The 57,553-nt window shown below is 65.8% G+C and carries 51 protein-coding genes (2 of these 51 only partly in view); 30 read left to right on the forward strand and 21 right to left on the reverse strand.

From position 1 onward, the window contains the following. The 3 genes from SJY41_RS00365 to SJY41_RS00375 form a co-directional block, all read right to left on the reverse strand. Positions 1–638, reverse strand: partial view of an efflux transporter outer membrane subunit gene (locus SJY41_RS00365; RefSeq protein WP_380778124.1) — the 5' end (the start) only. 763 nt of this gene lie to the left of the window's left edge; the window shows 638 of its 1,401 coding nt (coding positions 1–638); the start codon lies at positions 636–638; its stop codon lies beyond the left edge, outside the window. Positions 639–934: 296 nt separating this feature from the next. Further along, on the reverse strand, positions 935–2,092 hold the full coding sequence (locus SJY41_RS00370) for an HlyD family secretion protein (protein ID WP_380778126.1): 1,158 nt from the start codon (positions 2,090–2,092) through the stop codon (positions 935–937). Then, positions 2,089–3,759, reverse strand: coding sequence for an MFS transporter (locus SJY41_RS00375; protein ID WP_380778127.1), 1,671 nt, complete (start codon positions 3,757–3,759; stop codon positions 2,089–2,091). Before SJY41_RS00375 ends, SJY41_RS00370 begins: the two co-directional genes overlap by 4 nt. A gap of 278 nt (positions 3,760–4,037) precedes the next feature. On the opposite strand from SJY41_RS00375, the gene SJY41_RS00380 reads away from it, so the two are divergent. Beyond that, positions 4,038–5,111: a mechanosensitive ion channel family protein gene (locus SJY41_RS00380; protein ID WP_380778129.1), complete on the forward strand. Its 1,074-nt coding sequence runs from the start codon at positions 4,038–4,040 to the stop codon at positions 5,109–5,111. 132 nt (positions 5,112–5,243) lie between these two features. Here SJY41_RS00380 and SJY41_RS00385 read toward each other — a convergent pair whose 3' ends face one another. From SJY41_RS00385 to otsB, 3 genes are read right to left on the reverse strand one after another with little or no spacing between them, the layout of a single operon-like run. Continuing rightward, positions 5,244–6,632, reverse strand: coding sequence for a trehalose-6-phosphate synthase (locus SJY41_RS00385; protein ID WP_380778131.1), 1,389 nt, complete (start codon positions 6,630–6,632; stop codon positions 5,244–5,246). Beyond that, a complete protein-coding gene (locus SJY41_RS00390) occupies positions 6,629–8,425 on the reverse strand; it encodes a glycoside hydrolase family 15 protein (RefSeq protein WP_380778132.1) in 1,797 nt (598 codons plus the stop codon). Before SJY41_RS00390 ends, SJY41_RS00385 begins: the two co-directional genes overlap by 4 nt. After that, complete coding sequence (otsB, locus tag SJY41_RS00395; protein WP_380778134.1) at positions 8,422–9,264, reverse strand: trehalose-phosphatase; 843 nt, start codon at positions 9,262–9,264, stop codon at positions 8,422–8,424. Before otsB ends, SJY41_RS00390 begins: the two co-directional genes overlap by 4 nt. Before the next feature lie 520 nt (positions 9,265–9,784). On the opposite strand from otsB, the gene SJY41_RS00400 reads away from it, so the two are divergent. From SJY41_RS00400 to SJY41_RS00415, 4 genes are all read left to right on the forward strand, one after another. Further along, a complete protein-coding gene (locus SJY41_RS00400; protein ID WP_380778136.1) occupies positions 9,785–11,284 on the forward strand; it encodes an efflux transporter outer membrane subunit in 1,500 nt (499 codons plus the stop codon). After that, on the forward strand, positions 11,284–12,666 hold the full coding sequence (locus SJY41_RS00405; RefSeq protein ID WP_380778138.1) for an efflux RND transporter periplasmic adaptor subunit: 1,383 nt from the start codon (positions 11,284–11,286) through the stop codon (positions 12,664–12,666). Before SJY41_RS00400 ends, SJY41_RS00405 begins: the two co-directional genes overlap by 1 nt. Positions 12,667–12,724: 58 nt before the next feature. Next, the gene (locus SJY41_RS00410) at positions 12,725–13,381 is read left to right on the forward strand and encodes an ABC transporter ATP-binding protein (protein WP_380784021.1); all 657 of its coding nucleotides are present in this window, start codon (positions 12,725–12,727) and stop codon (positions 13,379–13,381) included. 163 nt (positions 13,382–13,544) lie between these two features. Then, complete coding sequence (locus tag SJY41_RS00415) at positions 13,545–14,753, forward strand: ABC transporter permease (RefSeq protein WP_380778140.1); 1,209 nt, start codon at positions 13,545–13,547, stop codon at positions 14,751–14,753. Here SJY41_RS00415 and SJY41_RS00420 read toward each other — a convergent pair. From SJY41_RS00420 to SJY41_RS00445, 6 genes are all read right to left on the reverse strand, one after another. Continuing rightward, on the reverse strand, positions 14,728–15,345 hold the full coding sequence (locus SJY41_RS00420) for a nucleotidyltransferase family protein (RefSeq protein WP_380778141.1): 618 nt from the start codon (positions 15,343–15,345) through the stop codon (positions 14,728–14,730). The genes SJY41_RS00415 and SJY41_RS00420 overlap by 26 nt on opposite strands. Beyond that, positions 15,332–16,255 (reverse strand): XdhC family protein, encoded by a 924-nt coding sequence (locus SJY41_RS00425; RefSeq protein ID WP_380778143.1) that lies wholly within the window; start codon positions 16,253–16,255, stop codon positions 15,332–15,334. Before SJY41_RS00425 ends, SJY41_RS00420 begins: the two co-directional genes overlap by 14 nt. Before the next feature lie 98 nt (positions 16,256–16,353). Then, entirely contained in the window at positions 16,354–18,558 is a 2,205-nt protein-coding gene (locus tag SJY41_RS00430; RefSeq protein ID WP_380778145.1) for a molybdopterin cofactor-binding domain-containing protein, read from the reverse strand. Positions 18,559–18,773: 215 nt separating this feature from the next. After that, entirely contained in the window at positions 18,774–21,005 is a 2,232-nt protein-coding gene (locus SJY41_RS00435; RefSeq protein ID WP_380778146.1) for a xanthine dehydrogenase family protein molybdopterin-binding subunit, read from the reverse strand. 2 nt (positions 21,006–21,007) lie between these two features. Beyond that, positions 21,008–21,988: an FAD binding domain-containing protein gene (locus SJY41_RS00440; RefSeq protein WP_380778148.1), complete on the reverse strand. Its 981-nt coding sequence runs from the start codon at positions 21,986–21,988 to the stop codon at positions 21,008–21,010. Next, a complete protein-coding gene (locus tag SJY41_RS00445; protein ID WP_380778150.1) occupies positions 21,985–22,548 on the reverse strand; it encodes a 2Fe-2S iron-sulfur cluster-binding protein in 564 nt (187 codons plus the stop codon). Before SJY41_RS00445 ends, SJY41_RS00440 begins: the two co-directional genes overlap by 4 nt. Positions 22,549–22,687: 139 nt before the next feature. On the opposite strand from SJY41_RS00445, the gene SJY41_RS00450 reads away from it, so the two are divergent. Continuing rightward, positions 22,688–23,692, forward strand: a complete 1,005-nt coding sequence (locus SJY41_RS00450) for a glycerophosphodiester phosphodiesterase (protein ID WP_380784022.1) — start codon at positions 22,688–22,690, stop codon at positions 23,690–23,692. Further along, the gene (locus tag SJY41_RS00455) at positions 23,693–23,971 is read left to right on the forward strand and encodes a hypothetical protein (RefSeq protein WP_380778153.1); all 279 of its coding nucleotides are present in this window, start codon (positions 23,693–23,695) and stop codon (positions 23,969–23,971) included. Between the two features lie 242 nt (positions 23,972–24,213). Here SJY41_RS00455 and SJY41_RS00460 read toward each other — a convergent pair whose 3' ends face one another. Then, positions 24,214–24,879 carry a TIGR02117 family protein gene (locus SJY41_RS00460; protein WP_380778156.1) on the reverse strand — a complete coding sequence of 222 codons (666 nt, stop codon included), beginning with the start codon at positions 24,877–24,879 and terminating at the stop codon, positions 24,214–24,216. Between the two features lie 22 nt (positions 24,880–24,901). Between SJY41_RS00460 and phhA the strand changes: the two genes are divergently transcribed. Continuing rightward, positions 24,902–25,780, forward strand: a complete 879-nt coding sequence (phhA, locus tag SJY41_RS00465) for a phenylalanine 4-monooxygenase (protein WP_380778158.1) — start codon at positions 24,902–24,904, stop codon at positions 25,778–25,780. Positions 25,781–26,015: 235 nt separating this feature from the next. On the opposite strand, the gene SJY41_RS00470 is transcribed toward phhA, so the two are convergent. From SJY41_RS00470 to SJY41_RS00485, 4 genes are all read right to left on the reverse strand, one after another. Beyond that, the gene (locus SJY41_RS00470; protein WP_380778160.1) at positions 26,016–26,951 is read right to left on the reverse strand and encodes a 50S ribosomal protein L11 methyltransferase; all 936 of its coding nucleotides are present in this window, start codon (positions 26,949–26,951) and stop codon (positions 26,016–26,018) included. Beyond that, positions 26,941–27,660, reverse strand: a complete 720-nt coding sequence (locus SJY41_RS00475) for an SDR family NAD(P)-dependent oxidoreductase (RefSeq protein WP_380778162.1) — start codon at positions 27,658–27,660, stop codon at positions 26,941–26,943. The genes SJY41_RS00470 and SJY41_RS00475 overlap by 11 nt, the downstream gene beginning before the upstream one ends. Positions 27,661–28,249: 589 nt before the next feature. After that, positions 28,250–29,638, reverse strand: a complete 1,389-nt coding sequence (locus SJY41_RS00480; protein ID WP_380778164.1) for a methyl-accepting chemotaxis protein — start codon at positions 29,636–29,638, stop codon at positions 28,250–28,252. A gap of 15 nt (positions 29,639–29,653) precedes the next feature. Continuing rightward, positions 29,654–30,997: a methyl-accepting chemotaxis protein gene (locus SJY41_RS00485; protein ID WP_380784023.1), complete on the reverse strand. Its 1,344-nt coding sequence runs from the start codon at positions 30,995–30,997 to the stop codon at positions 29,654–29,656. Positions 30,998–31,266: 269 nt separating this feature from the next. Here SJY41_RS00485 and sdhC point away from each other — a divergent pair, with 269 nt between their 5' ends. Genes sdhC through SJY41_RS00505 form a run of 4 tightly spaced genes read left to right on the forward strand, consistent with a single transcriptional unit; the run spans position 31,267 to position 34,137 of the window. Continuing rightward, positions 31,267–31,677, forward strand: a complete 411-nt coding sequence (sdhC, locus tag SJY41_RS00490) for a succinate dehydrogenase, cytochrome b556 subunit (RefSeq protein ID WP_380778166.1) — start codon at positions 31,267–31,269, stop codon at positions 31,675–31,677. After that, complete coding sequence (sdhD, locus tag SJY41_RS00495) at positions 31,677–32,063, forward strand: succinate dehydrogenase, hydrophobic membrane anchor protein (RefSeq protein ID WP_380778167.1); 387 nt, start codon at positions 31,677–31,679, stop codon at positions 32,061–32,063. Before sdhC ends, sdhD begins: the two co-directional genes overlap by 1 nt. Next, positions 32,063–33,865 (forward strand): succinate dehydrogenase flavoprotein subunit, encoded by a 1,803-nt coding sequence (gene sdhA, locus SJY41_RS00500; protein WP_380778169.1) that lies wholly within the window; start codon positions 32,063–32,065, stop codon positions 33,863–33,865. Before sdhD ends, sdhA begins: the two co-directional genes overlap by 1 nt. Then, entirely contained in the window at positions 33,865–34,137 is a 273-nt protein-coding gene (locus SJY41_RS00505) for a hypothetical protein (protein ID WP_380778171.1), read from the forward strand. The genes sdhA and SJY41_RS00505 overlap by 1 nt, the downstream gene beginning before the upstream one ends. 87 nt (positions 34,138–34,224) lie before the next feature. Here SJY41_RS00505 and SJY41_RS00510 read toward each other — a convergent pair whose 3' ends face one another. Both SJY41_RS00510 and SJY41_RS00515 read right to left on the reverse strand, forming a co-directional pair. Further along, positions 34,225–34,515 (reverse strand): type II toxin-antitoxin system RelE/ParE family toxin, encoded by a 291-nt coding sequence (locus tag SJY41_RS00510; RefSeq protein ID WP_380778173.1) that lies wholly within the window; start codon positions 34,513–34,515, stop codon positions 34,225–34,227. Beyond that, entirely contained in the window at positions 34,502–34,750 is a 249-nt protein-coding gene (locus SJY41_RS00515) for a type II toxin-antitoxin system Phd/YefM family antitoxin (RefSeq protein ID WP_156348804.1), read from the reverse strand. The genes SJY41_RS00510 and SJY41_RS00515 overlap by 14 nt, the downstream gene beginning before the upstream one ends. A gap of 98 nt (positions 34,751–34,848) precedes the next feature. Here SJY41_RS00515 and SJY41_RS00520 point away from each other — a divergent pair, with 98 nt between their 5' ends. Continuing rightward, positions 34,849–35,430, forward strand: coding sequence for an ATP-dependent Clp protease proteolytic subunit (locus SJY41_RS00520; protein ID WP_380778176.1), 582 nt, complete (start codon positions 34,849–34,851; stop codon positions 35,428–35,430). 58 nt (positions 35,431–35,488) lie between these two features. On the opposite strand, the gene SJY41_RS00525 is transcribed toward SJY41_RS00520, so the two are convergent. After that, positions 35,489–36,229 (reverse strand): SDR family NAD(P)-dependent oxidoreductase, encoded by a 741-nt coding sequence (locus tag SJY41_RS00525; RefSeq protein ID WP_380778179.1) that lies wholly within the window; start codon positions 36,227–36,229, stop codon positions 35,489–35,491. 289 nt (positions 36,230–36,518) lie between these two features. On the opposite strand from SJY41_RS00525, the gene SJY41_RS00530 reads away from it, so the two are divergent. The 11 genes from SJY41_RS00530 (at position 36,519) to SJY41_RS00580 (ending at position 51,403) form a co-directional block, all read left to right on the forward strand. Continuing rightward, positions 36,519–37,313 (forward strand): succinate dehydrogenase iron-sulfur subunit, encoded by a 795-nt coding sequence (locus SJY41_RS00530; protein WP_380778181.1) that lies wholly within the window; start codon positions 36,519–36,521, stop codon positions 37,311–37,313. Between the two features lie 201 nt (positions 37,314–37,514). Then, a complete protein-coding gene (locus tag SJY41_RS00535) occupies positions 37,515–37,991 on the forward strand; it encodes a PaaI family thioesterase (protein WP_380778183.1) in 477 nt (158 codons plus the stop codon). A 135-nt stretch (positions 37,992–38,126) separates the two neighbouring features. Beyond that, complete coding sequence (zapE, locus tag SJY41_RS00540) at positions 38,127–39,218, forward strand: cell division protein ZapE (RefSeq protein WP_380778185.1); 1,092 nt, start codon at positions 38,127–38,129, stop codon at positions 39,216–39,218. A 127-nt stretch (positions 39,219–39,345) separates the two neighbouring features. Further along, on the forward strand, positions 39,346–40,308 hold the full coding sequence (gene mdh / locus SJY41_RS00545; RefSeq protein WP_380778187.1) for a malate dehydrogenase: 963 nt from the start codon (positions 39,346–39,348) through the stop codon (positions 40,306–40,308). Positions 40,309–40,380: 72 nt separating this feature from the next. Continuing rightward, positions 40,381–40,677, forward strand: coding sequence for a GIY-YIG nuclease family protein (locus SJY41_RS00550; protein WP_060524040.1), 297 nt, complete (start codon positions 40,381–40,383; stop codon positions 40,675–40,677). Positions 40,678–40,733: 56 nt separating this feature from the next. Next, positions 40,734–41,618 (forward strand): succinate--CoA ligase subunit alpha, encoded by an 885-nt coding sequence (gene sucD / locus SJY41_RS00555; protein WP_380778189.1) that lies wholly within the window; start codon positions 40,734–40,736, stop codon positions 41,616–41,618. A gap of 158 nt (positions 41,619–41,776) precedes the next feature. After that, a complete protein-coding gene (locus SJY41_RS00560) occupies positions 41,777–44,713 on the forward strand; it encodes a 2-oxoglutarate dehydrogenase E1 component (protein ID WP_380778191.1) in 2,937 nt (978 codons plus the stop codon). 121 nt (positions 44,714–44,834) lie between these two features. Next, entirely contained in the window at positions 44,835–46,082 is a 1,248-nt protein-coding gene (gene odhB / locus SJY41_RS00565; protein ID WP_380778193.1) for a 2-oxoglutarate dehydrogenase complex dihydrolipoyllysine-residue succinyltransferase, read from the forward strand. A gap of 94 nt (positions 46,083–46,176) precedes the next feature. Beyond that, positions 46,177–46,464: a GIY-YIG nuclease family protein gene (locus tag SJY41_RS00570; RefSeq protein ID WP_380778194.1), complete on the forward strand. Its 288-nt coding sequence runs from the start codon at positions 46,177–46,179 to the stop codon at positions 46,462–46,464. 95 nt (positions 46,465–46,559) lie between these two features. Continuing rightward, positions 46,560–47,954 carry a dihydrolipoyl dehydrogenase gene (lpdA, locus tag SJY41_RS00575; RefSeq protein WP_380778196.1) on the forward strand — a complete coding sequence of 465 codons (1,395 nt, stop codon included), beginning with the start codon at positions 46,560–46,562 and terminating at the stop codon, positions 47,952–47,954. Positions 47,955–48,163: 209 nt separating this feature from the next. Then, positions 48,164–51,403, forward strand: a complete 3,240-nt coding sequence (locus SJY41_RS00580; RefSeq protein ID WP_380778198.1) for a DUF3857 domain-containing protein — start codon at positions 48,164–48,166, stop codon at positions 51,401–51,403. A gap of 85 nt (positions 51,404–51,488) precedes the next feature. Here SJY41_RS00580 and SJY41_RS00585 read toward each other — a convergent pair whose 3' ends face one another. Further along, positions 51,489–52,091, reverse strand: coding sequence for a hypothetical protein (locus tag SJY41_RS00585; protein ID WP_380778200.1), 603 nt, complete (start codon positions 52,089–52,091; stop codon positions 51,489–51,491). Between the two features lie 128 nt (positions 52,092–52,219). On the opposite strand from SJY41_RS00585, the gene uvrA reads away from it, so the two are divergent. The 6 genes from uvrA to SJY41_RS00615 all read left to right on the forward strand — a co-directional run. Next, positions 52,220–55,117, forward strand: coding sequence for an excinuclease ABC subunit UvrA (gene uvrA / locus SJY41_RS00590; RefSeq protein ID WP_380778202.1), 2,898 nt, complete (start codon positions 52,220–52,222; stop codon positions 55,115–55,117). Further along, positions 55,114–55,614, forward strand: coding sequence for a hypothetical protein (locus SJY41_RS00595; protein WP_380778204.1), 501 nt, complete (start codon positions 55,114–55,116; stop codon positions 55,612–55,614). Before uvrA ends, SJY41_RS00595 begins: the two co-directional genes overlap by 4 nt. Positions 55,615–56,433: 819 nt before the next feature. Continuing rightward, the gene (locus SJY41_RS00600) at positions 56,434–56,610 is read left to right on the forward strand and encodes a stability determinant (RefSeq protein WP_380784024.1); all 177 of its coding nucleotides are present in this window, start codon (positions 56,434–56,436) and stop codon (positions 56,608–56,610) included. Beyond that, complete coding sequence (locus SJY41_RS00605) at positions 56,607–56,882, forward strand: type II toxin-antitoxin system RelE/ParE family toxin (protein ID WP_380778206.1); 276 nt, start codon at positions 56,607–56,609, stop codon at positions 56,880–56,882. The genes SJY41_RS00600 and SJY41_RS00605 overlap by 4 nt, the downstream gene beginning before the upstream one ends. Before the next feature lie 106 nt (positions 56,883–56,988). Next, entirely contained in the window at positions 56,989–57,318 is a 330-nt protein-coding gene (locus SJY41_RS00610; protein ID WP_380778207.1) for a hypothetical protein, read from the forward strand. Positions 57,319–57,543: 225 nt separating this feature from the next. Next, on the forward strand, positions 57,544–57,553 hold the beginning of the coding sequence (locus SJY41_RS00615; protein ID WP_380778208.1) for a hypothetical protein. The gene runs 254 nt beyond the window's last position; 10 of the gene's 264 nt are visible here — the first part of the coding sequence; it begins with the start codon at positions 57,544–57,546; its stop codon lies off the right edge, out of view.

Raw genomic sequence — 57,553 nt, forward strand, 5'->3', positions numbered from 1 at the left:
TTCGAGGTGTAGCCCGTCTCGGCGCGTCGGCGGGCGATTCGCAGCCCTTCCGCGCGGGCCGCGAGCGTCTGGCGCGCGACGGCTAGACGAAGGTCGAGCGCCCTGAGCGTGATATAGCCGGTCGCGACACTGCTCGCGATGCCGAGGCGGACGGTGTCGCGCGCGGCTTCGCTGGCGAGCAATTGCGCTTGCGCGGCGCGGCTGGCGAGACGGAGGCGGCCGAACAGGTCGAGGTCGTAGCTGATCGCCACCGCCGGTTGCGCGCCGAGTGCGTCGGACGCGGTACCGAATGCGCTGACCGTCTGACCGGTGGTACTCGGCGCCGAGCCGCTGACGAGCGGCGTCTGCTGCGCGCGGGCGAGGCGGGCTGCGGCGCGCGCTTCGTCGATGCGCGCGGCGGCAGATCCGAGATCGGGGCTGTTGGCGAGCGCTCGGGCGACGAGGTCGGTGAGCACCGGATCGCCGAACGCGCTCCACCAGTCGGCGCGGATCGACGCGCCGGGGCCGAGTGCAGTGCGCCATGCCGGGGGTGGAGCGACGGCTGTGGCGGCGGGCGCCTCGGGGCGGGGGCCGATACAGGCGGTGGCGAGGAGGGCCAGGGTTAAGGTAACGGCCGTTCTCGCTGAACGCGCTTTCAACGGACGGCGCCCCCCGAGCGAGGACCATTCCGCAAAACGCTTCCCCCCCGGCGAAGGCCGGGACCCAACTGGAAAGGTCGCGGTGAGGATGGACTGCGCATCGTTATCACCGTTCCCCAATTGGGCCCCGGCCTCCGCCGGGGCGGTGCCTGCCGGGTTACGGAGTAGATCGCTGCTCACGTTGTGCGGTACGTGTCCCGACCAAGACGTGTTTCCCCGCGAAGGCGGGGATCCAGTCTGGGCTCCCGCCTTCGCGGGAGGACAAGACACGGGAGTAGCGCGCGATTTCGACCGCATCACCGGACCCCCGGCCCGCCGGCCGTATCCACCCGTGCCTGCACCGACATCCCCGGCCGCAACCGCGCGCTCAAGCGCTGGCCCGGATCCACGCGAATGCGCACCGCGATCCGCTGCGGCACCTTCGTGAAATTCCCCGTGGCGTTGTCCGCCTTCAGCACCGCGAACTCCGACCCCGCCGCCGGCGAGATCCGCTCGACCCGCCCGGTCAGCCGCTCGTTCGCCAAGCCGTCCACCGTGAACGATGCACGCCGCCCGACCATTATCCGCGCGGTCTGCGCTTCCTTGAAGTTCGCGATCACCCATGTCTCGGGCGGGACCAGGAACATCAGCTGCGACCCGGCCGTGACATATTGCCCGAGGCGCACGCCCACCTCGCTCAGTCGCCCGGTTTCGGGCGCGCGGATCACGGTGTTGGCGAGGTCGATCTGCGCCAGTTGCCGCGCCGCTACCGCGCCCGAGACGCCAGCCTGCTGGCCGCCGCGGCCGACTTCGACGGTGCGGATGTCCTGGTTGGCGATTTCCCGCGCAGCCTTCGCCTGCTGAACCTGAGCCTGGGCTTGGCGAAGCGCCGCGAGCGTCTGGTCGCGCTCCCGCAACGATACCGATCCGTCGGTCACGAGGTCGTTGACGCGCGCCATGTCGGCCTGCGCGCGCATCAACTGCGCGGCGGCGTTGGCGACCGCAGCGTCCTGCGCGGCCAGGCTGGCGGCGCGGCTGCGTGCGGTCTGGCGGCTGTTCGCAAGCGTGGCTGCCTGTGCATCGACCTGTGCCTGCGCCTGGTCGACGCGCTGGCGGTAGATGCGGTCGTCGATCTTCACCAGCGGATCGCCCTGCTTCACGTCGGCGAAATCGCGCACCAGGACCTGCGTCACATAGCCGCTGACCTGCGGGCTGATCACCGTCGTCCGGCCGCGCACATAGGCGTTGTCGGTCGACTGGTATGCGGTCGCGAACGGCGGCAGGCGCCACGCCGCCAGCACCGCGCAGACGCCGGCGATCACCAGCAGGACGATGATGATTATGACCGTCCGGCTCGGCGGCTGTGGACGCCAGCCCGATCCGACCGGAGTCACCGGCGCAGCGGGCGCCGCCACCTCGGCCAGTTTCTCTTCCGTAGCCGGCCCCTCGGCCACTGGGCTCCGCGCGTCGCTCATGTCATCCCCTCAACCGGCCCCTCAAGCCGCGCCCGTCTCTCGCGTCGCGCCCTCCTAACCAGCAGGAACAGGAGATACCCGAACGTCCCGCCGGCAAGGACCGCGATCAACCGGAAGACGTCGGCATACGCAAGCACGTTCGCCTCGCGCGTCGCGGTTTGCGACAGGATTGCAGCACCCTCGGCATTGCGCAGGGCCGGGTCGGCGATCACCCGGCTGACCGCCGCGCCACCGGCGGCGATGCGCTGCGTCACGATCGGGTCGGTCGGCGAGATCTGCTGCACCAGGCCTGCGCTGTTCGCCTTCTCGCGGATCACCTGATAGCTGCCGAGCAAGGCGGTGCCGCCGAGCCCGCCGAGCGAGTTGATGATCCCGAACAGCGCGATGAAGCTGATGATGTGCCCGGCGCCTTCCTTCAGCGCACGGGTCATGCCGAACAACAGTGCCGGCCCGAGGAAGAACGTCGCGGAGAAGCCGATGATCGCCTGCGTCACGTACATCTGTGGCGCGCGCGTGAGGCTGGTCGCGTAGGAATCGAACCAGGCCGCCACCGCGACCAGGCCGATCGCCAGCATGATCGGGTGGCCGAGGCGCTCGACATCCAAGGTCACCGCGCTCGCGATCACGCCCGCGACCGACGCGACGAAGATGATCAGGAAAAACGGCACGAGCTGGTCGTTGTTCTGGCCCAGCACCGTCAGCAGCCCGACCGACGCATAGGTCTGCTCCGACAGCACGATCCGCGCCATCACGATGACGATCGTGAACCGGACTATGTCGGCGCTGCCCAGCCAGCGGGTGTTGAGCAATGGGTTCGCCCGGTGATGCTCGACCAGGATCGCCGCGCCGAACATCGGTATCGCCACTATGAGCGCCCAGCCGATCCACGGCGCGTTGGTCCACCACACGATCCGCCCCAGCCCGAGGACGGCGGCGAACAGCGCGGTCGAACCCGCAAACAGCACGAAGGTCAGGAAATCGAGCGGCTCGAACGCCTTGCTCCGCGTCGTCGGCGGCAGGCGGAGGGCTGCGACCGCGGCGAGCGACAGCAGCGCGAGCCCGAGTTCGAACAGGTACAGGGTCCGCCACTGCGACATCGCCAGCAGGTCCGGCGAGAACAGCCGTGCGAGCGGCGTCGCGCATTGCGGGATGCCGATGCCGAGCACGACGCCCTTGAGCCGCCATTTCGCCGGAAGCGACTGCATCACGTAATAGAGACACAGGCTGCTGAGCGCGGCGCCCGCCATGCCGCTGATCGCGCGCACCGCGATCGCGGTCGCGAAGCCGTGAACGAACAGATGCGCGAGCGTGATCAGCACGTAGAGGATCAGGAAAATCATCGCGAACGGCCGCAGCCCGAACTGTGCGCGGAACTTGATCATCAGCAGGTTTATGCTGACGTTGGTCATCACATAGACCGTCGGCAGCCACGCGATCTCGGCAGGGTCGAGCCCGAGTGCGCCCTGTAGCGTATAGGTGTTGGCGCTGATGAGTGCGTTGCCGAAGCCAACCGTTAGGCCGAGCAGGATGCCGATCAGCGCATAGGCGATCTGGCGGTGGCGGGGGTGTTCCGGGGAGCCGGGCGAGCCGGGGAGCGCGGGGCGTTCGTGTTCGGCGAACTGCCAGGTTTCTTCGCTGAAGAACTGTCGGATTCTCTGGGCGATCATGGTCGGGTGGTTCTGGCATGATCGGGGGGAGACGTCATCCAGGAACGTTTGTGACGGCGAGGCAAACTGCCTGGGCCGAGACCACCCCGGCGAAGGCCGGGGCCCAATTGGGGGACGGCTGTAACGATGCGCAGTCCGCCATTACTGCGACCTTCCCAATTGGGCCCCGGCATTCGCCGGGGTGGTGACCTTCCGAGGTTCACTCCCAGGTTCAACGTCCAACGATGCTGCACTGCAGCGGAACATCCCCTTAGCTCCACCGTTGCGCTAGAATGCGCATGTTCAGATCGCTCCACATCCCCCCCGAATGGGTCTGGCTGGAGAGTGTCGCCGTCGTCTCGGCAGCCATCCTCGTCGCGCTGATCGCGCATTGGCTGACGATGCGGATCGCCGGCCACGCCCAGCGCCGCACCACCGCCAAGACCGACGGCCTCGTCCTCGCGCGCGTTCGTCGCCCGTTACGCGCGGTGTTCGTCATCGTCGCGGTCGCGTTCGTCGCGCGGATCTTGCCGATGGACAACGACATCGAGGATTTCTGGAAGCAGATCCTCGGCTTCCTCGTTCCCGCGCTGCTCGGCTGGCTCGCGGCGGCCGCACTGCGCGCGTTCCAGGACGTGATCGAGATCCGCTCCGACATCACCGTCGAGGACAATCTGCGCGCCCGCCGCAAGCGCACGCGCGCGGCGATCCTCGGGCGGATCGGGACCTTCTTCATCATCTTCGTCAGCGTCTGCCTGATGCTGCTGAGCGTCCCCGGCATCCGCTCGATCGGCGTCACGCTGATGGCATCCGCGGGGATCGCCGGCCTCGTCGTCGGTGCCGCCGCCCAGCCTGCGTTGAAGAACCTGATCGCCGGCGTGCAGATGGCGTTCACCGAGCCGATCCGGCTCGACGACGTGCTGATCGTCGATGGCGAATGGGGGCGGGTCGAGCAGATCAACCTGACGTTCGTGGTCATCAAGATCTGGGACGAACGCCGCCTCGTCGTGCCGGTGTCGAAATTCCTCGAACAAAGCTTCCAGAATTGGACGCGCGAGACCAGCCAGTTGCTGGGCTCGGTGTTCTGGTACGTCGACCCGGCGACCGACGTGCCGCGGTTGCGCGAGAAACTGGGCGAGATCGTCACGTCCAATCCGCGGTGGGACAAGCGGTTCTTCAACCTCCAGGTCACCGACGTGAAGACGGACTGCATCGAACTGCGCGGCCTGATGACCGCCAAGGACGCGGCGATCGCGTTCGACCTGCGCTGCGACGTGCGCGAGGCATTGTTGCGGTACATGCGCGACGAGATGCCTGAGGCGATACCGAGGAACCGCCTGCTGATGGCGGCGGATTCGGCTACGCGGACCTAGCAGAATCCTCCCCCGCCAGGGGGAGGTGGCGCCGAAGGCGACGGAGGGGGAGGCAAGCGGCCACGTCTGTTCCGTGTCCTCCCCCTCCGTCTGGCAAGCGCCAGCCACCTCCCCCTGGCGGGGGAGGATTGATCAGGCCACCTCATGCTCCGGCACGGCCTCAAGCGCAGTGATGAACAACTCGCACCACCACATCACGTCCTCCTTGCGGACGTTGTCGATCAGCTTCTCCCAGCGCTCTTTCCGCTCGGCGAGCGGCATCTTGAGCGCCCGCGCGATCGCGTCGGACATCTCCTCCGGGCTGTAAGGATTGACCAGCACCGCATCCGGCAACTGCGCCGCGGCCCCTGCGAATTGCGACAGGATCAGTACGCCCGGATCCTCGGGATCCTGCGCCGCGACATACTCCTTCGCGACCAGGTTCATCCCGTCCCTGAGCGGCGTCACCAACCCCACGCGAGCCGCGCGGTAGATCCCCGCCAGCACGTCCCGCGGAAAACCCTGGTTGACGTAGCGGATCGGCGTCCAGTCGATATCCGAATACTCGCCGTTGATCCGCCCCGACATCGAATCGAGGTTCGCGCGGATCTCCTGGTACGTGTCGACCTTCTCGCGGCTCGGCGGCGCGATCTGCAGCATGTAGACCAGGCCACGATGATCGGGATGCGAGCCGAGGAACCGCTCATAGCCTGCAAACCGCTCGGCGAGACCCTTCGAATAATCGAGCCGGTCGACCCCGACGATCAGGCTCCGCCCGGTCGCGGACATATACATCCGCTCCTTGGCATGTCGGGCAGCGTCGCTGTTCGCCGACTTCTCGAAGTCCGCGGTCTCGATCCCGATCGGCGTCGTGATCGCCTTGATCGTGCGGTCGCCGACCGTCACCCAGCCGTCCTCGCCGACCACGCCGTCGAGCTGGCTGGTGACGTAATGCAGGAAGCTGTCGAGCCAGTCCTGCGTCTGGAAGCCGACCACGTCGTACGCGAACATCGATTCGACCAGCGCACGGTGGCTCGGCAGCGACAGCAGCATCGCCATCGGCGGCCACGGAATGTGCAGGAAGAACCCGATCTTGTTCTCCACCCCCAGCTTGCGCAGTTCCTGGCCAAGCGGGACGTGGTGATAGTCGTGGACCCACACCAGATCCTCGGGCTCGATCAACGGCAGCACCGTTTCCGCGAACCGCTTGTTGACGCGCGCGTAACCGCTCGAGAAGTCGCGTTCGAACTCGGTCAGGTCGATCCGGTAATGGAACAGCGGCCACAGGGTCCGGTTCGCATAGCCGTTATAATATTCGTCGAAATCCTGCTCCTCCAGGTCGATCGTCGCGGTCGTGACGCCCTTGCCCTGCTGGAAATTGATATGCCCGGTGAAGGTCTCGGTGGTCGCCCCGGACCAGCCGAACCATACCCCGCCCTTTTCGCGCAGCGCCGCGAGCAGCGCGACGGCGAGCCCGCCCTGGTTGCCCGACGGCGCATCGACCGACTGGACGCGGTTCGAGATGACGACGAGGCGGCTCATCGGACGGCACTCCACGGCTTGCTGAGCAGGACCGCGCAGTTGATCAGCCCGACCAGCGAATAGGTCTGCGGGTAATTGCCCCAAAGCTCGCCGCTGGTCGGGTCGATATCTTCCGACAACAGCCCGGCAGGCGTACGACGCGCGACCATCTCGCTGAACAGCGCACAGGCATCGGCGGTACGGCCGGTCGCGTGCAGTGCCTCGATCAGCCAGAAGGTGCAGACGTTGAACGCGGTATGCGGCAGGCCGAAATCATCCTCGGTCGCATAGCGCAGCATGTGGCTGCCGCGACGGAGACCTTCCTCGACCGCCTTCAGCGTCGACTGGAACCGCGGATCGTCCGGCGCGAAGAACCGCAGGTCGAGCAGCTGGATCAGGCTCGCATCGAGGTCGTCGCCGCCGAACGTGGCGGAGATACGCTGCGTATCCTCGCGCCATGCCGATTGCTCGATCGTCGTGCGAATGGTGTTCGCCCGTTCCTGCCAGAACGCACGACGATCCTCGAGCCCGAGCACCTCCGCTGCATTGGCCAGCCGGTCGCACGCCGCCCAGCACATCGCCGCGGAATAGGTGTGGACATGCGCTTTGGTGCGCAGCTCCCACAGTCCCGCATCTGGCTTGTCATAGGTTTCCCACGCCCGGTCGCCGACCAGTTCGAGGCTCTTGAAGTCCTCCGCGCTCGACATCCGGAACAGCCGCTGGTCGAAGAACGCCTGAACGTCGGACAGGATGATCTGGCCGTAGGCGTCATGCTGGATCTGCTCATACGCTTGGTTGCCGACACGGACCGGACCCATGCCGCGATAGCCGGGCAGGGTGGTCTCGATCCGCTCGACCAGCGTCGCCTCACCGCCGACGCCGTAGAGCGGCTGGACATGGCCGCCCTTCGACGCATCGACGATGTTGCGGAGATATTCGAGATAGCCTTCGAGCACGTCGAGCGCGCCCAAGCGGTTGAGCGCCTGCACGGTGTAATAGGCGTCGCGGATCCAGCAGTAGCGATAGTCCCAGTTGCGCTCCGATCCCTCATGCTCGGGGATCGAGGTGGTGAGCGCGGCGACGATCGCGCCGGTCTCCTCGTGCTGGCACAGCTTCAGCGTGATCGCGGCGCGGATCACGACCTCCTGCCACTGCACCGGCGTCGCGAGCCCGCGGACCCAGTGGCGCCACTCGTCCTTGGTCCGCGACAGCATCGCCTCGGCCGCCTCGTGCAGCACGCCGGCGAAGCTCTCGTCTGGCCCGAGGAACAGGTGCATCGGCCGTTCGAGCCGGAAGAAATGCTCGGCGACGATATGGCCGACCGGTGCATCGGTGGTCAGCCGCAGCGTCTGGTCGTCCATCTGGAAGCGGATGTGGTTCGACCCTTGCGTATGCTCGGTCGGGTTGCCCCAGTTGGTCGCGACGCGCAGGCGGATGCGGATGCGGGGGCTTCCCGCGACCGGCTTGACGATCCGGACGAAGCTGGTCGGGCGATAGGTCCGCCCCTCGCGCACGAAGCGCGGGCAGAAATCGGTGACCTCGACCGCGTTGCCGGCCTCGTCCTCATGCCGCGTCACCAGGATCGGGGTGTTGCGGATATAGCTCTGCGTGGTCTTCGCACTGCCTTCGAGCTCGATCGCCCAGAACCCGGTCTTGGGCGCCTCCCCGCCGAGCAGCGCGCAGAACGCCGGGTCGCCATCGACGCGCGGCACGCAGCCCCAGACGAACGTACCGGTCTTGTCGATCAGCGCGGAGACCTGGCAATTGCCGATCGGCCACAGGTTCATGTCTGCAATTTTGGTCGGAGCGGTCATCGTGTTTCCAATATGGCGGCAATCCAGTCGCGAAGCGCGGCGACGTCGTTCAGGCGGTAGGTGGCGGCGGTAGGGCGCGGATCGCCGATCAGCACGCCCGCACCGCCGAGCGCGCGCGCGGCCTCGAACCCATCCTCGTCGGTGACGTCGTCGCCGAAGAAGAGCGGGTTGCTGCCCGCCATCGTCGGCGCAGCGATCAGTTCGCGCAGCGCCGCGCCCTTGTCGCCGGCGGTGCGCAGTTCGACCATCATCTTGCCGCGCTGGAGGGTAAGGCCGTGGGTGGCGGCAAGGCTTTCGGCGAGGAGCACGGCTTCGGGTTCGAATTCGGGCGCCATCCGGTAATGAAGTCCTGCGCCGAGCGACTTGGCTTCGTAGACCAGCCCGTTCGCCTCGGCGAACGCGATGAAGGCCTCGGCTGCGGCTTCCAGCGAGGCGGGACGTTCGGCAGCGATGTGACCGTCTTCGGGCGTGCGTCGTTCGGCACCGTGGCTACCGGCAACCGCGAACAGGTGCGCGTGGCGTCCGAGCATCGCGTCGAGCTGCTTGATCGAGCGCCCACTGATGATCGCCACGCGTCCGGGGAAGCGTTCGGCGAGGCTATCGAGCTTGTCGAGCAAGCTCTGGTCGACGACCACGGCATCGGGTGTCGCGGCGAGATCGACGAGCGTCCCGTCGAAATCGAAGAACAGACTGACATTGTCGAGGGCCATAGGTGGCGAATCGAGCACGACAGGCGGCGGCGCGAGGACATCAGTCGCGGGCTGGCGTTCGGCTAGCATGATCGTCCAACCCGCAAAGGCGCCGCTACGTTCCGCTGCACTGCGGAAATTGTAACGCATGCGGTCCGATTGGCTTCTAGTTTGTCCGAGAACTTGTTCTCCCGCGAAAGCGGGAGCCCAGGGCCGAGCAGCGCTCCGTCTGTAACCCTGGACCCCCGCCTTCGCGGGGGAGCACCCGGGGGGTGGAGGTGCGTACTTCATCGCCTATCAACCCCTCCCCGGCGAAGGCCGGGGCCCAGTTGGGGGACGGTAATGATGCGCGTTGTGCTCCGTTGTCTCAGACGTTCCAACTGGGCCCCGGCCTCCGCCGGGGAGGTGCATATCCGGTAAGGCGCCGGTAAGGCGCCCCTAAGGAGAACGCATCGGCGAGTCAGCCCAGATCATGACCCAGCGACGGCACCTTCTTGTTCTCCCGCGAAGGCGGGAGCCCAGTCTGGATCCCCGCCTTCGCGGGGAAACAATCTTGCGGGCCGCCGTAGCCGCCTGACAACCCAGCAAGCCCAGCATCCACCCCACCTGCGACACCTCGCGACACAAAACCGCTGGACTAGGCAAACCGCGTTGGCCATGCCTGCCGCCCATGTCCCGCGTTCGCGTCCTCCTTCTCGCACCCGTCCTTTCGGTGGGCATCCTGCTGGCCGGCTGCACGGTCGGCCCGGACTACCATCCCAAGGCCGCCGCCGACCTGGGCGTACCCGACGCCTATTCGGTCACGCCGGCGACCACGCCCGAGGACCTCACCCGCTGGTGGCAGAAGTTCGACGACCCGGTCCTCGGCCAGCTCGTCGAACAGGCCGCCGCCGCCAATCTCGACATCGCCCAGTCCGTCGCGCGGCTCCGCCAGGCGCGTGAAAGCCTGATCCAGAACCGGTCGTCGTTGCTGCCGACGCTGAGCGGCTCGGCCGGCTATCAGCGCAACGAGAACGTCCGCGGCGGCGGGCGGTCGTTCACGCTCCCCGACGGGACCGTCGTCGACACCGGCGGTGGCGGCACCAACAGCTTCACGCTCGGCGCCAGTGCCAGCTACCAGGTCGGCGTGTTTGGCGAGATCCGCCGCACGATCGAGGCGAGCCGCGCGGACTATGCCGCGTCGGGCTACGACTACGCCACCGTGCTGATCTCGGTCGAGAGCGAGGTCGCGCGCAACTACGTTCTCGCCCGCCTGTACCAGCAGCAACTCGCCAACGCCCGCGCGTCGCTCGGCATCCAGGACGACAATCTCGAAATCGCCGGCTTCCGCGTGCAGGCCGGCCTCGTCTCAAGCCTCGACAGCGAACAGGCCCGTGCCCAGCGGGCGCAGACCGCCGCGACGATCCCGAACCTCGACCAGCAATATGCCGCCGCCGTCGCGCGGATCGGCGTGCTGACCGGCCAGGCCCCCGGCGCGCTTCGCCCGCTGATGGCACCGGCCAAGGCGATCCCGACCGGCCCCGCCGCAGTCGGCGTCGGCATCCCCGGCGACACGCTGCGCCAGCGCCCCGACGTCCGTTCGGCCGAGCGTGCGCTCGCCGCCGCCACCGCGCGGATCGGCGTGGCGAAGGCGCAACTCTATCCCGCGCTCGCGATCACCGGCAACCTCAACACCAATGCGACCTCGATCGGCAGCATCGGCGATGCGATCACCGGCGGGCTGTTCGCAGGGCTGACGCAGGCGATCTTCAACGGCGGTCGCCTCCGCTCACAGGTCCGCACAAGCGAGGCTGCCGCGGACGGCGCGCTCGCCGCGTACAAGTCGACCGTGCTGACCGCGCTGGAGGATGTCGAGAACGCCGTCGTCGCGCTGCAATCGGCGCAGGAACGCGAACGCCAATTCGCGATCGCGCTCGATGCCTCGAACAATTCCGCGATCCTGAGCCGGAGCCAGTACCGCACCGGCCTCACTGATTTCACCACGCTCAACCAGCAGGAAACCGCGCTCCTCTCCGCGCGCAACGGCGCCACGCAAGCGCGCGCCGACGCAGCGACCGCGTTGATCGCGCTCTATGCCGCACTCGGCGGCGGCTGGGACGCCACCGTCATTCCAGAAGCGCCCACGTCGTCCCGAGCGGCCCGCGCGCCAACCAATCCAGAGGCACGCTGATGGCCGACGCATCGATCGACGACTTCCTCGGCGTGAAGCCGCAGGCCCCCTGGAAGCGCTATGTGAAGTGGGTCGCGATCGCGGTCGGCGTGGTGCTGCTGTGCCTCCTCCTCGCGCGCTGTTTCGGCGCGAAGGAGCAGACGCAATATTCGACGCAAGCCGCCCAGCGCGGCAACCTGACCGTCACCGTCTCCGCGACCGGCAAGCTGGCGCCGACGACGCAGGTCACGGTCGGCTCGCAGCTGTCGGGCCTCGTCACCAAGGTCGTCGTCGACGTCAACGACCGCGTCGTCGCCGGCCAGCCGCTCGCGCTGATCGATCCCGAACAGCTCGACGACCAGATCCGCCAGACCAGCGCGCAGCTTGCGGCCAATCAGGCGCAGGTCAACCAGGCGCAGGCCACTGTCGCCGAAGCGCGCGCGCAGCTGAACCGCCTCGAGGAGGTTGCGCGCCTCTCGGGCGGTCGCGTGCCGTCGAAGACCGAACTCCAGACCGGCCGCGCTAATTACCAGCGTGCAGTCGCCGCGCAGAAGGTCGCCGAAGCTAACGTCGTCGCCAGCCGCGCCGCGCTTGCGCAGAACCAGACGCAGCGCGCGCGCGCGATCATCCGCTCACCGGTTACCGGCGTCGTGCTCGCGCGCCAGATCGATCCGGGCCAGACCGTCGCGTCGTCGTTCAACACGCCGACCCTGTTCGTGATCGCCGAAGACCTCACCAAGATGAAGCTCGAGGTCGCGATCGACGAGGCGGACGTCGGCGAGGTCAAGATTGGCCAGAAGGCCAGCTTCACCGTGGATGCGTTCCCCGGCCAGACCTTCCCCGCGACGATCAGCCGGGTCGATCTCGGCTCGAACCTGACGGTCAGCTCCGCGACCTCGTCGACCTCGACTACGACGACGTCGACCACCGGACAGGTCGTGTCCTATGCCGCCGACCTGACGGTGGGCAATCCATCGCTGACGCTGCGCCCCGGCATGACCGCGACCGCGGACATCGTGACTTCGGACAAGCGCAACGTCATGCTCGTCCCCAACGCCGCACTGCGCTTCAAGCCGACCGCGGCGGCGGCCGATGCCGGCGGCGGAATCGCCGGCTCGCTGACTTTCCGCCCACGTCGCCCCGGCGGCGGTGCGGAGCGCTCGGCAACGCTCGGCCGCGGTGCGCAGCAGACGATCTACGTCAAGGGGGCCGACGGCACGCCGCAAGCGGTGCAGATCACCACCGGCGACACCAACGGCACGATGACCGAAGTCCTCTCCGGCGATCTCCAGCCCGGCGCGCAGGTCATCACCGGCCAGTTGGCTAGCGGCGGCGACGACACCAAGCGTAGCGGTGCAAAGCGCTCGGGTGGCGCCAGCAAGGGTGGGGGCGGTGGCCAGTAACCCGCGCCCGCTCATATCCTTGCGCGGCGTCACCAAGACGTACGGGCAGGGCGCGACGATGTTCCAGGCGCTCAAGGGCGTCGACCTCGACATTGCCGCGGGCGATTTCGTCGCGGTGATGGGGCCGTCGGGGTCGGGCAAGTCGACGACGATGAACATCCTCGGCTGCCTCGACGTGCCGACCGACGGCACCTTCCTGTTCCGCGGTCACCACGTCGAGACGCTCGACCGAGACCAGCGCGCGCTGCTCCGTCGCAAATATCTCGGCTTCGTGTTTCAGGGCTTCAACCTGCTCTCGCGCACGTCCGCGCTGGAGAATGTCGAACTGCCGCTGCTGTATCGCGGCGACGAAAAGCGCGCGCGCCGGGACGCGGCGATGGCGAGCCTCGACACGGTCGGCCTCGCAGACTGGTGGGATCACACTCCGGCGGAACTGTCGGGCGGCCAGCAACAGCGCGTCGCGATCGCCCGCGCGCTGGTGACGAGCCCCGACGTGCTGCTCGCCGACGAACCGACCGGCAATTTGGACAGCGAACGCTCGGTCGAGATCATGCAGCTTCTCACGCGGCTGAATTCCGAGAAGAACATCACGGTCCTGATGGTCACGCACGAGGCCGACATGGCCGCGTTCGCAAGGACGGTAGTCCACTTCAAGGACGGACTGGTGGAACGCATCGAAAGCCAGCACCGCCAAGGCGAGAGGGTGGAGTCGTGAGCGGCGCCTGCGACGCATTCCCCTCCCGCTTGCGGGAGGGGTCAGGGGAGGGCGTGACGTACGTACTGGCGTCCGGTCTGTTTGATCAGCCCCTCCCCCGACCCCTCCCGCAAGCGGAAGGGGAGCAGCCAGATTGCGCTCTCGATACCGGAGCGATGCGATAATGTTCGGCACAACCCTCTCCCTCGCCCTCCGCTCGATCCGCCGTCACATGCTGCGATCGTTCCTCACCATCCTCGGCATCGTTATCGGCGTCGGCGCGGTCGTGACGATGGTCACGCTCGGCAAGGCGACGACGGCGGCGGTCCAGCAGTCGATCTCCGCGCTCGGCACCAACATCCTGCAGATCCGTCCCGGCCAGGGCTTTGGTCGCGGCGGCGGGGGCCCGCGTCCGCCCGACTTCAAGCCCGAGGATGTCACCGCGGTCGCCAACCAGATCGCTGGCGTCACCGCGGTCGCACCGCAGGCGCAGGCGACCGCCACCGCGATCTACGAAGGCGCCAACTGGTCGACCACGATCAACGGTACGACCTCGGCGTACTTCCAGGTCCAGCCATGGCCGCTCGACTCCGGCCGCATCTTTTCCCCCGCAGAGGAAGCCGCAGGCAAGGCCGTCTGCATCATCGGCAACACGGTCCGCACCAACCTCTTCCGTGGCGGCGATGCGATCGGCCTGCGGATGCGGATCGGTGCGATCAGTTGCGATGTGATCGGCATCCTCTCGACCCGCGGCCAGGCGGGGTTCGGCGGCGATCAGGACGACGTAGTGATCATGCCCATCAAGGCGGTCCAAAGGCGTTTCACGGGGAACCGCGATATCCGCCTGATGCTCGTCGGCGTCGACCAGAAATTCTCAACCGCCACGGTGCAGGCCTCGATCACCGACCTGCTCCGCGAACGCCGCACGATCACCGCGGGCAAGGAAGACGATTTCAACATCTTCGATACCAAGCAGATTTCGGACACGCTGACCGGCACCACGACCTTGCTCACCGGCATCGTCGCAGCGGTTGCCGGGATCAGCCTGGTGGTCGGCGGGATCGGCATCATGAACATCATGCTGGTGTCGGTGACCGAGCGCACCCGAGAGATCGGCATCCGCCTCGCGATCGGCGCGGTCGCGCGCGAAGTGCTGTTGCAGTTCCTGGTCGAGGCGATCGCACTGTCCTGCCTCGGCGGCGTCATCGGGCTGATCGTCGCGCAGGCCGCGATCGCGATCATCGCGCCGCTGATCAAGGTTCAGTGGCTGTTCGTGCCCGAGATCAACATCTTCGCGTTCGCGATCTCCGCGGTGATCGGCGTCGTCTTCGGCTATTTCCCCGCCCGCCGCGCCGCGGCGATGAACCCTATCGACGCGTTAAGGCACGAGTGATCGCCGCCTTGGGATCGCGGACCAGCGCTTGCAGCCGGTCCAGATCCTCGGGCGTGTCGATGTCGATCAGCTCGGCGGGCGCGGTCACGACGTGCCGCCCCGCCTTCACCAGGTCGCGCGCACCCGCGTCGCCGTCCAGCGTCAGCAGGAAATCGAACCGCTCGCGTCCGAACAGGGCAGGGGGGCACGGCTTCTCGCCATCGCTCGACGCGACCACCGCGTCGGCGCTGTCGGCCGCATCGAGCATCCGGTAGACGTGCGCCGCGGTCACGCGCGGCATGTCGGCCAGCGCGATCAGCACCGCCTCAGCGCCTTCGTCCTTCGCCCGCTGTACGCCCAGCTTCACCGACTGCGACATGCCCGCCGACGGATCGCCGTTGTGGACCACCTCGAAATGATGGCTCGCAAAATCGAGCGTGCAGCCGTCGGTGACCACCAGCCGCCGCTGGAACGGAATGTTCTCGAACGCGGTGACGACGTGCATCCCGAGCGGCTTGTTGAGGAACGGCACCTCCAGCTTGTTCGGAATACCGAACCGCTCCGAGCGCCCGGCCGCGAGGAGGATGAGGAAGACGTCTTCAGCGGCGATCATTGAACGCTCCTATCATCGCCGCGGCCACCGACAGCGCAATCTCGGAGGGTCCGATCGCGCCGATGTCGAGCCCGACCGGCGCATCGATCCGCTCGATGTTCTCCGCCGTAACGCCCTCCGAGGCAAGCCGCTCGCGCCGCGCCGCATGGCTCTTGCGACTGCCGAGCGCACCGACATAGGCAGCATCGCTGGCAAGCGCGGCGATCAGCGCGGGATCGTCGATCTTGATGTCGTGGCTCAGCGTCACGACCGCGGTCGAGGGGCCGGGACGGAGCGCGGCAATCGCCTCGTCCGGCCAGCGGTCGTCGAGCGTCACGCCCGGGAACCGCTCCTCGGTCAGGAAACGCGCGCGCGGATCGATGACCACCGTTTCGATCCCGAGCTCGCGTGCGAGCCCCGCCAAAGCCTGCGCGATCTGGACTGCGCCGACGATCAGCAGCCGGCGCGGCGGATCGTAGCGGTTGACGAACACCTCGCCCGTCTCCAGCGGCCGAGCGTCGCTGTGCCCGGTCGCGAGGTCGGTGGTCACGGTCAGCGCATCGCCCTGGTCGCGGGCGTCGGCGATCCGGTCGAATAGCTCGGGATCGAAGCCCTCGGCCGACACCGGCTGCACCATCACCGCGATTTCGCCGCCGCACGGCAACCCGACTTCCCACGCCGCCGCATCCGCCACGCCGTAGTTGCGCACCTGGAACGGTGCGCCGGCGATCACCTCCGCGGCGGTGGCAAGGATGTCGCTCTCGACGCACCCGCCTGACACAGATCCTTCGAACCGCCCATCGGCATGGACGAGCATGTGGCTCCCCTTGGGCCGCGGCGCGGATCCCCAGGTCGAGACGACCGTGGCGATCGCCATCTTCTCGCCCTTCCAGGTCTTCGCAGCAGCGAGCACGCTATCGTTTTCGGCCATGTCTTCTCTCTTCTCGTTCTCCCGCGCAGGCGGGAGCCCAGGAGCCACGAACGCTCCGTTTGGTATCCTGGACCCCCGCCTGCGCGGAGGAACAGCTCTTATAGGGACGGCAATCCCGCCAGCAGCTTGTCGAGCGTCACCGGAAAGTCCCGAACCCGAACCCCCGTCGCGTTATAGATCGCATTCGCCACCGCAGCGCCCGCGCCGGAAATCCCAAGCTCGCCAGCCCCCTTCGCGCCCACCGGGTTTGCAGAATCATCGATTTCCTCGACGAAATGCACCTCCAGCTGCGGAATGTCGGCGTTCACCGCGACATGATATTCGCCGAAATCGGGGTTCACGAACGCCCCGGTCCGCGTGTCGACCACGCCCTCTTCGCTCAGCGCATAGGCAATCCCCCACGCCATCCCGCCACTGATCTGGCTCGCCGCGGTCTTGCGGTTGAGCACGCGGCCGATGTCGAACACGCCGAGCATGCGCCGAACCCGCGTCTCACCGGTGACCGCGTTCACCGCGACCTCGACGAAGTGCGCGCCGTGGCTCGCCTGGCTGGTGCGGTTGCTTTCCTTGCCCGGCCCGGTCTTGCCCATCGCGACTACGGCCTCGCCGCGGACCAGATCGGCGAGCTTCACCTGTCGCCCGCCCGCACTCACGCAGCCGTCGTGCAGGCTCAGATCCTCGGGCGCCGCATTCATGCGCAGCGCCAGTTCGCCCAGGATATCCTCGCACGCCAGCACCACCGCCGAACACGCGCTGCCCGCCCCGAACGACCCGCCCGACCCCGCGCTCGCCGGAAAATCGGTATCGCCGAGCCGCACGTTAACGTCGGCCACCGGCAACCCGAGCATCTCGCCCGCGGTCTGCGCGAGGATCGTGTACGTCCCCGTGCCGATATCGGTCATGTCGCACTCGACCGTCGCGCGGCCATCCGCCTCCAGCCGCACGCGCGCCTGTGCCTCGACCGTGAAGTTGCCCCGCAGGCTCGCCGCCATGCCGATCCCGACCAGCCATTCGCCGTCGCGTACGGAGCCCGGCGCCGGCACCTTGTCCGGCCAGCCGAACCGCTCGGCGCCTTGCGTATAACAATCGAGCATCCGCCGCGTGGAGAACGGCTTGCCGCTTACCGGATCGGTCTCCGGCTCGTTGCGCCGCCGCAGCTCGATCGGATCGATCCCGAGCTGCTCGGCCAGTTCGTCCATCGCGCACTCGACCCCGAACGTCCCGACCGCCTCGCCCGGCGCGCGCACGGCACCGGTCGCGGGCAGGTCGACGCGGACGAGGTCGGTCTTGAACCGCCGCGCCTCGCCCCGGTACAGCGGCAGCGTCCCGAACGGCACCGGCTCCAGGAACTCGCCATCGTCGTTCTGCGCGACGATGCTCTCATGCCCCACGCCCAGGATCACTCCGTTTGCGTCGGTCGCGATGCGGATCCGCTGCGTCGTGTGCGAGCGATGATGCACCATGTACGCCGTCTGGCGGCGGGGCAGGGCGATCTTCACCGGCCGACCGATCCGCTCCGCTGCGATCGCGGCGAGGATCGCTTCCGCACCGACGCCGGTCTTCCCGCCGAACCCGCCGCCGACATAGGGGGCCAGCACCCGCACCGTATCCGCGTCGATCTTCAACACCTTCGCGATCGTTTTCCGCGCGCCACCGATAACCTGGTTGCTCGTTCGCACGGTAAGCTTGTCGCCCTCCCACCACGCGGTGGTCGCATGCGGCTCCAGCGCGGCAGGGAAATGCACCGGCGTGGTGTAGGTCCGCTCGAACCTGACGGCGGCGCCATCCATCACCGCGTCGAGATCGCCCTTGTCGATCGGCGGGAGGAAACCGATTTCGGGCTTGGTATCGACCGGCTGTGCGTCCACATCGAACCGGTCCGCGCCTGCCTCGGTCTGGACCTTCACCAGTCCGGCGGCCTCGCGAGCGATCGCCTGATCCTCCGCAACCACGATCGCGACCGGCTGGCCGCGGTGGAGGATGACGTCGGTGTCCATTAGCGGCAGCGCACGGGAGTTGGACTCTCCTGCGGGCATGCGCGGATCGCCGTAAATGACCGCGATCACCCCGGGCAGCGCCTCGGCGGCGCTCGCGTCGATACCCAGGATACGACCACTACCGATCGGCGTGCCAACGATCGCCGCATAGGCAATGCCGTCGGGCGTGCCTTCATACGCATAGTCCGCGATCCCGGAGACCTTCGCCGGCCCCTCGATCCGATCGAGCCCGAGCCCGAGAACGCCCTGCTTCGCGCGGGTCAGGCCACCCGGCCGGAACGCCGCATCCATCACGTGTTCGTTCATTCTGCGGTCCTCGGGTAGAGGGAAGGATATGGGTAGGGTGTGGTCGTTTGACGATAGTTGGAAGTGGGACGCCCCCCACTTGGTCGCCACCCCGGCGAAGGCCGGGGCCCAGTTGGAAAGGCTTCAGTAACGGAGGGCAATCCGCCGTTATCTTCGTCCCCCAACTGGGCCCCGGCCTTCGCCGGGGTGGTACCTGTTTATGGTATCGTCAGCCCTCAAACCGTCGGCAACTGATCCAGCAGCTTGTCGAGCGTGATCGGGAACTCCCGCACCCGAATGCCGGTCGCGTTGAACACCGCATTCGCCACGGCCGCCCCTGCACCCGAGATGCCCAGCTCGCCGATCCCCTTGGCATGAATCGGGTTCGCATGGATGTCGCGCTCCAGCACGAAATGCACGTCCATCTGTGGAATGTCCGCGTTCGCCGGCACGTGATATTCCGCCAGGTCGTGGTTCACCAGCTTGCCGGTGCGCGTGTCGTGGATCAGGTCCTCGGTCAGCGCCGCGCCGATCCCGAAGGTCATCCCGCCGAGACACTGCGACCGCGCGGTCTTCGCGTTGAGCACACGCCCCGCCGCGAACGATCCGAGCATCCGCCGCACCCGCGTCTCGCCCGTCACGACATTGACCGCGACCTCCGCGAAATGCGCGCCGAACCCGGCCTGCGTCGTCTCCTTCTCCTGCTTGCCAGGCTTCACATGCCCCGTCGCCTCGAGACCCTTGCCGACCAGCTCGCCGATCGGCGTCGAACGGTTGTCGCCGATCGCCTTGCCGTCCTTCAGCGTCAGGCCGTCCTCGTCGACGCCCATCGCCTTCGCCAGTTGCCCGCGCAGCATTTCGGCGGCGAGATACACTGCCGTTCCCGACGACGTCGCACCCCATGAACCACCCGAACCCGCGGCCGGAGGATCGTTGGTGTCGCCCAGCGCCATCGTGATGTTTTCGATCGGAATGCCCAGGATCTCCGACGCGATCTGTGCCAGGATCGTGTAGCTGCCGGTGCCGATATCGGTCATCGCCGACGACACCGTCGCCGAGCCATCGGGATGCAGCTGGATCTTGGCAGACGATTCCTGCAGCATGTTGCCGCGCACCGCCGCTGCGACGCCCATGCCGATCAGCCACTCGCCTTCGCGCCGCGCGCCGGCCGCCTTGCGCTGGTTCCAGCCGAACTTGGCCGCGCCCTCGTCGAGCGCACGCATCAGGCTGCGCGAGGAATAGGGCACGTCCTTCTCGGGATCGACGGTCGGATCGTTGATTCGGCGCAGTTCGATCGGATCCATGTTGAGCTTCTCTGCCAGCTCGTCCATCGCGCCTTCCAGCGCCATCATCCCGACTGCTTCGCCCGGTGCGCGCATCGATCCCGACACGACGAAGTTCAGATCGACGATATCGTGCGTGATGATCCGGTTTTCGCCGCCGTACAGCATGTGCGTGCCGATCCCGGCCGGCTCGAAATAGTCCTCGGTCGATTGGTTCGACGTCAGCGTCTCGTGGCCGATCGCGGTCAGCTTGCCATCCGAGCCTGCTGCCAGCCGGATATGCTGCTCGGTATTCGAGCGGCGCACGGTCGCCTCGAACACCTGCTGGCGTGCCATTACCGCCTTGACCGGTCGGCCAAGCTGCTTCGCCGCGATTGCCGCCGCGACGCTCTCAGGCGCGATGCCGAGCTTGGATCCGAACCCGCCACCGATATAGCGCGCGATGATCCGTACCTTCTTCTCGGAGAGCCCGAGCGACTTCGCCAGCTGTTGCGCGTCGGAGGTCGGCATCTGGTACGCGCCGTACAGCGCCAGCGCACCGTCGTCGTCCCACACTGCAATCGAGGCATGCGGCTCCATCGCCGCCGAATTCTGGCTCGGCGTGACATAGGTGACGTCGATCGTCACCGGCGCCTCGGTCATCGCCTTGTCGACGTCGCCCTGCGCGAAATGTGCTTGCGTCGCGTCATCGGCGGGCTTGCGCGTCTCGTCGCGGTGCGCGGCGAAGTCGTACTGGCCCTCGGCCGCCTCATACTCGATCGGCAGCCGCGCCGCAGCATCGCGTGCGACCTCGAAGCTTTCGGCGAGCACGATCGCGACGATCTGGCCGAAGAACGCGATGTCCTTCACGCCCTGCGTCGGTGCATCGGTCGCACCGCCCTGCGCCGCCACGCGGATGAACCGATCGAAATCGGTGACCACGTCGATCACGCCGGGAATGCTCTTCACCGCATCGACGTCGATCGAGACGACCTTGCCGGCGGAGATTTTCGTGCCGACCAGCACGCCGAACGCCATGTTCGCGAACTGGTATTCCGCGGCATAGGTCGCCGTCCCGGTAACCTTCAGCGGACCGTCGATCCGGTCGAGCGGCTTGCCGATGACGCCCTGGACGCCCGTATCCAGAAGACTGTCCGGATGCGGCTTGTCCATCGTCAGGCTGTTGGTGGTGCCAAAACCGAACATGATTATGCTCCCGTTACGGTGCGCAGCGTCGCGATCAGCGTGCGACGGGCGAGGGGGATCTTGAAGTCGTTGGAGCCATAGCCCTTGGCATCGGCCAGCAACGCCGTCGCCGCAGCCTCGAATGCTTCGTCGGACGGCGCCTTGCCGACCAAAGCCGCCTCGACCGCCGGATTGCGCCACGGCATCGGGCCGAGCCCGCCGAACGCGAGCGACGCCGACGCGATCACGCCGTCCTGCACGTCGACGATCGCCGCCACCGAGACGAGCGCGAACGCATACGACGCACGGTCGCGCACCTTGCGGTACGCCTGCTTGCCCTTCGGCGGGGTCGGCAGCTCGACATGCGTGATGAGCTCGCCCTGTTCGAGGACGTTCTCGATCTGCGGCGTATCACCCGGCAGGCGGTAGAAATCATGGATCGAGATCCGACGCCGATCGCCATCCGCCTTCAGCGTCACGATCGTCGCATCCAGCGCGCGCATCGCAACCGCCATGTCGCTCGGATGAGTCGCGATGCAATGCTCGCTCGTTCCCAGCACGGCCAGGATACGGTTGAACCCGCCGATTGCCGAACAGCCGCTGCCCGGCTCGCGCTTGTTGCACGCCGCCGCCGTGTCGTAGAAATAATAGCACCGCGTCCGCTGGAGCAGATTGCCCCCGGTCGACGCCTTGTTGCGCAATTGACCGGATGCACCGGCCAGCAACGCACGGCTCAGCACTTCGTACTTCTCGATGATCCGCGCGTCGGCCGCGAGATCGCTGTTCGGCACCAACGCACCGATCGTCAGCCCGCCATCCTCGCGCTCCTCGATCTTCGCGAGATCGAGCCGCGAGATGTCGACCAGCTTGTCCGGCGTCTCGACCTGCAACTTCATCAGGTCGAGCAGGTTCGTGCCGCCCGCGATGAACTTGGCACCGACCGTGTCGATGTCCTTGACGGCCGCTTCAGGCGTCGCAGCCTTTTCGTACGTGAAGGTCTTCATGCCACCAGCTCCCCGCGCACGTTCGCGTCCATCGCCGCATCCTTCTCGTCCGCGGTCCGACCCTCGGGCTCGGCACCGGCAACCTCCCGGATCGCATCGACGATGTTGGGATAGGCCGCACACCGGCAGATGTTGCCGCTCATCCGCTCCGAAATCTCGGCATCGTCGAACTTCGGATCGGTCAGGTCGCCCGACGCATGGCTGGCCCAGCCCTTCTTGACCTCGTCGAGCATGCCGACCGCCGAACAGATCTGCCCCGGCGTGCAATAGCCGCACTGATACCCGTCATGCCGCACGAACGCGTCCTGAAGCGGATGCAGGTTGCCGGGCTGGCCGAGCCCTTCGATCGTCACGATCTCGTCGTCCTGGTGCATCACCGCCAGCGTCAGGCAGGAATTGACCCGGCGTCCGTTGATCAGCACCGTGCACGCGCCGCACTGGCCATGATCGCAGCCCTTCTTCGACCCCGTCAGCCCGAGATGTTCGCGGCACAGGTCGAGCACCGACGTACGAATATCGGGCTCGGCGTCATAAGATTGACCATTGATCGTGAAATGCATGGGATGACCCCTGGTTTAGCGCTGGGAATGTTTTGAATTCGAGGACTTAACGCCGATGCGACCGATCGTTTCCTATTGCGACAAGCTCTCACAGATTGGCGCTCTGGCGCTGATCGCGGCGAGCGGGCAAGCTGCTGCGATGACCCCCGCTTCCCAGCCCTTATCGCCGCTCATCGTGATCGCGCATCGCGGTGCCAGCGGGCTCCGGCCCGAACATACGCTGGCCGGCTATTCGCTCGCGATCGACCAGGGCGCGGACTTCATCGAGCCCGATCTGGTGCCGACCAAGGACGACGTCCTCGTCGCGCGGCACGAGAACAACATCGCCGAGACCACCAACGTCGCCGACCATCCCGAGTTCGCCAGCCGGAAAACCACCAAGACGATCGACGGTCAGGTGATGACCGGCTGGTTCGTCGAGGATTTCACGCTCGCCGAACTGAAGACGTTGCGCGCGAAGGAACGCCTGCCGAAGCTCCGCCCTGCCAACACCGCCTATGACGGCCAGTTCCAGATCCCGACGCTGGCCGAGATCATCGCCCTCGCCAAGCGCCGCTCGGCCGAGACGGGCCGCACGATCGGCATCTATCCCGAGACCAAGCACCCCACCTATTTCGCCAGCATCGGCCACCCGACCGACGCGAAACTCGTCGCCGAACTGCGCGAGGCCGGCTGGGATTCGGCCAAGGCGCCAGTCTTCATCCAGTCGTTCGAAGTGAAGAACCTCCAGCGGCTCCACAAGATGACGAAAATACGCCTGATCCAGCTCATGGACGGCGAGGGCGGCCCCGCCGACGGTGCGCAGCCGAGCTACAAGGCGATGATCACGCCCGCGGGCCTGAAGGCGGTTGCGGCCTACGCGTACGGCATCGGCCCGAACAAGAGCATGCTCTGGAACGACGCGACGCCATCGACGCTGGTCGCGGACGCACACGCCGCGGGCTTGCGCGTCCATCCCTGGACCTACCGCGCCGAGAACTATTTCGAACCGACACGCTTCCGCCACGGCACCGACCCCGCGACGCACGGCGACATCGCCGCCGAGATCGATGCCGGTATCGCCCAAGGAATCGACGGTTTCTTCACCGATTTTCCGCTATACGGCGCCCAGGCGCGAGATCGGTTGCGCGCAGGAGTGAAGTAGATGCGTAAATATCTTCCCGTGCTGGCCCTTCTGCCGCTGATGACCGCTGGCTGCATCAGCACCGCGACATCGATCGTGAAGGCGCCGTTCCAGGTCGCCGGCAAGGCGGTCGACTGGACGACGACCAGCCAGGAAGAGTCGGACCGCAACTACGGCAAGAAGATGCGCAAGCAGGAAGCCGAGGAAGGCAAGCAGCGCAAGGAGCTCGCCAAGCGCTGTAGGAAGGACCCACAGCGCTCGGAATGCGGCCAATACCAGGGCTACCGCGCAGGAAACTGAGCGGCTCCCCCATACCACCCAAACTAAGCCCCACCCCGGCGAAGGCCGGGGCCCAGTTGGGGGACGTCGCTGACGACGGACTGCGCGCTGTTACCGCTGCTTCCCAACTGGGCCCCGGCCTTCGCCGGGGTGGCGGCTAGTTCAGGTCGACCGCCGCTCCTTGTTCTCCCGCGAAGGCGGGAGCCCAGTCTGGACTCCCGCCTTCGCGGGAGAACAATCTTTGGGGACCCAATACAGCCCCCCTAAAACCACCCCATCATAGTAACCGGAAAAGGCGTCCAAGCCCCAACCCTAACCCCTGCAAACCGAAGCGCATCCCCCGTCCAGCTGTTGCACGTCCGAACCGCATCATACCGCCCGTTAGCTTCATAAAACGCGTCATACCCAGCATACCCCCGATACCGCGCACCACCCGCCCGAAAGCTGGCCCGGATATACGCCGCCAATCGCCGATATTGCTCCGGCGTCACGACGATCTCCCGAGCCCCATCCCCGGAACGCGGCAGCGGCAGATGCTCGACATGCATCAACGTCCGATCGCTCCCAACTGCGGCCGTCACCACGGTCCGCAACTTCACATCGGCCCAGGTCGGCGTCTCCAGATAGAAGCTCTTCTCCCCCCAGCCGAATGCGAGGTGATCGAACCCCGCATAGCGAGGATCACGCAAGTCCGCCGCCCGCGCCACTCCGCGCCAGTCCACTCCGGCCGCGACCTTCGGCACGACGATCCCGGTATGCACGCCGTTGCTCTCGACGAAGATATGCACGCCGCGCGCAGGCGCCCGCCAACTCCGATTGCTCGGGATCGCGCCACCGATCAGCCCCGCCGCACCGTAGCTCGCGAGCAGGCCGATCAGCGCCGCAGAGCTCCAGAAAATCCTCTTAACCCAGCGCGTTTCCGTCTTCATTCCGTCATGCTAGACGACGCGCATGGCAGAAGAAACGCACGTACTGAGCACGCCCCCCGAAGGCGCTCCCGACTGGACCATCCCGCAGAACTGGTCGGCCTACACCGCCGAGGATCACGCGACCTGGGACACGCTGTTCGCGCGCCAGTCGAAACTGCTCCCCGGCCGCGCATCGAACGCCTGGCTGCGCGGGCTCGACGTCCTGAAGCTGTCGAAACCCGGCATCCCCGATTTCGAGGAACTGTCGGAACGCCTGACCAAGCTGACTGGCTGGTCGGTCGTTGCGGTCCCCGGGCTCGTCCCCGACGACGTGTTCTTCGACCACATGGCCAATCGCCGCTTCGTCGCCGGCAATTTCATCCGCCGACCGGACCAGCTCGATTACCTCCAGGAACCCGACGTCTTCCACGACGTGTTCGGCCACGTACCCATGCTCGCCGACCCGGTCTTCGCGGACTATCTCGCCGCGTATGGCCGCGGCGGCCAGCGCGCGCTGGGGTTGGACGCGCTGAAGTATCTCGGCCGGCTCTACTGGTACACGGTCGAGTTCGGCCTGATCGCGGAACCCGAAGGCCTGCGCATCTACGGCTCCGGCATCGTCTCCAGCTACGCGGAAACCCGCTTCGCCCTCGACGACCCGAGCCCCAACCGGATCGCGCTGGACCTCGCCCGGGTGATGCGGACCGAGTACCGGATCGACGATTTCCAGCAGAACTATTTCGTCATCCCGAGCTTCGACGAGTTGTTGCGGCTGACGGTGGAGACGGACTTTGCGCCGCTGTACGAGGAGCTGAAGGCGCTGCCGGATATCCCGGTGGCGCAGATCGAGCCGGGCGACGTGGTGCTGACCGAGGGTACGCAGGACTACGCAACGTCGAAGGCGTCAACCAAGACCGCATAAGCTTCGCTCACAAAGACCACCACCCAGGGGAGGCTACCACCCCGGCGAAGGCCGGGGCCCAGTTGGGATAGCGGTGCGGTTCTATTTCAAGGGTTCACCCAACTGGGCCCCGGCCTCCGCCGGGGTGGTGCCGGGAGTGGGGTGAGGGCAGCCCTCCCCAAACTTGTTCCCCCGCGAAGGCGGGGGCCCAGACTGGACCCCCGCCTTCGCGGGGGAACATTCTTCTACGGGTGGCTCAAATATCCAGCGCCCACCCGTCGCGCCCCTTAGGATCGAACGGCCCCTCCGCCACAAACCTCACCGCCCCCGCCTGCAACCGAAGCACGCTCCAGTCCCCCCGCCGGTCGACCGCCTCGAGCGAACACCCGCAAGCCTCATACGCCGCTACGACCCCGGTCCGCTGCGTCTCCAGCAACCCGGCCAGCACGATCGTCGCCCCGACATCGGCAATCGACGCGATCTCCGGCGCCATCGACACCAGCGGCCCCGCCAGAATATTCGCGATCACCAGGTCATACGGCGCCCGCGCCACGATAGCATCGTTCAGCGTTCCATCCGCCACGATCAACGCGATCCCGGAGACCCCGTTCAGCGCGGCATTCTCCTGCGTGACATCGATCGAGACCGGATCGATGTCCGTCCCCATCACCGCCGCCTCGGGCCAAAGATGCGCCGCCGCAAACGCCAGCAACCCCGTCCCCGTCCCGATATCGATCACGTTCGCAAACGATGCATCCGCCAACCCGTCGAGCATCGCCAGGCATCCGCTGGTCGTCTCGTGATGCCCCGTCCCGAACGCCCGGCTCGCCTCGATCAGGAACGCCCGCTTGTCCGCCGGCACCGCCCCCGAATGCGCGCCGGTATGCACGAAGAACCGGCCGACCGACAAAGGCTCGAGCCCCGCCTGGCTCATCGTCACCCAGTCCGCATCGCCCAACCGCTCGACCGCGATCTCGGCCCCCGCCGCACTCGGCACCAGCGCGCGCACGGCGGCGACCGTTTCTGCCGCCGGCTGATGCTCGAAATACGCATCGAGCCGCCAAGATTCGACGTCGTCTTCGATCTCCTCGGTCGTCATCAGAACGCCGTCGATCGTCAGATCGTCACTCGCATCGATCGCCTCAGCCTCGGCCCGCGTGCACGGCAGCGTCAGCTTCCAACTATCGGACATAGCTCGCCCCATTCACGTCGATCACCGATCCGGTCATCGAAGCCGGCGCTTCCAACGCCAGGAACTTCGCCGCCGCCGCCACCTCTTCGGGCGCCGCGACCCGCCCGAGCGGAATGTCCGCCAGCAACGCATCGCCACCGCGGCTCGACAGATAGTCCTCCGCCATTCCGGTCATCGTGAACCCGGGGCAAACGGCAAATGCCAGGATGCCCTCGCGAGCATACCCTCGGGCAATCGTCTTGGTCATCGCCACCATCCCCGCCTTCGACGCGGCATAATGCCAATGCGCCGGCGAATCCCCGCGATACGCCGCCCGGCTGGCGATATTGACGATCCGCCCGCCCCCCTTCCAACCTTGGCGCCCGCGCGCCTGCCAGTGCAGCACCGCCAACCGGCACAGTTCGGCGGACGCGGTCAGGTTGATCCGCATCGTCCGCTCCCATTGTGCGGTCCAGTCGTCCCCAGCCTCGAACGGGCCCGCGAGCGGACTCGCCTCGAACACGCCGGCATTGTTGATCAGCACGTCGATCGCGCCGCCCGCCCGCTCCAGCGCGGCGTTCCACAACGCGGTCGGTGCGGCAGGATCGGCGAAGTCGGCAGGAATGCCGCTCGCGGTCCCATGGCCAATGACGGCAGCGCCTGCGGCGGTCAGCGCCCCGTGAATGGCCGCACCGATGCCGCGACTGGAGCCTGTAAGAAGAATGGTCATGCGCCGGCTTTAACAACGCGGTTCGCCCCCGTCACCTCGCCCTGGATGATCCGCGACGTCCGCTGCCCGGTCCGGTCCGTTATCAGTCGCGTTCGTCAGCCGGTCGTGCTCGCCACGCGACCCCGTCCGTCGCCCGGCTACGTCCGTTGCCCGGCCACGTCCGTCGCCCGGCCACGTCCATCGCCCAGTCACGTCCGTCGCTCGGCCACGTCTTCACCCGGTCACGTCTTCATCCAGTCACGTCCGTGACGCGACCAAGTCCGCCACACCACCCCATCCGTCACCCCAGCGAAAGCTGGGGTATCCCCGTTCGAGCCGAGCGACCGCCCCCGGGATACCCCAGCTTTCGCTGGGGTGACGAGCTTTGGGGCGGGGGGCAGGTCGACAAGATCTGATGGCAATCGGACGAAAAGCGAAAAAGCGCGAAGGGATCGGGGGCCATCTCTACGCCCAAGCCCAAGCCTAAGCCTAAGCCCAAGCCCAAGCCCAAGCCCAAGCCCAAGCCCAAGCCCAAGCCCAAGCCCAAGCCCAAGCCCAAGCGCCAGCCCCGCTCGCCGGCAATCCCTCCACAAAGATCAGCCCGCGCCCTTCAGGCCACGCTGGCCGAAAACCCGTCCGCCGCCCCGCGCAGCACGCCCAGCTTGTCGTCCACTTCGCCGAACTCCTGCCCGAGCAGGTCGATTTCCGCCGCCACGGCTTCGGTATCCTGCCGGATCATGGCGATCGTGGTCGACATCGTATCCGCCGCGAGCGCAGTTTCGTCGACCGCCGCGGTGATCGCGCTGACCGTCTGGGCCTGCGTCTCCATCGCCTGCCGGATACGGCCCGCACCCGCCTGCACCTCGGCAACCGTCGCCTTGATACTGGCACTGGTGCCGACGGTGCTGCGCGTCGCAGACTGGATCGCGGCGATCTTGGCGGCAATGTCGTCGGTCGCGCGCGCGGTCTGGTTCGCCAGGCTTTTCACTTCCTGGGCGACCACCGCGAACCCGCGCCCGGCATCGCCCGCCCGCGCCGCCTCGATCGTCGCGTTCAACGCGAGCAGGTTGGTCTGCTTGGCGATACTGCGGATCAGCCCCAGGATCGACTCGATCGACTGGGCGTGTTCGCTCAGCGTCTCGGACATGCCGACCGCCTCGGTCGCCTGGGCGGACGCGCGGTTGGCGACTCCCGCCGCCGCCTCGACCTCGGTACGCGCGGTGTCGATCGCGCGGATCAGCCCGGCGGCGGTATGCGCCGCCTGCCGCATCGCCACCGCGGATTGTTCGGCGGCGACCGCGACCTCGCTCGCTTTAGCCAGCATGCCACGCGTCGATGCCGACGTGCCGGCCGCCTGCACGCGTATCCGCGCGCCCAGCGCGGCAGTCTCCTCGATCGAGGTGGCGATACAGTCGCGGAACGCCGTCGCCCGGGTGGCGCGCGCGACGCGCGCCGCCTCGATCTCGGTCGCCCCCAGATAGGACGCCATGATATCGGCTTCGATCAGCGCCAGTCGCTGCACCACGTCTGCGACCATTCGCGTCGTTGTCGTATCCGCGCCGAGCCGATCCACCAGGATGTTCAACGTCGCACTGTGCGCGAACGCCGCCGCAGACAGGAGAGCGGGGAGGGGGATGCCCGATCGCCGTGATTCGTCCGCGTGGCCGATCGCCATCGCTTCCCAGGTCTCGTCGTAAGGCGACAGATACCGCATCCGCGCATAGGCCGCGCTGGCGACGATCCGCCGCTCCAGCCGGTCGGGAGTCATTTGCGCGGCGATGTGACGGACCGCGTCCAGCGACAGATAATGCCGCCAGAACATTTCGCCGATCCGCCGGTGATCGTCCTCGTCGAGCAGCGCGCTCAGGGTCGCGCAGGTCGGGCCGATCAGCCCGTCCCAGTCGTAATCGCGCACGCGGTCGCGCAGCGTCCGGTGTCGGTTCGGCGTCGCTGGGACCGTTGCGGGGGGTACGAACGTGGTGGCGCTATCGGCGGTCATCGTCTCTCCACCCGCCTATGCCGCGACCTTGGCGACGAAATCGCCGGCACTGTTCTTCAGATTGCTCAGTCGCCCGTCGAGCACGTCGAAGCCACGGCCGACGCCGTCGATCTCGGTTGCGACCGTCTCGGTATCCTCGCGAATCGCGGCGATCGTCGTCGACATCGAATCCGCCGCGAGCGCGGTCTCGTCGACCGCGGCGGTGATCGCGGTCACGGTCTGCGCCTGCGCCTCCATCGCGTAGCGGATGCGGTCGGCGGATTCCTGCACCTCGGCCACGGTCGCCTTGATGCTGGCGTTCGTCTCGACCGTGCCGCGCGTCGCGGACTGGATCGCGGCGATCTTGGCGGCGATGTCGTCGGTTGCACGCGCGGTCTGGTTGGCCAGCGACTTCACTTCCTGCGCCACCACCGCAAAACCGCGACCCGCGTCGCCCGCCCGTGCCGCCTCGATCGTCGCGTTCAGCGCCAGCAGGTTGGTCTGGCCGGCAATGTCGCGGATCAGTCCCAGGATCGACTCGATCGATTTCGCATGATCGCTCAGCGCCTCCGACATGCCGACCGCCTGGCCCGCTTGCACCGACGCGCGGTTGGCGATCTCGGCCGCCGCCTCGACTTCGGTGCGGGCATCCTCGATCGCGCGGATCAGGCCGGCGGCGGTCTGCGCGGCCTCGCGCATCGCCACGGCGGATTGTTCGGCAGCCGCAGCGACTTCGCTCGCCTTGCCCAGGACGGCGCGGGTCGAGGCCGAACTGCGCACCGCCTGCTCGCGCAGCGTATGGCCTTCGTTGGTCGCGGTCTCGACCATCGCCGCGATGCCGTCGCGGAATTCGATCGCGAGCCGGTCGCGCGCGTCCTGCGCCGAAAATGCGCGATACGCATTGTAGATTGCCACGGTGATCTCGCCTTCCAAGGCGGACAACCGCATCAGCGTATCGATGTACCGGGGCAGCTTGACGCCCTCGCGGTCCACCCGGCGCATCAGCACGTCGAGCGCGGCACGGTCGCTGGCGCTGATCATCGACAGCAATGCCATCGGCGACACGTCCGCCGCATACGCGGCCGCGACGGAGCGTTCGATCGATTCGATCCAGCTCCGTCCGGACGTATCCAGGAACCGGTTCTTCAGGAACGTGCAGCCGACTTCGATCATCTTCTCGGTTTCGTGCAGTGCCCAGATGCGTTCGTCGGCGAAGCATCGGAGCCACTGTTCCCAAAAGGCCTTTGAAATCAGGGTGATTTCGGGGCTCAACGTATCCCACACTTCGCGACTCGCCGTCGCCAGCGAGCCGTCGAAGTCGAACACGCGCAGCCGCGTCGGCAGGTCGATGGTGGCAGCAATCGAGCCGGGTGCCGGCAGGGCGGTGGTCAAGGCGGTGGACTCCGGATCGGGTTAACCGTCCCGGTGCTAGAGGGCATTGTTTAAGACCTGGTTAGGGATCGTCGGTATCTTTCCCGCTATCGGGTCCTGCGCGGCCCGGCACATCGCTGTTGCAGGGCTCTTGCGGCCGGACGAAAGCTGGCCGCCGAGTATTGCCTTGAGTTACAGACGGGCGGCCAATGGGTTGCATCGCAGCACGCGGCGTCTAATAGGTCGGCCAATCATTTTTTCGATCGAGGACTCCGCCCTTGGCATCGCGCAATCCGGCACGCCCGCTTTCTCCCCATCTGCAGGTCTATAAATGGGGCCCACATATGCTGGTCTCGATCCTGCACCGCGCAACCGGCAGCGGGATGGCGACCGTCGGCAGCCTGCTGCTCGTGTGGTGGCTCGGTGCGATCGCCGCCGGCAATCAGGCTTATGCCACCTTCGTCGACGTGTTCACGCGCGACAATGGCAGCCTCAACATCCTCGGCTACATCATCGCCGTCGGCCTGACGCTGTCGCTGTTCCAGCACATGATGACGGGCATCCGCCACATGGTGCTCGATGTCGGTGCCGGCTACGAACTGAAGCGCAACAAGATGGGGGCGCTCGCGACGATGGTCGCTTCGATCGCGCTGACGATCGTGTTCTGGCTCTACATGGGGATCAAGTAATGGGTACCGGTACCCCGATCGGTCGCGTCCGCGGTCTCGGCAGCGCCAAGCACGGCGCGCATCACTGGTGGCAGCAGCGGCTGACCGCCGGCTCCAACCTGTTCCTGATGGCGTGGCTGATGATCTCGGTCGCGCGGATGCCGGGCTATGACTACGCCGCGGTTCATCTCTGGTTGCAGTCGGCGTGGGTCGCGGTGCCGATGGCGTTGCTGATCCTGTCGGTATTCTACCATTTCCGTCTCGGTCTCCAGGTCGTGATCGAGGATTACCAGCATGGTGAGAGCCGTGTCGTGGCGATGATCCTCCTCAACCTGTTCACCTTCACGCTGGGCGGCATCGCCCTCTTCGCGATCCTGAAGGTCGCCTTCTCCGGAGCTCCCGCGTAATGTCAGCTGCCTACAAGATCATCGATCATACCTATGATGCGGTCGTCGTCGGTGCCGGCGGCTCCGGCCTGCGCGCGACGATGGGCATCGCCGAGAGCGGCCTGAAGACCGCGTGCATCACCAAGGTCTTCCCGACCCGCTCGCATACCGTTGCAGCCCAGGGCGGCATCGCCGCCAGCCTTGGCAACAACTCGCCGGATCACTGGACCTGGCACATGTTCGACACCGTCAAGGGTTCCGACTGGCTCGGCGACCAGGACGCGATCGAGTATCTGTGCCGCGAAGCCCCGCAGGCGGTCTACGAACTCGAGCATGCCGGCATGCCGTTCAGCCGTAACGAGAACGGCACGATCTATCAGCGTCCGTTCGGCGGCCACATGCAGAACATGGGCGAGGGGCCTCCGGTCCAGCGCACCGCTGCCGCCGCCGATCGCACCGGCCACGCGATGCTCCACGCGCTGTACCAGCAGAGCCTGAAGTACAACACGGACTTCTTCGTCGAGTATTTCGCGCTCGACCTGATCATGGAAAACGGCGTCTGCCGCGGCGTCATCGCGCTGTGCATGGAAGACGGCTCGATCCACCGCTTCCGCAGCCATCAGACCGTGCTGGCAACCGGCGGCTATGGCCGCGTCTATTTCTCGGCGACCTCGGCGCACACCTGCACCGGCGACGGCAACGCGATGGTGCTCCGCGCCGGCCTGCCGCTCCAGGACATGGAGTTCGTCCAGTTCCACCCGACCGGCATCTACGGCGCGGGCGTGCTCATCACCGAGGGCGCACGCGGTGAGGGCGGTTACCTGACCAACTCCGAGGGCGAGCGCTTCATGGAGCGCTATGCCCCGTCGGCAAAGGACCTCGCCTCGCGCGACGTCGTCAGCCGCTCGATGGCGCTCGAAATGCGTGAAGGCCGCGGCGTCGGCAAGAACGGCGACCACATCTTCCTGCATCTCGATCACATCGATCCGAAGGTGCTCGCGGAGCGCCTGCCGGGCATCACCGAGACTGGGAAAGTCTTCGCCGGCGTCGATCTCACGCGCCAGCCGCTGCCCGTCACGCCGACCGTGCATTACAATATGGGCGGCATCCCGACCAACTTCCACGGCGAGGTCGTCAACCTCGTCGACGGCAATCCCGACGCGGTCGTCCCCGGCCTGTTCGCGGTCGGTGAGGCAGCCTGCGTCTCGGTCCACGGCGCAAACCGCCTCGGCTCGAACAGCCTGATCGATCTCGTGGTGTTCGGCCGCGCGACCGGCCTGCGGATCAAGGACACGCTGAAGCCCGGCACCGCCCACGCGCCGCTGCCCAAGGGGTCGGAAGACCTCGCGCTCACGCGTCTCGATCATTTCCGCAATGCGTCGGGCGGTTCGCCGACCGCGCAGATCCGTCTCGACATGCAGCAGACCATGCAGAAGCATTGCGCCGTGTTCCGCGACACCGAGCTGCTGAACCAGGGCGTCGAGAAGATGGCCGGGATCTACACCCGGATGACCGACGTCGCCGTGAAGGATCGCAGCATGATCTGGAACACCGATCTGGTCGAGACGATGGAGCTCGACAATCTGATCGGCCAAGCGGTCGTGACGATGAACTCGGCGGCCAACCGCACCGAGTCTCGCGGCGCGCACATGCACGAGGATTTCCCCGAGCGCGACGACGCGAACTGGATGAAGCACACCATCACCACCTTCAACGGCTGGGGCGGCAAGGGCGGCGAGACCAAGATCGATTTCCGCCCGGTCCACGACTACACGCTCACCGACGACATCGACTACATCAAGCCCAAGAAGCGGGTATATTGATGATCTGGGCCATCATCGCGATCGGGTTCTTTGTGCCTGTCGCGGTGGGGCTCCTGACGCGCTTCCAACCGATGATCGCTGGCTTCCTATGGCCGGCGGTCGTCGCGCTACTGACGGCAATCTATGTCTTCGGCATCGAACCCCGCGGTGTGGGCGAAGAACCGCAGAAGATCGCGATCACCTTCTACGCCCTGTTCTCGCTCGTAGGCGGAGTTCCTGGCGGCCTGGTAGGCTGGATCCTCCAGTACAAGCGCTCCGTGGGAAAGGTCTGACACCCTTCCTTGTTCTCCCGCGAAGGCGGGAGCCCAGTCTGGATCCCCGCCTTCGCGGGGAAACAAGCTTCGGCGCAACGCCGACGACTAATCGATCCGCCCTGCCGCGATCTTGTACACCAAGTTACGATCCCGCCGCCCGACCGCCACGACGATCACCGTCACCAGGCCATCATCGACCCGGTACACAAGTCGATACCCCGCGGCCCGCAACTTGATCTTGTAGCACCCGGCCATCCCACTCAGTCGCGCACTCGCAATATGTGGCTCGCCCAACCGCTCCGTAAGTTTCGCCTTGAACTGCTCACGAACATTGGCGCCAAGCTTCTCCCACTCCCGTAGCGCGCTCGGCAGGAAAGCAAGACTATAGGTCGCCAAGCGACACCGCGACCGGCACCTCGTCGGCACGCGCCCGCACCAGGTCTGCCAGTTCGACGTCCTCCAAACGGTCCATCAACTCTTCCCAAGCCGCCGCCGGCACCAGATACGCAGCAGGCGTATTCCGATTGAGCACAGCGACTGGAAATCCACCTGCAGCCTCGATGACTCCAGACGGGTTCTTCTTCAGGTCGCTGATACTAACTGTCGCGCCGGCATGAATGGTTTCAATCATGACCGTTTCATAGCACGTCGAACAGGTCTCATCAAATCGGTATGCTGATATGCGGCAACCCATCCGGAACCCACCGCCGCCGCGAAAGTTTGCGCCGCATGACCGACACATCCCCCGCCTCGAACGCCCGCAACTACCCGTTGCTCGCCATCCCCCACATCCAGCTGCACGGCCCCGTCGACGAGGCGATGTACAGCAGCTTCAAGTCGCAGCTCGCCGGCGCGCCCACGGATGGCCCACTCGTCGTCTCGATTACCACGCTTGGCGGTGATCCGGAGATGGCACGCGCGATGGGCGACCATATCCGTCTGCTCCGCGAATATACCGGCCGAGAGACGCTCTTCCTCGGCAAGGTCGCGGTCTACTCCGCGGGTGCGACGTTCATGTCCGCGTTCCCGGTCGATAGCCGCTTCCTCACACGCCACAGCCGGATCATGGTCCACGAGCGCCAGATGCAGAGTACGATCGAACTCAACGGCCCGCTCAACACGCTGCGTTATGCGCTGGAGGCCAAGCTTCATGAGATCGCTGATTCAATCCAGATCCAGGAGGAAGGTTTCCGCGATCTGGTCAAGGGCTCGAAGATCGAACTCGAAGACTTGAAGGCCAAGGCGGCGTCGAACTGGTATATCGAGGCCGACGAGGCGCGCGACCTCGGCCTCGTCCTCGACGTCATCTGAACGCAGCTCGCCCCGCGTCATGTCGGGATCAGCCCGACATGACGCGGAGAGTGCGGATCTAAATCGAGAAGCCGCCGTCGATATCGATCGTCGCGCCGGTAATGAAGCTCGCCTCGTCTCCGGCCAGGAACGCGGTGAGCGCTGCGATTTCGTCTGCCCTTCCGTACCGCCCGAGCGCGATCATCGGCGTCAGAAGCTTGGCGAAGTCGCCATCTGCGGGATTGAGATCGGTATCGACCGGCCCCGGCTGCACGACGTTCACCAGGATTCCGCGCGGCCCGAGATCGCGCGCCCATCCGCGGGCCAGGCCAGCGACCGCCGCCTTGGTCGCGCCGTACACCGCGCCACCGGGGATCGGCACCGTATGTGCGTTGACGCTGCCGATGATGATGATCCGCCCGCCGTCGGACAGCAACGGAACGGCCGCGAGCGTTCCCGCGAATACGCCGTCGACGTTCAACCCGAACTGCCGCTGATACTGCGCCATGCTGTCGTCTGCGATCGGTGCGAAGTTCGCGACGCCGGCATTGTGGACCAGGATGTCGAGCCCACCGAGCGCCGCCGCGGCACGCTGGACGACGGCTGCCTGCGCGTCGGTATCGGAGCCGTCCGCCTGGAACGCATACGCCTTGCGCCCATCCGCCTCGATCGCCGCAACGACCGCCTCTGCGGCCGTCACGTTCCCCGCATAGGTGATCGCGACGTCCGCGCCATCCGCCGCCAATCGCTTTGCGATCGCTGCGCCGATGCCACGCGATCCGCCCGTGACGAGGGCCTTCTTGCCTGTGAGATTGCTCATGGTCGAGGTTCCGGGCGCCGGCGAAGCACGAAGGCCATCGTCTTGAGCGCTGATCTCGAAGTGGGCGCGCGCGGCGACGGATCAATCATCGGAATAGGGCATGACCCTGCCGACGGGCTCGATCGCGTAATCGGATCAAGGACTTGGCGCCGCCAAGAACATTGTCTTTAGGGCAGACAATCTGCCGATATCCCATGTTGCAGCCGCGAAGCTAAGGATTTGCGGGTAGGGCCTGTGTCATGTATCGGCTCTGGCAACCTGTCATCACACCACGAACGGACCGCTCGCAATGGCCGAATTCTCGCTCCCGAAAAACAGCGTCGTCAAGAAGGGCGTCAAGCACGCCTCGACCAGCCAGGGTTCGGGGGACAGCAAGCGTCTGAAATCGTTCAAGGTCTATCGCTACGATCCCGACACCGGCGAGAACCCGCGTTACGACACGTTCGAGCTCGACCTCAACGAGACCGGCCCGATGGTGCTCGACGCGCTGATCAAGATGAAGGGCGAGCAGGATTCGTCGCTGACCTTCCGTCGGTCGTGCCGCGAAGGCATCTGCGGCTCGTGTTCGATGAACATCAACGGCAAGAACGGCCTCGCCTGCACGACCGCGATCGAGGATTGCAAGGGCGACGTACAGATCACGCCGCTGCCGCACATGGACGTGATCAAGGACCTGGTCCCCGATTTCACGCATTTCTACGCGCAATATTCGTCGATCAAGCCGTGGCTGCAGACCGTCACGCCGCCCCCCTCGGGCAAGGAGCGGCTCCAGTCGCCGGAGGATCGTTCGAAGCTCGACGGCCTGTACGAGTGCATCCTGTGCGCGTGCTGCTCCACGTCGTGCCCGAGCTATTGGTGGAATTCGGACAAGTTCCTCGGCCCGGCGATCCTGTTGCAGGCCTATCGCTGGCTCGCCGACAGCCGCGACGAGATGACCGGCGAGCGCCTCGACGAACTCGAGGATCCGTTCCGCCTGTATCGCTGCCACACCATCATGAACTGCGCGAACGCGTGCCCCAAGGGGCTCAACCCCGCCAAGGCGATCGCCGAGATCAAGAAGATGGAAGTCGAACGGGTCATCTGATCCTGTAGGGGAGGGGGCGTGTTTAACCCCTCTCCCCCGCCGCAACGCGATCTCCCCCGCCGGTCCCGCTCTCCCGTCCCGCTCCCCCCTCCCGTTCGTGCTGAGCGAAGTCGAAGCACACGCTGGGGGCGGGGGATGGAATTTCCCAATGCCCTTCGACGTCGCTCAGGGCGAACGGTGTGGGGATCGAAGGACAGGTTCGTGACCACCGCTGCTCCCCAACCCCATTTTGTCGAAGCCGAAGACCCCGCCAATCCCGGCTGGCGCAGTTGGTCGCTCTCCGACCCGACGCGCTTCAACACCCTCCTCGGCCCCATGCTCTACCGCGTCGACGGCCCGATCGTCCGCGTCCGCATCACCCCCGAGCATCGCCACTCGAACCTCCAGAACAACGTCCACGGCGGCGCGCTCCTCGCCTTCATCGACGTCGCGCTGTTCGCCGCCGCGCGAGGCTTCGGCCTGATCACCGCCGGCACTGCGGTGACGCTCGACCTCAACACGCAGTTCATTGGCGGCGGCCGTATAGGCGAACCGATCGAGGCGCAGGTCGAGGTGCTCAAGGAAACCGGCCGCCTCTTGTTCCTGCGGGGGCTGGTGGTGCAAGGGGACGCCGAAGCGAAGATCGCCGCCTTCTCGGCCACGATCCGCAAGCCGTCGCCTAAGCCGCCAAAGGGCTGACCCCGGCCGCTATCACCACCCCGGCGAAGGCCGGGGCCCAATTGGGAAACGATCAGTGTTGAAGCGCCCCGCTCCGTTATCGAAACCTCTCATATTGGGCCCCGGCCTCCGCCGGGGTGGCGGAGAGGTGGCGGCGTGACCGTCCTCAAGGCCTACGACGCCCTCGTAGCCTCGGGCGAACTCCGCCCCGACCCCGAACAAGCCGCCGCCGCCGCGCGCCTCAACACCCTGGCGACCGAACTCGCCACCCCCAAATCCACCGGCTTCTTCGCCCGCTTCACCAAGAAACCAGACCCCCGAGGCGTCTACCTCTGGGGCGGCGTCGGCCGCGGCAAGTCGATGCTGATGGACCTGTTCTTCGCCAACGCCGCCGTCGAGAAGAAGCGCCGCGTCCACTTCGGCGAGTTCATGCTCGAGGTCCACGCGCGCATCGCCGCCGAGCGCCGCAAGGAAGTCGGCGACCCGATCGTCCCGGTCGCCACCGCGATCGCCGACGAGACGCAGCTGCTCGCCTTCGACGAGATGATGGTCACCAACAGCCCCGACGCGATGATCCTGTCGCGGCTGGTGACCTCGTTGCTCGATTCCGGCGTGACGATCGTCACCACCTCGAACCGGCCCCCATCCGATCTCTACAAGAACGGCCTCAACCGCGAGCATTTCCTGCCCTTCATAGCGACCATCGAGCACCGCCTCGACGTGCTCCCGCTCAACGGCCCGGTCGACTATCGCCGCGACCGTCTCGGCAGCCAGGACACGTGGCTCGTCCCCAACGGCCCCGAGGCGACCGCGCAACTCTCCGCCGCATTCTTCCGCCTCACCGACTTCTCGACCGACGACAGCGAGCACGTCCCGGCCGAAGACCTGATCGTCCAGGGCCGCACGCTCCGCGTGCCAAAGTCGCTCAAGGGCGTCGCGGTGTTCAGCTTCAAGAAGCTGTGCGGAGAGGCGAGGGGCGTGGCCGACTATCTCGCCATCGCACGCAAATTCCACACCGTCATCCTCGTCGGCATCCCCAAGCTCGGCCCCGAGAACCGCAACGAGGCGGCGCGCTTCGTCGCGCTGATCGACGCGCTGTACGAGCACAAGGTCAAGCTCCTGGCCGCCGCCGATGCGCAGCCCGGCGACCTCTACGAAAGCGGCGATGGCAGGTTCGAGTTCGATCGCACGATCAGCCGCCTCGAAGAGATGCGCTCCGAGGACTATCTCGCCGAAGGCCACCTCTGACCTTATTGCTCCTGCGAACGAGTTGCAATAAGAAGGTGCTTTTTCCGCTTTAGCGGTTGCCGTAGCGGGATAATGCGCGTAACCGGCGTCACCAATCACCCCGCACATCAGACGGAGACGGATTGGAATGGCTCGCAAGAAGATCGCGCTGATCGGCGCCGGTAACATCGGCGGTACGCTCGCGCACCTCGCAGCACTCAAGGGCCTTGGCGATATCGTCCTGTTCGACGTCGCCGAGGGCATCCCCCAGGGCAAGGCGCTCGACCTGTCGCAGTGCGGCCCGGTCGAAGGCTTCGACTCGCAGATCACCGGCTCGAACGATTACGCGGACATCGCCGGCGCGGACGTCATCATCGTCACCGCCGGTGTCGCGCGCAAGCCCGGCATGAGCCGCGACGACCTGCTCGGCATCAACCTGAAGGTCATGAAGGCCGTCGGCGAAGGCATCAAGGCCAACGCCCCCGACGCGTTCGTGATCTGCATCACCAACCCGCTCGACGCTATGGTTTGGGCGTTGCGTGAGTTCTCGGGTCTGCCGCACCACATGGTCGTCGGCATGGCCGGCGTGCTCGACTCGGCACGCTTCAGCCACTTCCTCGCCGACGAGTTCAAGGTCTCGGTCAAGGACGTCACCAGCTTCGTGCTCGGCGGCCACGGCGACACGATGGTCCCGGTCATCAGCTACTCGACCGTGTCGGGCATCCCGGTCCCCGATCTCATCGCGATGGGCATGTCGAGCCAGGAAAAGATCGACGCGATCGTCAAGCGCACGCGCGGCGGCGGCGGCGAGATCGTCGCACTGCTGAAGACGGGTTCAGCATACTACGCGCCGGCGACCAGCGGCATCGCGATGGCCGAGGCGTATCTGTACGACCAGAAGCGCGTGCTGCCGGCCGCGGCGTATGTGTCGGGCGAGTATGGCCTTACCGATCTGTACGTCGGCGTGCCGGTGGTGATCGGGGCTGGCGGTGTCGAGAAAATCGTCGAGATCAAGCTGGACGACGAAGCCAAGCAGAACCTCACCGTCTCGGTCGACGCGGTGAAGGAGCTGCTGGTTGCGTGCAAGGCGATCGATGGTTCGCTGAACTGAATTGAAGAACTGAGCTGAACCAATCTGCTGTTCCCCGGCGAAGGCCGGGGTCCAGTTGGGAGAACTCCCGAGATGGATACCGCCTTCTGCGTCTACATTATGGCCAGCAGGCGGAACGGGACGATCTATCTCGGCGTCACCAGCAATCTTCCCAAACGCGTATGGGAGCATCGCAACGGTGTCGTCGCAGGGTTCACGAAGAAACACGGTTGTCATCTGCTCGTCTGGTACGAAGTTTATGACGATCTGGACGCCGCCCGGCAGCGCGAGCTGCGGATGAAGGAATGGAAACGGGACTGGAAGGTTAAAGAGATCGAAGGGATGAACCCGAACTGGGATGATCTGTTCGATACGCTGACGCCAAACTGATCCGCCTTCCCAACTGGGCCCCGGCCTCCGCCGGGGAACAAGAGAGAGAAAATTAGATGAGCATCCTCGTCGACAAGAACACCAAGGTCATCACCCAGGGCATGACCGGCGAAACCGGCAGCTTCCACACCAAGGCGGCGCTGGAATACGGCACGCAGATGGTCGGCGGCGTCACGCCCGGCAAGGGCGGTACGACCCACCTCGACCTCCCCGTCTACAACACCGTCGCCGAAGCCAAGGCGATGACCGGCGCGACCGCGTCGGTCATCTACGTGCCGCCCCCCTTCGCCGCCGATTCGATCCTCGAGGCGATCGACGCCGAGATCGAGCTGATCGTCGCGATCACCGAGGGCATTCCCGTCCTCGACATGGTCAAGGTCAAGCGCGCGCTGTCGGGCTCCAAGTCGCGGCTCATCGGCCCGAACTGCCCCGGCGTGCTGACCCCCGGCGAGTGCAAGATCGGCATCATGCCCGGCTCGATCTTCAAGAAGGGCTCGGTCGGCGTCGTCAGCCGTTCAGGCACGCTCACCTATGAGGCGGTGTTCCAGACGTCGAACGCAGGCCTTGGTCAGACGACCGCGGTCGGCATCGGTGGCGATCCGGTTAACGGCACGAACTTCATCGACGTGCTCGAGCTGTTCCTCGCCGACGACGCGACCCAGTCGATCATCATGATCGGCGAAATCGGCGGCGACGCCGAGGAGCAGGCGGCACAGTTCCTCCGCGACGAAGCCAAGCGCGGTCGGTCGAAGCCGATGGCAGGCTTCATCGCTGGTCGTACGGCGCCTCCTGGCCGTCGCATGGGCCATGCCGGCGCGATCGTGTCGGGCGGCAAGGGCGACGCAGAGAGCAAGATCGCGGCGATGGAAGCTGCCGGGATCCGCGTCTCGGAAAGCCCCAGCCTGCTCGGCGAGACGCTGCTGAGCGTGCTGAAGGGCTGAACTACTACCCCTCTCCCGTTCGGGGAGAGGGAAGGAGCTGCCTCTTGGCAGCGGAAGGGTGAGGGCACGGTATTGCCCGTGCCCTCACCCTCCCACCCGCAAGTGCGGGCGGGCCCCTCCCTCTCCCCCGCGGGGAGAGGGTACTGAGGACGAGAACGATGGGCTACGAAGGCCAGGATTTCAGCGATATCGCAGCCGGCGTCAGCCCGGCGTTCGTGGAGACGCTCTACGCCAAGTTCAACGCGGACCCGGCCTCGGTCGAATCCGGTTGGCGCGCGTTCTTCGAGGGTCTCGAAGGTTCCGCGCAGGGCCCGAGCTGGGAGAGCGCCCGCTGGCCGCTGACCACCACGGACGACCTGACCGCAGCGCTGGATCCGACCCAGATGGAGCCCGCGCCCAAGCCGGCCAAGGGCGGCAAGCCGGCCCCCGCCGCAGCAGCGCCCGCGCCCGTCTCGAAGGAAGAGATCGCCAAGGCCGCTGCCGACGCGATCCGCGCGCAGCTGCTCGTCCGCACCTACCGCGTCCGTGGTCACCTCGCCGCCAACCTCGACCCGCTCGGCTTGTCGAAGCGTGAAATGCCCGAGGATCTGAAGACCGAATATCACGGCTTCTCCGACGCCGATATCGACCGGAAGGTCTATCTCGGTGGCACGATGGGCTTCGAATGGGTCTCGATCCGCGAACTCGTCGACACATTGCGCAAGAATTATTGCGGCAATGTCGGCCTCGAATACATGCACATCTCCGACGTCGAGGAGCGCCGCTTCCTCCAGGAGCGCATGGAGGGCCAGGACAAGGCGATCGAATTCTCCACCGACGGCAAGAAGGCGATCCTCACCAAGGTGATCCAGGCCGAGCAGTGGGAGAAATTCCTCGGCAAGAAGTATGTCGGCACGAAGCGCTTCGGGCTCGACGGCGGCGAATCGATGATCCCCGCGCTTGAGAGCGTGATCAAGTATGGCGGCCAGATGGGCGTGCGCGAGCTCGTCATCGGCATGGCGCATCGCGGTCGCCTCAACGTGCTGGCGAACGTGATGGCCAAGCCGCTCCGCGTGATCTTCCACGAATTCGCCGGCGGATCGGCCAACCCCGACGACATCGGCGGTTCGGGCGACGTGAAGTATCACCTCGGCACCAGCACCGATCGCGAGTTCGATGGCCACAAGGTTCACATGAGCCTGGTCGCCAACCCGTCGCATCTCGAAGCCGCCGACCCGGTCGTGCTCGGCAAGACGCGCGCGATCCAGACGCTCAACAACGACCTCAAGGACCACGTGGCGAGCCTGCCCGTGCTGATCCACGGCGACGCCGCGTTCGCAGGGCAGGGGATCGTCTGGGAGTGCCTCGGCTTCTCCGGCATCCGCGGCTACAACACCGGCGGCTGCGTCCACTTCATCATCAACAACCAGGTTGGCTTCACGACCTCGCCACAGTTCGCGCGCTCGTCGCCGTACCCGTCTGACGTCGCCAAGGGCGTCCAGGCGCCGGTCTTCCACGTCAATGGCGACGATCCCGAGGCAGTCACCTTCGCGACCAAGATGGCGATGGAATTCCGCCAGAAGTTCCACCGCGACATTGTTATCGACATGTGGTGCTATCGCCGCTTCGGCCACAACGAAGGCGACGAGCCGTCCTTCACGCAGCCACTGATGTACGACATCATCCGCAAGCACCCAGGCGTTTCGACGGTCTATGGCGATCGCCTGATCAAGGAAGGCGTGATCGACCAGCCCTGGATCGACGAGAACGTGAAGCAGTTCACGCTCCGCCTTGAGGGTGAGTTCGAGGCGGGTTCGTCGTACAAGCCGAACAAGGCCGACTGGTTCGGCGGTCGCTGGACCGGCCTCAGCGCGCCAACCGATGGCGCGTCGGCTCGTCGCAACGTCGAGACCGGCCTCAGCCAGAAGCTGTTCGACTCGCTCGGCCGCACGCTGACCACGATCCCGGACAGCGTGAAGATCCACAAGACGCTCAACCGCGTGATCGATGCCAAGCGCGAGATGTTCAAGTCGGGCAAGGGCTTTGACTGGGCGACCGGCGAAGCGCTCGCGTTCGGCGGCCTGCTCTCGGAAGGGTACGGCGTCCGTCTGTCCGGCCAGGATTCGGGTCGCGGCACCTTCTCGCAGCGCCATGCGGTCTGGGTCGATCAGACCGACGAGCACAAGTACGTGCCGTTGCAGGAGATCGAGCACGGTCGCTTCGAGGTGCTCGACAGCCCGCTCAGCGAATACGGCGTGCTCGGGTTCGAATATGGCTATGCGCTCGCCGACCCGAAGACCCTGGTCCTCTGGGAGGCGCAGTTCGGCGATTTCGTCAACGGCGCGCAGATCATGATCGATCAGTTCATCACGAGCGGCGAGTCGAAGTGGCTTCGCGCCAACGGCCTCGTGATGCTGCTCCCGCACGGCTATGAAGGGCAGGGACCAGAGCATAGCTCGGCACGTCCCGAGCGCTTCCTCCAGTCATGCGCGGACGACAATATCCAGGTCGCGAACTGCACCAGCCCGGCGAACTATTTCCACCTGCTTCGCCGGCAGATGCATCGCAACTTCCGCAAGCCGTTGATCGTGATGACGCCGAAGTCGTTGCTGCGTCACAAGCTGGCGGTCTCGAACGCCGAGGATTTCCAGGGCGACAGCCACTTCCGCCGCCTGCTGTCGGATACCAATCCGGCTGCCGACGTCGATACGAAGCGTCTGGTCCTGTGCACCGGCAAGGTCGCGTACGACCTGATCGAGGCACGCGACGCGGCGGGCGATACGGGCACGCAGATCGTCCGCGTCGAACAGCTCTATCCCTTCCCCGGCAACCCGATCGCCGAGCGCGTCGCACGGATGCCGAACCTGGAAGAGATCGTCTGGGCGCAGGAAGAGCCGAAGAACAACGGCTATTGGTTCTTCGTCGAGCCGCTGATCGAGGAGGCGCTGGCAACGGTCGACTCCCGCGTGAAGCGCGCGCGCTACGCCGGGCGCAACGCGTCGGCATCGCCCGCGACCGGCCTGATGAAGCGTCACCAGGCCGAACAGGGCGCGCTCGTCGCCGACGCGCTCGGCCACAACGTCCGCGACGAAATCCGCCGCACCCGCGCATCGTAACACCGCCCCCCTTACTGTTCCCCGGCGAACGCCGGGGCCCAGTTGGGGGACGTCAGTAGCTGAAGATAAGCTTTCCCACCTGGGCCCCGGCCTTCGCCGGGGAACGATAGGAAGATAGAAAATGGCAACCGAAGTCACCGTCCCCGTCCTGGGTGAATCGATCACCGAAGCCACCCTCGGCGAGTGGCTGAAGCAGCCCGGCGACCCCGTCGCGGTCGACGAGCCGATCGCCAGCCTCGAGACCGACAAGGTCTCGGTCGAGGTCCCGTCGCCGGTCGCCGGCGTCATGGGCCAGCACGCGGTCGCCGTCGGCGACACCGTGCAGGTCGGCGCGATGCTCGCCACGATCGACTCCGGTGACGGTGCCGCCGCTTCCGCAAAGGCCCCCGAGCCCGCCGCGACCGCAACGCCGTCCGCGCCCGCACCGACCACGTCCGGTGCAGGCTACGGCGATCAGCCCGGTACCGGCACCACGGACTCGCCCGCTGCGCTCTCGCCATCGGTTCGCCGCGCGGTGCTCGAGCACGGCGTCGACCCCGGCACCGTCAAGGGTACCGGCCGCGACGGCCGCATCACCAAGGAAGACGTGACCGCCGCCGCGTCGAGCAAGCCAGCGCCTGCACCCGCCGCCGCACCCGCTCCGGCCGCAGCCCCCGCCGCCGCATCGGGTCGCGGTGAGGAACGCGTGCGCATGACGCGCCTTCGCCAGACGATCGCCAAGCGCCTCAAGGAAGCGCAGAACACGGCGGCCATGCTGACGACGTTCAACGACGTCGACATGACCGCGGTGATCGAGGCGCGCGCCAAGTACAAGGACCTGTTCGAGAAGAAGCACGGCGTCCGCCTCGGCTTCATGGGCTTCTTCGTGAAGGCCGCGACGATGGCGCTGCGCGACATCCCGTCGGTCAACGCGTCGATCGACGGCGACGACATCGTCTATCACGATTACGCCGACATCTCGGTCGCGGTCTCGTCGCCGGGCGGCCTCGTCGTCCCCGTGATCCGCGATGCCGACCAGATGTCGGTCGCGACGATCGAGAAGACGATCGGCGACTTCGGCAAGCGCGCCAAGGAAGGCGCGCTCAAGATGGACGAGATGAAGGGCGGCACCTTCACGATCTCGAACGGCGGCGTGTTCGGCTCGCTGATGTCGACCCCGATCATCAACCCGCCGCAGTCCGCGGTGCTGGGCCTCCACCGCATCGAGGAGCGCCCGGTCGTCGTGAACGGCCAGATCGTCATCCGCCCGATGATGTACTTGGCACTCAGCTACGACCACCGCCTGATCGACGGCCGCGAAGCCGTGACGTTCCTGGTGGCGCTCAAGAACGCGATCGAAGACCCGACGCGCATCCTGATCGACCTCTGACCTTCGCCGCCGTCTCGTTCTCCTGCGAAAGCAGGAGCCCAGGGTCACGGACACCACCCTCCGTAACCCTGGATTCCTGCATGCGCAGGAAAACATGAGACCCGGCTACGTCTACCTCATGGCGAGCAGCCGCAACGGAACGCTCTACCTCGGCGTCACCAGCGACCTGCTCGCCCGAGCCTACCAACACCGCAACCGCCTGATCGACGGCTTCTCCAAGGAGCATGGCTGCATCCTCCTTGTGTGGTCCGAGGCGAGTGACGACATACAATCTGCACGGCATCGCGAGTTGCAGATGAAGAAATGGAAGCGGGCCTGGAAGATCGACCTGATCGAACAGACCAACCCGCACTGGAAGGATTTGTACGAGACGCTCTTCTGACCCGTTCTCCTGCGAACGCAGGAGTCCAGGGCCACGAACGGCGCCTCCCGTAACCCTGGGCTCCTGCGTTCGCAGGAGAACGACGGAGATGAAGAATGGCTGACTACGACTATGACGTCCTCGTGATCGGTGCGGGCCCCGGCGGTTACGTCGCGGCGATCCGTGCCGCGCAGCTCGGCCTGCGTACCGCCTGCGCCGAGTCCCGCGAGACGCTCGGCGGCACCTGCCTCAACGTCGGCTGCATCCCGTCAAAGGCGCTGCTCCACGCCTCCGAGATCTACGAGGAGGCCAAGGGCGGCCACCTCACCAAGTTCGGCATCGACTTCCAGGGTGTCACGCTGAACCTCGACCAGATGCACGCCGAGAAGGCCAAGGCCGTCAAGGAACTGACCGGCGGTGTCGAATTCCTGTTCAAGAAGAACAAGGTGACCTGGCTCAAGGGCCTCGCCGCGTTCCAGGACGCGCATACCGTCGAGATCGCCGGCCAGAAGGTCACCGCGAAGAACATCGTCATCGCCACCGGTTCGAGCGTCATGTCGCTCCCCGGCGTCGAGATCGACCAGACCACCGTCGTCGACAGCACCGGCGCGCTCGCACTGCCGAAGGTCCCCGAGCACATGGTCGTCATCGGCGGCGGCGTGATCGGTCTCGAACTCGGCAGCGTCTGGCGTCGCCTCGGCGCGAAAGTCACGGTCGTCGAGTTCGTCGACCAGATCCTCCCCGGCTTCGACGGCGAAGTCCGCCGTGAGACCGCCAAGCTCTTCAAAAAGCAGGGCATGGAACTGAAGCTGTCGACCAAGGTCACTGGCGTGACCGTCGAGAACGGCGTTGCCACCGTTACCGTCGAGCCCGCCGCCGGTGGTGCATCCGAGACGCTGACCGCCGACGCAGTGCTCGTCTCGATCGGCCGCAAGGCCAACGTCGACGGCCTCAACCTCGCGTCGATCGGCCTCGAACTCAACACGCGCGGCCAGATCGAAACCGACCACTCGTTCCGCACGAAGGTCGATGGCGTCTGGGCGATTGGCGACTGCGTCCCCGGCCCGATGCTCGCGCACAAGGCCGAGGACGAGGGCGTCGCCGTCGCCGAAAACATCGCCGGCCAGACCGGCATCGTCAACGAGGACGTCATCCCGAGCGTCGTCTACACGATGCCCGAGATCGCCGGCGTCGGCCTCACGGAAGAGGCCGCCAAGGCGAAGACCGAGATCAAGGTCGGCAAGTTCCCGTTCGCCGCGAACAGCCGCGCCAAGACCAACCGCGACACCGATGGGTTCGTCAAGATCATCGCCGACGCCAAGACCGACCGCGTCCTCGGCGTCTGGATCATCTCGTCACTGGCCGGCACGCTGATCGCCGAAGCGGCCATCGCGATGGAATTCGGCGCGACGTCCGAAGACATCGCCTACACCTGCCACGCGCATCCGACGCACGCCGAGGCAATCAAGGAAGCGGCGATGGCAGTGCAGGGCAAGCCCATTCACATCTAGCCGCCGGCTAGATTTGAATCCAAACGACTTGCCCGGCCGGCGGCGCTACAGCGCCGTCCGCCGACAGGGTCTTTGTCTCTGTCTGCACGCCTCTCAAACCCCCTCTTCGCCAGAAGAGGGGGTTACGCGTCTTACCCACGCTGATTTTACCGCAGCATTGCAACGCCCCACCGATGCGATAGACTTTGCCTCCTGAATTGGGGGGCTAAATGAAACGGGCGTCTTTCGCAGCCTTGTGCGCGCTATTGCTTGCTACGACCGCACATGCCGAGGATGCGCCGCGCTACGCACCGGCGCCGGCATGGGTGAAGCCCACCGCAATCCCGAAGCCGGGTCCGGAGACCGAGGCGTCGTCGCAAATTCTGTTGCTCGACCGGCAGGAGCGGCTGACCCCAGCGGGCGACGCCTATTACATCGAGAGCGCGCAACTGATCCAGACGCCCGAGGGGCTGTCGGACGCTGCCACCGTCAGCATGGGCTGGGCGCCCGATATCGAAACGCTGGTCGTTCACAAGGTCGCGATCATCCGCGCGGGCAAGACGATCGACGTGCTGGCCGATGGTCGAAAGCTCGACATCTTGCGCCGCGAGGCCAGCCTCGAGCGCGCCACGCTGGATGGCCGGCTCACGGCGACGATCCAGCCCGAGGGGCTCGAGGTCGGCGACGTGCTCGATATCGCCTACACGATCGAACGTCGTGATCCGGTGCTCGCCGGCAGTATCAACTCGACGATCAGCGGCGTTACCGCAACCGCGGTCAAAAGCCATGTCAGCCAATCCTGGCCCAAGGACGTGGCGATGCACTGGCAGGCGTCGAGCGATCTTCCCAAGCCGCGCACGCGCACCGTCGACGGCATGACCGAGATCGCCTGGGATATGGATTCGCCAAAGCCCGCCGAGGTCCTGCCTGGCGTCCCGACCCGGTTCGCACGTGTCGGAATGCTGGAGACGTCGAGCTTCGCCGATTGGCAATCGGTCTCTCGCCTGATGGGCCCGCTCTATGCGACCGCCGCGACTCTCAAGCCCGACACCGCGCTGAAGGCCGAAGCACAGAAGATCGCCGCCGCCAGCAGCGATCCCGCTACCCGCGCGTCCGCCGCGCTGGCGCTGGTGCAGACGCGTATCCGCTACTTCTACAGTGGTCTCGGCAATGGCGGCTACACGCCGGCCGCGGCGGATCTCACCTGGTCGCGACGCTTCGGCGACTGCAAGGGCAAGACCGTCCTGCTGCTCGCGCTGCTGAAGGAACTGGGGATCGACGCGGTGCCTGCTCTGGTATCGTCGGGCGATGGCGACGGCCTGAATACGCGCCTCGCGTCGCTCCAGGCCTTCGATCACGTCATCGTTCGCGCGACGATCGCCGGCAAGACCTACTGGCTCGACGGAACGCGCGGCGGCGACCGTGACATCACCATGATCGAGGCCCCGGCCTTCGGCTGGGCGTTGCCGATCACCGCTGCGGGCGCGGCGCTGGAGGCATTGCCGTCGCCGCTGCTGGTTCGGCCGGCGCTGCAGGTGGCGATGGAGTATGACCTGCGCGGCGGCACGACTTTGCCCGTCCCTGCGACCATCCGTGTCACGATGCGAGGCCCGGCGGCCTATGACCTGTCGCAAAAGCTCGGCAACGCATCGCAGGCCGATCTCAAGAAAGGCATGGGGACTGCGTTCGCAGGCCAGGATCGCAAGATGACGATCGACGACGTCAGCTACAAGCTCGACAAGACCACCGGCGAGCTGGCGATCACGCTTGTCGGCAAGATGCCGCTCGAATGGCAGCAGACCGGCACCGGTCGTCGCTATAAACTCGACGAAGGGTCGACGGGGAACACCACGATCACCGAACGCACCGACGACAAGCTGAAGGCGATCCCGTTCGCGCTGCCGCCGATGTTCATCTCCGGCAAGTTCACCGTCTTGCTGCCGCCGGGCGACAAGGGCTTTACCGTCACCGGTGCCGAGATCGACGACACTGTCGCCGGGATCCGCTTCAAGCGGACCAGCCGGATCGAGAACGACCGCGTGGTCGTCGATACCTCGGTCCGCACGGTCGTAACCGAACTGCCGTATGCCGCCGCGATTGCGGCCAACCCGCGGTTGCGCGAACTGAGCGGACAGCCGATCTACCTGCGAGACGCGACCTATGCAGCGGGCGCCAAGGAAACCGCGGCCGTCAGTGCGCCGCTGACCACGGTCGATGCGCTGCTCGATCGCGCCGCGGACTTTCTTAACCGCGGCCAGAACGATCTCGCGATCGCCGACATGAACGCGGCACTGAAGATCGAACCGCGACGGGCACGGGCGCTGGCCAATCGTGGCATCGCCCACGCCTGGAAACAGGAATATGCGCTGGCCGAAGCGGACTTCGCGGCATCCGCGGCGATCGATCCGAAGGAAGTCGTCTGGATGCGGGGCCGCGGCGTCGTCCTTGCCAGGCAGGGCCGGTTTGCCGCGGCGGCGGCGATGTTCGGTCAGGCGCTGGCCATCAAGGAGGATGACAGTTTCGCGCTGAACTGGCGTCTCTCCTGTCGCCGTATGCTCGGTCAGGTGGATCTGGCGCTCGCCGATGCCGACGCGATCTCTGCATCCGACCGCAAGAGCGCACCGTCCGCCGAGTTGCGCGCGAACATCCTCGTCGCCGCCGGTCGCGGCGATACCGCCATCAAGGAGCTCGATGCGCTGGTCGCGGCGGCGCCGACCGATCAGGACATGCGCCTGGTCCGGGCCGGCACGCTCGTGATGCTGGACCGAAACGCGGAGGCCATCGTCGATTTCGGCAAGGCGCTTGCCGCCGGCCCGAGCATCGCAGTGTACGCTGGCCGTTCTTCGGCCCGCCAGACCATCGACCCTAAGGGTGCACTGGCCGATGCGGACGCTGCCGTCGCACTTGATGCGAAGTCTTCCTGGGCACGCATCGTCCGTGTCCAGCGCCTGTCCGATGCGCAGCGCTACGATGCCGCCATTGTCGAAATCACCACGGCGATCGCGCAAGAAGAGACGCCGGAATTGCTGGTGTCGCGCGCCGACGTCTATCGCAAATGGAAGAAGCTCGATCTCGCCGCGGCCGATCTTCGGCGAGCACGGACGCTCGCCAAGGACGGTGAAGACCATAATACGCTGTGCTGGTGGGAAGCGACGACCAGCTTCTCGCTCGATACTGCGCTTGGCGATTGCGACGCAGCACTCGCGCTCAACCCGAACGCGTCGGCCTTCATCGACAGTCGCGGCATGGCGTTGCTCCAGCTCGGTCGCAACGGTGATGCCATCGCCGCCTTCGACCGCGCGTTGTCGCTGAGCCCGTTCCAGCCCGCATCGCTATATGCACGGGGCATCGCCAAGCTGCGGGCCGGCGACCGGCCGGGTGCGCGGGCGGACATCACCGCCGCGCGAAACCTCGCCCCCGGGATCGCCAAATCCTACGCCGAATACGGCATCGTGGCGCCGACGCTGTAACGCCTGGCAGCCGTCATGTCGCAGCGTCCGTTCGGTGTAAAGCGAGCCGTACCGAACGGACGCCGGCTTGGAAGGCGCGGGCGGTTCAGCCGTCCCGCGGCGTTTTGCCCGGTGCGCCGAACCCCGTCATCCAGCGTTCCAGCCCTGCCGTCACCGACCCCAGCACTTTGGTGAGTTCAGGCGAGAATGGCGGCATCTCGGCACGGGGTGGCTCGGACGTGTCGCCGGCAAACGGCCCCGTTCCCGCACTCTTGCCCGCCGCGTCCCTATCCGCCGCGTCCTTACTAGCTTCGGAAGGCTGCCGCGGCGCGTCTGCCGCTGCCGGCTTCGGTTCGGGAGCAGGAGGAGCGGGGGGCGGGGCGGGGCGAGGGGGGGCCGGCTTCGTGTCCTGGCGCGCGATCGCACCGGCCGCCGCCATCAATCCGGCCGCGATGACCTGGCGACCTGCCGGCGTACCCATCTGCCGCGCGATTGCCGCCGCAATCCCCGCCAGCGGGGCATGGTCGTGCTTCTTGCCGTGGCGGGCGCCCGCCGCATGCTTGCCCGGATCATGGCTGGTACCGCCGTGCGCTGCGCGATGCTGCTCGCCAGCCGTGCCAGCCTGCGCTTCGCGTTCGCGCCGCTTCCGCTCGTCCTTCTTCTTGCCCATGTCGCTCTCCAGCACTGTATTGCCAATCCAATACACCATGTAAGTATCGGCACGACCGCGGACAATGCCCCCTTTCGTTCGGCGCCCGCGTTACCCATCTTCGGGATCGACATCACGGCGCTGCGCAAGGCTTGCCGCACCCGAACAAATATGGAACAGATCGACTTATGCTGACCAAGATTTCCGTACGCGGCGCGCGCGAGCACAACCTCAAGGACGTCGACATCGACATCCCCCGCGACACGCTCACGGTGATCACCGGCCTCTCCGGCTCGGGCAAGTCGAGCCTCGCGTTCGACACGATCTACGCCGAGGGCCAGCGTCGCTACGTCGAGAGCCTCAGTGCCTACGCCCGCCAGTTCCTCGAACTGATGCAGAAGCCCGACGTCGACCATATCGAGGGCCTCTCGCCCGCGATCTCGATCGAGCAGAAGACGACGTCGCGCAACCCGCGCTCGACCGTCGCCACCGTCACCGAGATCTACGACTATATGCGCCTGCTCTGGGCGCGCGTCGGCATCCCGTATTCGCCCGCCACCGGCGAACCCATTGCCGCGCAGACCGTGTCGCAGATGGTCGACCGCGTCATGGCGCTCCCCGAAGGCACGCGCCTGTACCTGCTCGCCCCCGTCGTCCGCGGCCGCAAGGGTGAGTACCGCAAGGAACTCGCCGAGTGGCAGAAGGCCGGCTTCGCGCGCGTCCGCATCGACGGCACGATCCACGACATCGACGAAGCCCCCGCGCTCGACAAGAAGTACAAGCACGACATCGAAGTCGTCGTCGACCGCCTCGTCGTAGGCGGCGAGATCGCCACGCGCCTCGCGGAAAGCTTCGAAACCGCACTGAAACTCGCCGACGGCCTCGCCTATGTCGACCCCGCCGACCCGGTCGAGCCGCACACGCCAAAGTCGGAAATCCTCGGCAACCACGCCCCCGACGGCCGCATCGTGTTCAGCGAGAAGTTCGCCTGCCCGGTCAGCGGCTTCACTATCTCCGAGATCGAGCCGCGCCTGTTCTCGTTCAACGCGCCCCAGGGCGCATGCCCGGCCTGCGACGGCCTCGGAGAGAAATTGCTGTTCGACGAAGACCTCGTCGTCCCCAACCACATGCTCAGCATCAAGAAGGGCGCGGTCGTCCCCTGGGCGAAATCCAACCCGCCGTCGCCCTATTACATGCAGGTCCTCGGCAGCCTCGCGCGCGAATTCAAGTTCGACATCGAGACCCCTTGGTCCGACCTCCCGCCGGAGGTCCAGAGCACCATCCTGCACGGCTCGAAGGGCAAGCCCGTCACGCTCACCTTCATCGACGGCAAGAAGAAATACGACGTCAGCAAGCCGTTCGAGGGCGTCATCGGCAACCTCAACCGCCGCATGCTGCAGACCGACTCCGCCTGGATGCGCGAGGAGCTCAGCAAGTACCAGTCCGCCGCCCCCTGCGAAGTCTGCGGCGGCGCGCGCCTGAAACCCGAGGCGCTCGCGGTCAAGATCGCGATGAAGGACATTTCGTACGCCACGCATCTCTCGGTGGTCGACGCGCTCCAGTTCTTCACCGACATGCCGCAGCATCTCGGCGACCAGCAGAACGCGATCGCCGAACGCATCCTCAAGGAGATCGTCGAGCGTCTGGGCTTCCTCAACAACGTCGGCCTCGACTACCTCAACCTCGACCGAACCTCCGGCACGCTCAGCGGCGGCGAGAGCCAGCGCATCCGCCTCGCGTCACAGATCGGCAGCGGCCTGTCCGGCGTGCTCTACGTCCTCGACGAGCCCTCGATCGGCCTGCACCAGCGCGACAACGACATGCTCCTCAAGACGCTCCGCCGTCTGCGCGATCTCGGCAACACCGTGCTCGTCGTCGAGCATGACGAGGACGCGATCCGCACCGCCGACTACATCATCGACATGGGCCCCGGCGCCGGCGTCCGCGGCGGCCAGGTCGTCGCGCAGGGCACGCTGAAGCAGATCCTCAAGTCGAAGGGCAGCATCACCGCCGACTATCTCAACGGCACGCGCGAAGTCCCCGTGCCCGCGACGCGCCGGAAGGGCAACGGCAAGAAGCTCACCGTCCACAACGCGGTCGCCAACAACCTGCGCGGGGTCACCGCCAGCCTGCCGCTCGGCACCTTCACCTGCATCACCGGCGTCTCCGGATCGGGCAAGTCGAGCTTCACGATCGACACGCTCTACGCCGCCGCCGCACGCGAGCTGAACGGCGCGCGCATCGTCCAGGGCAAGCACGACAAGATCACCGGCCTCCAGTATCTCGACAAGGTCATCGACATCGATCAGTCGCCGATCGGCCGCACCCCGCGCAGCAACCCCGCCACCTACACCGGCAGCTTCACGCAGATCCGCGACTGGTTCGCCGGCCTGCCGGAATCGCAGGCGCGCGGCTACAAGCCCGGCCGCTTCAGCTTCAACGTCAAGGGCGGCCGCTGCGAGGCGTGCCAGGGCGACGGCGTGCTCAAGATCGAGATGCACTTCCTCCCCGACGTCTACGTCACCTGCGACGTCTGCCACGGCGCGCGCTACAATCGCGAGACGCTCGAGGTGAAGTTCAAGGGCCATTCGATCGCCGACGTGCTCGACATGACGGTCGAGGACGCCGCCGAGTTCTTCAAGGCGGTCCCCCCGATCCGTGACAAGATGGCGATGCTGGTCGAGGTCGGCCTCGGCTACGTCAAGGTCGGCCAGCAGGCGACGACGCTCTCGGGCGGCGAAGCGCAACGCGTCAAGCTCGCCAAGGAACTCTCGCGCCGCGCCACCGGCAACACGCTGTATATCCTAGACGAACCCACCACCGGCCTCCATTTCGAGGACGTGCGGAAATTGTTGGAAGTCCTCCACGCGCTGGTCGAGCAAGGCAACACGGTCGTCGTGATCGAACACAATCTCGACGTCATCAAGACCGCCGACTGGGTCCTCGACCTGGGCCCCGAAGGCGGCGTCAAGGGCGGCGAGATCGTCGCGGAGGGGACGCCGGAAAAGGTCGCGAAGGCCAAGGGCAGCTTTACGGGGAAGTATCTGGCACCGTTGCTGGAGAAGCGGGTGGCGGAGGTAGAATGAGAGCCGAACTCAACCATACAGAACCGTGCGGTTGCGGAAGCGGAAAGCGGTATGGCAAATGCTGTAAGAAAGACCGATTAAGCTATCATCGCGACGGTCGCGGAACGATACATAAGACTATATTGCTTGATGAACGGGGGCGCGCGGCAGTCGAGGATGCGAACTCACGATTTCATGAAGTTTTCGGTAGAAAACCCCAAGGGAAAGACCGAGTTTTAGCAGACGGCTATGCGTACAGTCCGGACGATCTGAATAGAGATACGCTAAAAGCTTTTGCTGAAGCCGGAGTTCCTCGCGAAATAGCTTACGCTTTCTCTGAGACAGGTTTGATTATATCCGCAGAAAGCGCCGCGTTAGCTTCACCTATTGACTTGAAAGAGTGGGATGATGCCATAGATCGGTATCTATCTGCTATGGACGAAGGTGAGGATCTGCTCGCTCCCGAAGATGGTCCAGTAGCAAAAAATCTCGAAGAATTTGAAGGGCTCATAAAATAATAGCAATTCATTTTGGCAGTTATGCCAGCAGGTCTCCTGCGGCAACTAGGCGAAGTCTCTCAAAATTCTTCCAGTACCTCTTAGTCGGCAAGGTGCATCAGTGTATGATGGCTTTGTGCAGGGGATGGAAAACTCATAAAAAGAATGAAACATTTTCACTTTTGCGAAGCGTCTACGAGTGCTCGCTATTAATAAGAAGATTAAACGAGCAGGAAGAGTTTTCTAACACGCTTCTAGCTCAGGCTATGGTCGGTATTAAGCCGTTTTCGTACAGAATAAAGAAAAATGGTGATACCGATTATTCAAAAATTATAAATGAAGACACAGGGGAGGCATTCGAAGGGAAAAACTCTTACTTAGAATGCGCTAAGGTTGCTTCCGAAGACGAGTCGGCATTCTACGAAATTGTCTATCCATATCTTAGCGGTAACGTGCACTTCGATGCACGAGATTTTATATATCAGTATCAAAAGTCCGGTGAGTTTCTAATTTGGGAGGAAATTGATGAGCCGGCGCAGGCAATATTTATTATGGCAATATGCTCTTATTTTGTAATATCTCTGAAGGGTTCCTCTGGCATAACCCGGCTTATTTGCCGAGACATGAATTACTTGCTATCGAAAATTTCGAAGTGTTTCTACGCATTGTATATATCACTAGACGAAGAAGATCGTCACGTTGATCAGCATACATCTTTGGTTTTCTTTACGGCAGACAGATTGTTTAGAGGTGAATCATTGTGTGGTTCAGAATAAATGTGCTTAGTAATTGAGCTAAGAAATGTCCTTCCGCCGTTCATTAGCAGTTGTAAATTGTCATATGGCCAACTTATCCCCCATCGAGTCGGAGTTCGCTACCAGCGAAGAAGCCGCCGCGTATGACGTATGGTTCCGCGCCAAGGTCGAGCGTGCAATGGCATCGGACACACCCAGCATTCCACACGCTGAAGTGATGGCAATGGCGCAGGCTATCCTCGACAAACACAAGCCGCGTTGACGCTTCCGCTCGTCTGGACGGACGATGCGACGGGCGACCTACTGAACATTCTCGATTATATCGGTGCGCGGAATTTTGCGGCCGCAGAGCGGTTGAACGCCGCGATTGTGCATGCGGCGGAGAACATGCCCGATCATCCTTACCTCTATCGCTCCGGAAGGCTGGCCGGAACTCGCGAGGCGGTGGTCCATCCCAACTACCTGCTGGTCTACCGCGTCACCGAGACGATCGAGATCCTCGCCGTCCTCCACGCTCGCCAGCAATATCCCTGAAGCCCGCCCGCCGCCATCGTCTCCCGGACGCATCTCGGGTGCCAGCGCAAAGCGGAACCCCTGCCGCCGACCGTCCGTTTCCGAGGCTGCATCAAAGGACATTCCCATGACCAAGCCTCACCCGCACAAGCCCGCCCCCAGCCTTAAGCCAAAGTCGAAGACGTTCGGCATCAACGCGCTGTCGATCGGGGCCGCGGCGATCGGTCTCGGGGGTGCGTTGCTGGCGGTGTTCCTGCGATCGAAGGCCAACCCCGCCGAGCATGCCGCGCCCGATCTCGCGCTCGACAAGCCCCGCCCGGGTGCGACCGATCGCGCGCCGGAGGCCTTCCGCCCCGATCCCACCGCGGTCCCCACCAAGGCCGAGCGCGAGTCGCTCCGCCCCGCCACCGGCCCGGCGCCGTCGTTCGCCGCGGATCGCGGTTCGACGCTCGGCTGACACGCCTTCCCGATCCTCCCCCGCAAGGGGGAGGTGGCTGGCGCTTGCCAGACGGAGGGGGAGGGGGCGAATACCCACGTCCCGTGTCCTCCCCCTCCGTCACCTGAGGTGCCACCTCCCCCTTGCGGGAGAGGCGCGAGCGGCCCCACACAAACCGCTGTCCTACAGACCCCGATCCGGCATACCTGATCGGTCCTCTTCGCAAAGCACGAGAGAGGATCGATCATGGCGCACG

Origin of the sequence: Sphingomonas sp. R86520, from assembly GCF_042466285.1 — a bacterium.
Taxonomy (GTDB): Bacteria; Pseudomonadota; Alphaproteobacteria; order Sphingomonadales; family Sphingomonadaceae; genus Sphingomonas.

Bases quoted from the DNA above. Each gene is read 5' to 3' on its own strand.
- SJY41_RS00375 (WP_380778127.1), bottom strand. From the start codon at position 3,759: ATGATCGCCCAGAGAATCCGACAGTTCTTCAGCGAAGAAACCTGGCAG.
- SJY41_RS00440 (WP_380778148.1), bottom strand. From the start codon at position 21,988: ATGAAGACCTTCACGTACGAAAAGGCTGCGACGCCTGAAGCGGCCGTC.
- SJY41_RS00475 (WP_380778162.1), bottom strand. From the start codon at position 27,660: ATGACCATTCTTCTTACAGGCTCCAGTCGCGGCATCGGTGCGGCCATT.
- SJY41_RS00600 (WP_380784024.1), top strand. From the start codon at position 56,434: ATGGCCAACTTATCCCCCATCGAGTCGGAGTTCGCTACCAGCGAAGAA.
- SJY41_RS00530 (WP_380778181.1), top strand. From the start codon at position 36,519: ATGGCCGAATTCTCGCTCCCGAAAAACAGCGTCGTCAAGAAGGGCGTC.
- SJY41_RS00405 (WP_380778138.1), top strand. From the start codon at position 11,284: ATGGCCGACGCATCGATCGACGACTTCCTCGGCGTGAAGCCGCAGGCC.
- SJY41_RS00435 (WP_380778146.1), bottom strand. From the start codon at position 21,005: ATGTTCGGTTTTGGCACCACCAACAGCCTGACGATGGACAAGCCGCAT.
- odhB (WP_380778193.1), top strand. From the start codon at position 44,835: ATGGCAACCGAAGTCACCGTCCCCGTCCTGGGTGAATCGATCACCGAA.
- sucD (WP_380778189.1), top strand. From the start codon at position 40,734: ATGAGCATCCTCGTCGACAAGAACACCAAGGTCATCACCCAGGGCATG.
- SJY41_RS00430 (WP_380778145.1), bottom strand. From the start codon at position 18,558: ATGAACGAACACGTGATGGATGCGGCGTTCCGGCCGGGTGGCCTGACC.
- SJY41_RS00550 (WP_060524040.1), top strand. From the start codon at position 40,381: ATGGATACCGCCTTCTGCGTCTACATTATGGCCAGCAGGCGGAACGGG.
- SJY41_RS00455 (WP_380778153.1), top strand. From the start codon at position 23,693: ATGCGTAAATATCTTCCCGTGCTGGCCCTTCTGCCGCTGATGACCGCT.
- SJY41_RS00560 (WP_380778191.1), top strand. From the start codon at position 41,777: ATGGGCTACGAAGGCCAGGATTTCAGCGATATCGCAGCCGGCGTCAGC.
- SJY41_RS00445 (WP_380778150.1), bottom strand. From the start codon at position 22,548: ATGCATTTCACGATCAATGGTCAATCTTATGACGCCGAGCCCGATATT.
- SJY41_RS00570 (WP_380778194.1), top strand. From the start codon at position 46,177: ATGAGACCCGGCTACGTCTACCTCATGGCGAGCAGCCGCAACGGAACG.
- SJY41_RS00515 (WP_156348804.1), bottom strand. From the start codon at position 34,750: ATGATTGAAACCATTCATGCCGGCGCGACAGTTAGTATCAGCGACCTG.
- SJY41_RS00460 (WP_380778156.1), bottom strand. From the start codon at position 24,879: ATGAAGACGGAAACGCGCTGGGTTAAGAGGATTTTCTGGAGCTCTGCG.
- SJY41_RS00525 (WP_380778179.1), bottom strand. From the start codon at position 36,229: ATGAGCAATCTCACAGGCAAGAAGGCCCTCGTCACGGGCGGATCGCGT.
- SJY41_RS00505 (WP_380778171.1), top strand. From the start codon at position 33,865: ATGATCTGGGCCATCATCGCGATCGGGTTCTTTGTGCCTGTCGCGGTG.
- SJY41_RS00610 (WP_380778207.1), top strand. From the start codon at position 56,989: ATGACCAAGCCTCACCCGCACAAGCCCGCCCCCAGCCTTAAGCCAAAG.
- sdhA (WP_380778169.1), top strand. From the start codon at position 32,063: ATGTCAGCTGCCTACAAGATCATCGATCATACCTATGATGCGGTCGTC.
- SJY41_RS00580 (WP_380778198.1), top strand. From the start codon at position 48,164: ATGAAACGGGCGTCTTTCGCAGCCTTGTGCGCGCTATTGCTTGCTACG.
- SJY41_RS00390 (WP_380778132.1), bottom strand. From the start codon at position 8,425: ATGACCGCTCCGACCAAAATTGCAGACATGAACCTGTGGCCGATCGGC.
- SJY41_RS00400 (WP_380778136.1), top strand. From the start codon at position 9,785: ATGTCCCGCGTTCGCGTCCTCCTTCTCGCACCCGTCCTTTCGGTGGGC.
- SJY41_RS00385 (WP_380778131.1), bottom strand. From the start codon at position 6,632: ATGAGCCGCCTCGTCGTCATCTCGAACCGCGTCCAGTCGGTCGATGCG.
- otsB (WP_380778134.1), bottom strand. From the start codon at position 9,264: ATGCGTTACAATTTCCGCAGTGCAGCGGAACGTAGCGGCGCCTTTGCG.
- SJY41_RS00470 (WP_380778160.1), bottom strand. From the start codon at position 26,951: ATGTCCGATAGTTGGAAGCTGACGCTGCCGTGCACGCGGGCCGAGGCT.
- SJY41_RS00410 (WP_380784021.1), top strand. From the start codon at position 12,725: ATGTTCCAGGCGCTCAAGGGCGTCGACCTCGACATTGCCGCGGGCGAT.
- SJY41_RS00420 (WP_380778141.1), bottom strand. From the start codon at position 15,345: ATGATCGCCGCTGAAGACGTCTTCCTCATCCTCCTCGCGGCCGGGCGC.
- SJY41_RS00585 (WP_380778200.1), bottom strand. From the start codon at position 52,091: ATGGTGTATTGGATTGGCAATACAGTGCTGGAGAGCGACATGGGCAAG.
- SJY41_RS00380 (WP_380778129.1), top strand. From the start codon at position 4,038: ATGTTCAGATCGCTCCACATCCCCCCCGAATGGGTCTGGCTGGAGAGT.
- phhA (WP_380778158.1), top strand. From the start codon at position 24,902: ATGGCAGAAGAAACGCACGTACTGAGCACGCCCCCCGAAGGCGCTCCC.
- mdh (WP_380778187.1), top strand. From the start codon at position 39,346: ATGGCTCGCAAGAAGATCGCGCTGATCGGCGCCGGTAACATCGGCGGT.
- sdhD (WP_380778167.1), top strand. From the start codon at position 31,677: ATGGGTACCGGTACCCCGATCGGTCGCGTCCGCGGTCTCGGCAGCGCC.
- SJY41_RS00520 (WP_380778176.1), top strand. From the start codon at position 34,849: ATGACCGACACATCCCCCGCCTCGAACGCCCGCAACTACCCGTTGCTC.
- lpdA (WP_380778196.1), top strand. From the start codon at position 46,560: ATGGCTGACTACGACTATGACGTCCTCGTGATCGGTGCGGGCCCCGGC.
- SJY41_RS00595 (WP_380778204.1), top strand. From the start codon at position 55,114: ATGAGAGCCGAACTCAACCATACAGAACCGTGCGGTTGCGGAAGCGGA.
- SJY41_RS00370 (WP_380778126.1), bottom strand. From the start codon at position 2,092: ATGAGCGACGCGCGGAGCCCAGTGGCCGAGGGGCCGGCTACGGAAGAG.
- SJY41_RS00425 (WP_380778143.1), bottom strand. From the start codon at position 16,255: ATGGCCGAAAACGATAGCGTGCTCGCTGCTGCGAAGACCTGGAAGGGC.
- SJY41_RS00450 (WP_380784022.1), top strand. From the start codon at position 22,688: ATGACCCCCGCTTCCCAGCCCTTATCGCCGCTCATCGTGATCGCGCAT.
- uvrA (WP_380778202.1), top strand. From the start codon at position 52,220: ATGCTGACCAAGATTTCCGTACGCGGCGCGCGCGAGCACAACCTCAAG.
- SJY41_RS00480 (WP_380778164.1), bottom strand. From the start codon at position 29,638: ATGACCGCCGATAGCGCCACCACGTTCGTACCCCCCGCAACGGTCCCA.
- SJY41_RS00415 (WP_380778140.1), top strand. From the start codon at position 13,545: ATGTTCGGCACAACCCTCTCCCTCGCCCTCCGCTCGATCCGCCGTCAC.